Raw genomic sequence first — 57,671 nt, forward strand, 5'->3', positions numbered from 1 at the left:
TTTTCTGAACTTTTTTTTCAAAAATATTTTTTTGAACTTTTTGCTTTATTACTAATCACTAATCCCTATTAACTAATGACTCTCTCAAAGCGGGTGCAAAAGTAGTACTTTTTATGATATATCCAAAATATTTAACCATTTTTTTAAAATATTTTTTATCAAACAAAATAAAATACTGAAAAACAATAGTTTATAGTGAAAAAATAATTTAAGTATATTATTCAAAAAACAATTTACGACATTCTACACTCTACTTACTTGAACAAAACCATATAATAATGGTACATTGCTATGGTGTGTCCTAAATTCCTGTATAATTTTCAGGAGCAATTGCTTTTAATTCTTTTTTAATTGTTTCGGAAACTTCCAAGGTTTCAATAAATGAGGCTATAGTCTGTTGGTTAATTTTTTCGTTAGTCCTAGTCAGCCCTTTCAGAGCTTCATACGGATTAGGATAGCCTTCTCTACGAAGAATTGTTTGAATAGCTTCTGCTACTACTGCCCAATTTTGCTCCAAATCCCAACGAATCTTTTCTTCGTTAAGTAACAATTTACCTATTCCTTTCAATGTAGACTTCAATCCTATTAATGTATGACCAAATGGAACCCCTATATTACGTAATACGGTGCTGTCTGTAAGGTCGCGTTGCAGACGAGAAATAGGAAGTTTTGCTGATAAATGTTCAAAAATAGCATTCGCAATTCCTAAATTTCCTTCAGAATTCTCAAAGTCAATCGGGTTTACTTTGTGTGGCATTGCTGACGACCCCACTTCTCCTGCTTTTATCTTCTGTTTAAAATAATCCATTGAAATATATGTCCATATATCACGATTGAAATCTATTAATATGGTGTTGATACGTTTTAAAGAATCAAAAAGAGAAGCCAAATTATCGTAATGTTCAATCTGTGTGGTAGGAAAAGAATGGTGCAATCCTAATGTATTTTCAACAAATTTTGTACCAAAAGTTTTCCAGTTTACAGACGGATATGCCACGTTATGAGCGTTATAGTTTCCTGTTGCCCCTCCAAATTTTGCGGAAAAAGGTATGTTTTTGAGTTGCTTCAATTGTTCTTCTATTCGAACTACAAAAACCTCAATTTCCTTGCCTAAACGAGTTGGTGAAGCTGGTTGCCCGTGTGTACGTGCCAACAAAGGAATATCTTTCCATTGAGATGAAAGAGACTTTAAGTTATCAATAATATTTTGTAAATCAACATAATAAACTCTATCCATAGCTTCTTTGATAGAAAGCGGAATTGCTGTATTATTAATATCTTGTGATGTAAGCCCAAAATGTATAAACTCCTTATATTCAGATATATTTAATTTATCAAAAGCATTTTTTATGAAATATTCGACCGCTTTTACGTCGTGATTCGTCGTCTTTTCAATTTCTTTAACCTTGGCAGCTGAAGTAGAATCAAAATTCTGATACAATTCACGAAGTTTTGGAAAAATATTTTTTGGAAAATTTTTCAATTGAGGCAATGGCAATTCACAAAGAGCAATAAAGTACTCCACCTCTACTAGAATTCGGTATTTAATCAATGCTTCTTCCGAGAAAAATGGTATTAATTCTTTTGTTTTATCGGCATAACGTCCATCAATGGGAGAAATTGCTTGTAATGACATCTTTATTTATAGTTTTCGGTAAGGGACAAAGATAGGAATTTTTATGAATTACGAATTATGATTTATGATTTATTTCGCTACCTTTGTGAAAGTAAAACAGAATACTTTCTTTAAAATTCATTTTTTTTTTACATTGAAAAATATCTTTTATCATATTAAACGTTTTATTCTCTGGAAATTTAAAAAAATTAAATCTAATCCTATTAAATATCTGATAATTACAGCCTTATTAATATGGTACTACTATTCACTCCCTAAACACTTATTTTCAAATAATTACGCTACAATTGTGGAAAGTTCTGAAGGAAAACTTTTGGGAGCAAAAATTGCTGAAGATGGGCAATGGCGATTTCCAGAAAATGATAGTATTCCTCATCGTTTTAAAACTTCTCTAATTCATTTTGAAGATGAATATTTTAATTATCATTGGGGAGTAAATCCTATTTCTGTTGGGAAAGCTTTATTTGAAAATCTTAAAAAAGGTGAAATAATTCGTGGAGGAAGTACTATCACTCAGCAAGTTATTCGCCTTTCCAGAGAAAATCAAAAACGCACCTATTTTGAAAAACTTACCGAAATGATTTTGGCAACTCGTTTAGAGTTCAGATATTCGAAAGACAGAATTTTGTCTCTTTATGCCTCTCACGCTCCATTTGGCGGAAATGTTGTTGGGTTAGATATGGCTTCTTGGCGTTATTTTGGAGTTGCTCCTCAACAATTGTCGTGGGGACAAAGTGCTACATTGGCTGTGCTTCCAAATGCTCCAAGTCTAATTTTTCCTGGAAAAAATCAGACAGCTTTGAAGAAAAAACGAGATAATCTTCTTAAAAAAATGTATGACAAAAAAGTTTTTGACAAAGAAACTTATGAACTTGCTTTGTTGGAACCTCTTCCTCAGAAACCACACAAATTGCCTCAAATAGCACCACATTTCTTAGAATTTGTTGCAAAAAAACAACAAGGGCAACGTATTCGCTCAACTATTAAAGTTGTTATTCAGGAAAAAACAAATCAGATTGTAGCAAATTATCACAAACATTATTCACAATCCGAAGTGCATAATATGGCTGCAATTGTGGTTGATGTAAAAACTCGCAACGTACTATCTTACGTAGGAAATACGCCTACCGATGAAAATCATCAGAAAGATGTAGATATTATTCACGCTCCGAGAAGCACAGGAAGTATATTAAAACCAATACTTTATGCTGGAATGCTTGACAAAGGAGAATTACTACCTCAGGAATTAATCCCCGATGTTCCCACTCAAATTTCAGGATATTCTCCCCAGAACTTTAGCAATACTTTTGAAGGAGCCGTCTCGGCTGATATGGCTTTAGCAAAATCATTGAATATTCCATTTGTTTGGCTATTGCAAAAATTTGGAATTTATCGATTTTACGATATTCTTCGGAAATTGAAGCTTTCAGATATAAAAAAACACCCTGACCATTACGGGCTATCAATCATTTTAGGTGGAGCAGAAAGCAATTTATGGGACTTGGCTCGTGCATACACTAACTTAGCATCTGAACTAACTATTTTCAGCCAAAGACAAGCATATAGAACAGATGAGTTTCAAGAATTAAAATACAATTCAACGGAAGATATTTCTACTTTTGGAAGTTTCATTTCTGAACCTACTATTTTTAAAGCGGGTGCTATCTGGAAAATGTTCGAAGCTATGAAAGAAGTAAATCGTCCTACTCAGGACATTGCTTGGAAATACTATGAATCTTCTCGAAAAATTGCTTGGAAAACAGGCACAAGTTTCGGTAATAAAGATGCTTGGACAATTGGTGTCACTCCAGAATTTGTAGTCGCCGTTTGGGTGGGAAATGCTACAGGAGAAGGAAGGCCCACACTCACAGGAGCTTCCTATGCTGCACCTGTAATGTTTGAAATTTTCAATTCATTACCCTCTACTTCTTGGTTTTCAAAACCTTATGATGATTTAGAAGAACTTATAGTATGTGAAACCTCGGGTTTTTTAGCAAAAGAGGAATGCCCCAAAAAGTCTGTTCTCACAACAATTACAACCAATGACCATACTATTTGCCCATATCATAAAATCGTTCATCTTGACAAAAGCGAGAAATTTCAAGTAAATACTTCTTGCGAATCTTCAAACAATATAATTTCAAAGTCGTGGTTTATTCTCCCTCCAGTTATGGAATGGTACTACAAAAATAACCATATTGATTATCGAAATCTTCCTCCTTTTCGAGAAGATTGCTTGGAATTAAGCGGTTCTAAAAGGCTTGACTTTGTCTATCCAAAACACAAAAGTATTATTTACACAACTAAAAATTTTGGCGGAGAATTACAACCTTTCATAGCAAAAGCAGTGTCCTCTGAAAAAGGAAATGTTTTTTGGTATTTGAATGAAACTTATTTAGGAACAACAAATCTTTTTCACGAAATGAACATATATGCTCCTAAAGGAGATAACATTTTACGAATCATTAATACCAAAGGAGAAGAAAAAGTAATACAAATTATCATTCAGTAATATTCGTTCGAAAATAAACAAAAACAGGAGCAGATTAATCTACTCCTGTTTCTTTATTGTACTTACAAATATTATAATTTCTTTTTAACCGCCACCTCTTGGAAAGCTTCAACTACATCACCTTCTTTAATATCGTTGTAGTTCTTAATTTGCAATCCACAATCATAGCCTTTTGAAACTTCTTTAACATCATCTTTAAATCGTTTTAATGATGCTAACTCTCCAGTATAGATTACAACACCATCTCGGATAATTCGTATTTTTGAATTTCGGAATATTTTTCCGTCAGTAACCATACATCCTGCAATAGTCCCTACTTTTGAAATTTTGAACAACTCACGAATTTCGACAGTTCCTGTAACTTCTTCTTTAAACACAGGAGAAAGCATTCCTTCCATAGCGTCTTTCAAATCATTAATAGCATCGTAAATGATTGAATACGTACGGATATCTATTTCCTCTTTATCTGCTAAGGTTCGTGCATTTGCCATCGGACGAACATTAAATCCAATAATAATCGCGTCCGAGGCTGACGCTAACAACACATCTGATTCTGTAATTGCTCCGACTCCTTTATGAATTATAGAAACCTGAATTTCTTCTGTTGATAATTTTTGGAAAGAATCCGTCAAAGCTTCTACTGAACCATCTACGTCTCCTTTTAAAATGATATTTAATTGTTTGAAATCTCCTAAAGCGATACGTCTTCCGATTTCATCAAGAGTGATATGACGTTGTGTACGTACAGATTGTTCACGTTGCAACTGAGCCCTTTTGGCAACAATTTGTTTTGCTTCACGCTCATCTTCAAATACATAGAATTTATCTCCTGCCTGAGGAGCTCCGTCCAATCCTAAAATAGAAATCGGAGTTGAAGGTCCAGCACTTTTAACTTTTTTGCCTCGCTCATCGTGCATTGCACGGATTTTTCCGGAGTTTGTCCCAGCTAACACATAATCACCTATGTTCAACGTTCCTGATTCAACCAATACTGTTGAAACATATCCTCGCCCTCTATCAAGCGATGCTTCAACAACAGTCCCCACAGCACGTTTGTTCGGGTTGGCTTTCAGCTCCAACAATTCAGCCTCCAGAAGTACTTTTTCTAAAAGCTCCTGAACACCAATCCCTTGCTTTGCTGAAATATCTTGTGATTGGATTTTTCCTCCCCAATCTTCCACCAATAGGTTCATTCCTGCCAAACGCTCTTTAATTTTTTCTGGATTTGCAGTAGGCTTATCTATCTTATTAATTGCAAATATAATAGGAACGCCTGCTGCCTGTGCGTGGCTAATTGCCTCTTTTGTTTGTGGCATCACATCATCGTCGGCTGCTACAACAATAATGGCAATATCTGTAACTTTTGTACCACGTGCACGCATTGCGGTAAAAGCCTCGTGTCCAGGCGTATCCAAGAAAGTTATTCTTTCGCCACTTTCTAATTTAACTCTGTAAGCTCCAATATGTTGCGTGATACCTCCACTTTCTCCTGCTATTACATTTTCTTTACGAATATAATCTAGCAATGAAGTTTTTCCGTGGTCAACGTGTCCCATAACGGTAACTATAGGAGCTCTTGGCACCAAGTCCTCTTCTTTATCTTCTTCAATATGAATTGATTCTTCTATATCAGCGGTCGCAAACTCAACTTCAAAACCAAATTCATCTGCTACGATTGTTAGAGTTTCTGCGTCCAATCGTTGATTCATTGTAACCATAATACCCAATGACATACACGCTCCAATTACTCTATTAATTGGCACATCCATCATTGTAGCTAACTCATTTACAGTAACAAATTCCGTTACTTTGAGTATTTTTTCTTCTTGTTCTAATTGTGCTAACTCGGTTTCTGTTTTCTGACGATGTAAATCACGCTTTTCCTTACGATATTTAGCTCCTTTTGATTTAGCAGCTTTTCCTTGCAGTTTTTCCAGAGTTTCACGGACTTGCTTTTGAACTTCCTCTTCAGTAGGTTCTACCTTTGTGAAAGTTTTTGCTTTTTTATTTTTTCCGTCCTTTTTGTTATTGTTAGCTGATGAAACGCTTGGCTCATCTTTTCGAATGCGTTTGCGTTTGCGTTTCTCAGCATTATCATCTTGTTTTGGAGTTTCTGTATTAGGTTTAGTATTTTCCTTTTCCTTCCCTCCTTTTTTCTTTTTCTTCTTCTTTTTCTCGAACTGGCTTAAGTCAATTTTTTCTCCGACCAATTTTGGACCAGTAAGTTTCTGATATTGAGTTTCAAGAACTTCAGGTTCCTCTGGTTCTTTTTCTTCAACCTTTTGTTTGGGGACTTCTTTTACTTTCTTGTAAATATCTTGCTGATTCTGAGGTTTGTCTTTTTGAGGTTTGTCTTTCGAGGGAAATTCTATTTTTTTCTTTTGTTGTTCTTTAACTTTTTCTACGATAGGTTCTACCTTTGCTACTGGAGCTTTTTCTTCAACAGATTCAGGTTTTGATTCCTTAATTTGTTGAGAAGTCTCAGGTTGAGCTAAGGTTTCGACATCTTTTTTCTCTACTTGTTGAGTAGGTTCTTCTTTTTCAGTCGGAATTTCAACTGGCTTTTCTTCCTTTTTAGGCTCAAGGTCAATTTTGCCAACAGTTTTTATTCCTGCAACAGTTCCTTTAGCTCTAATAACTTCTTGTTCTTGTTGCTTACGTTTTTTCTCATTTTCTTTTTCTTGTTCAATACGGATAGCTTCACGCTCTTTACGCTGATCTTCAACAATTTCTTTTGAAGCTTCACGTTTATTTTTATCCGCATTAAACTTATCAGAAAGAAGTTTCACAACTTCTCCCGAAATCTTTACATTGGGATTGGATTCAATTTCAACCCCCTTTTCTTTCTTAAGATAATCAACAGCCGTATCCAAAGAAATGTTAAACTCCTTTAAAACCTTACTTAATCTTGTAGTTCCCTCACTCATATATTTTTTATTTCGCCACAAGCAAATAGCTTATAGCCTTGTAAACCTCAATTTTTTTGTTCTCACAAACGTTCAAAACCCTACCGAAAGCGAAAATTTCGGCAAAGATAATCATTAATCTTCAAATTCCTCTTCTAAAACCTTAATAACCTCACGAATTGTTTCTTCCTCAAGGTCTGTTCGTTTCATCAAATCAGAAACTTCTAATTCCAAAATACTTTTTGCTGTATCTAGCCCTGCTTTTTGGAACTCTTCAATAATCCAACCTTCAATTTCGTCATCAAACTCGCTAAGCTCAATATCTTCATCGTTAATTCCTTCTCGATACACATCTATCTCATAACCAGTCAATTGACTTGCTAAACGAATATTGTATCCAGATTTTCCAATTGCTTTTGAAACTTCTTCTGTTTGAAGGAAAACTTCTGCTCGTTTTTCTTCTTCATTAATTGTGACTGAACTTACCTTAGCAGGAGCCAATGCACGAGCAATCAATAATGAAGCATTTGAAGTATAGTTAATTACATCAATATTTTCGTTTCCTAACTCACGTACAATTCCGTGAATACGCGACCCACGCACACCTACGCAAGCTCCCACAGCATCTATGCGATCATCAAAAGAATCTACCGCAACTTTTGCTTTATCTCCTGGTATACGAACAACTTTACTAATCGTAATTAACCCGTCCATAACTTCGGGAATTTCCTGTTCAAACAAACGTTCCAAAAACACTGGCGACGTTCTTGACATTATGATAGAAGGCTTATTCCCTTTAAGTTCCACAGACTCAATAATACCGCGAACGTGTTCACCCTTTTTGAAAAAATCAGAAGGAATTTGCTTTTCTTTTGGTAAAACAATTTCATTTCCTTCATCATCTAATAATATTATCGCACGATGCCTAATATGATGAACCTCAGCTGTATATATTTGTCCTATTAAATCTTTGAATCTGCGATAGATGGTTGTACTATCGTATTCGTGTATTTTGGATATCAAGTTCTGACGTAACGCCAAAATTGCTCTACGTCCTAAACTTGCAATTTTTATTTCCTCAGAAACATCTTCTCCTACCTCAAAATCAGGCTCAATTTTTCGTGCTTCTGTTAATTCTATTTCCTGATTTTCATTCACAACAGCCCCATCTTCAACAACCACTCGGTTTCTGAATATCTGTAAATCTCCTTTATCAGGATTAATAATTATGTCAAAATTATCATCTGAACCATATTTCTTTTTCAAAGTATTACGAAATACTTCTTCCAAAATCGCCATTAAAGTCTCACGGTTAATTAATTTGTCATCTTTAAACTCTGAAAAAGACTCTATTAATTCAAGATTATCCATAATAATTTTAATTAAAATTTAATGATTACTTTTGTTTCTTTTATATCATTTAAAGCAAATAAATGCTCTCTTTTAACGGTTATTTTACCTTTCCCTACAGGTTTGGGTTCACGCGTTTCCGTTTCAAGAGTTATATTACCTCCTTCTACATTCTTAAGTAGTCCTTCGTGCTTTTTCCCATCAGTGGTTTTAACTTCTACATTTCTGCCTATATTTTTGCGATATTGCCGCTCCAACTGAAAAGGCTCAGTAGCTCCGAAAGAAGTTACCTCAATAGAAAAATCAACTTCTTCCCTATCTAAATTATGTTCAACCGCACGACTAATTGCTATACAATCATCAATTCCCACACCTTGATCACCGTCGATGACAATACGTACTGCATTGTCATTTGAAATTGATAAATCAATCAAAAATAGTGTCGGATTTTCAGACAAAACACTGTCTATAAGTTCTTTAACTTTATCTTTAAAATTCATTTTTCTATAAAAAGAGGGGACTTTATGTCCCCTCAATGCTCCATTCCACGAGGCAAAGATACAATTTTTTCAATAAATCAAGAAAAAAAACAAATTTATTTTGTCATATGGTTTTTATTCCATACCTTTACGGAAAGTTAATTGGCATTGAATTTATCAACTATAAAAATTCAAAACAAAAATTAATGGTATTCAAATTATTCCACTCATAACACTCATAAACAATGGAATAAGGAATGTCAAAATAGTATAAAATTAATTATTTAACTCTAAAAGTAATAATCATGAAAAAGATTCTCGTTACCACCGATTTTTCAGAAAAATCAATTGCTTCTTTGAAAGTTGCGATTGAATTGGCAAAACGCCAAAAAGCTGAAGTATTCTTGTTACACGCTCTTGAACTGCCTTTCCGATTAGCAACACAAGAGCATTCCTCCATACCTGAAGCGATGTATTTTTTAAATTTATCAAAACAACGTTTTGACAGCATCAAAAAAGAATTAGGAGGAGAAATTGAAATTAAAGACCTTATTGAAACAGCACCTTTGGCTGACGCAGTTGAGGATGTTGTTAAAAAGTATGGAATTGACCTAGTTTTTATGGGTTCAAATGGAGCATCAGGTACTAAGGAACTTTTTATTGGGTCGAATGCAGAGAAAGTTATTCGAACAGCAAGTGTTCCTGTACTTGTAATCAAAAATCCTGAAGAAAAGCTTAACATCAAGCATATTATGTTTGCGTGTGACTTCACGAAAAGATTTTTGAAACCATTTGAAAAAGCTGTAAAATTTGCAGAACTTTTCAATGCAAAAATTGATTTGGTTTTTGTCAATACACCTTACCAATTCCTAACAACTTCAGAAATCAGAGAGCGTATGAATGAATTCTTAGAAAGTCAAAATTCAAATATTGAGGAATTTGAAACACACGTTTACAATGATATTCGCATTGAAACTGGAATTCTGAATTATGTAGCAGAAAACGATATTGATTTGATTTGTATGTTCCCAAGCGGAAGAAAAGGAATTGCTCATTTCTTTAACGGAAGTATCAGTAGTGATTTAGTGAACCACGCAACAAAGCCTGTACTTACAATAAAAATGTAATCTTTTCAAAAGATTTAGTGATTTTCAAACTTTGCCAAAGAAAAATATAAAAAAAATTGACTTTGGCAAAGTTTTTTTATACCCTTAAAATTTATCTTTTATTTCCTCAAGTACTTCTAAAATTTGTTGCAACTCATCTAAAGTAACTAACTTCTGCCGATATTCTTTGAAATTGGGAATTCCTCGAAAATAATTCGCATAATGGCGACGCATTTCCAACACACCTTGACGTTCTCCTTTCCACTCTGCTGACCAAGTTAAGTGATTTTTAACAGCTTCCACCCTATCCGAAATGGTTGGAGATGGTAATTTTTCTCCTGTTTTAAAATAATGTTTTATTTCATTGAAAATCCAAGGGTAGCCAATTGCTGCCCTACCTATCATTATACCATCAACGCCATATGTATTCCTATATTCCAATGCTTTTTCAGGAGAATCAATATCTCCGTTGCCAAAAATAGGAATTTTAATGCGTGGATTTTCCTTAATTCGTGCAATATGAGACCAATCCGAATGTCCTTTGTAAAGCTGAGAACGTGTACGAGCGTGAATAGACAACGCCTGAATGCCAACATCTTGCAATCTTTCGGCTACTTCGTCAATATTTATTGAATTTTCGTCCCAGCCCAAGCGTGTTTTAACAGTAACAGGTAATTTTGTGCTATTAACCACCGCTTTAGTAAGCCTTACCATCAGGTCGATATCTTTTAAAACTCCTGCACCTGCTCCTTTTGAAACCACTTTCTTTACAGGACAACCAAAGTTAATATCCAATAAATCAGGATTTACAGTCTCAACGATTCTAGCAGAAAGAGCCATTGCTTCTTCATCACCTCCAAAGATTTGAATTCCAACGGGACGTTCATAATCAAATATATCCAGCTTTTGTTTACTCTTTATAGCATCTCGGATTAATCCTTCTGAAGAAATAAATTCACTAAAAAGCATATCTGCTCCGTGAATTTTGCATAATCTGCGAAAAGGAGGGTCACTCACATCTTCCATCGGAGCAAGTAACAACGGAAATTCTCCTAAATCTATGTTTCCTATTTTAACCATTTACAATTTAAAATATCTATGCCTTAAAAAAGACTGCAAAACTATTGCATTTAAGTGAAAATCCAAAATGTTATTAAACCCCTACCCTAAAAAATCGATTTGTTTGTTCGCTAAAATCAATTAATGTGCTTCAAGCCAGTTTGTTCCAACGCCCAAATCCACAACTAAAGGTACAATAAGCTTGAAAGCGTTTTCCATTTCGTATTTAATAGCATTTTTTACTTCTTCCAATTCTATTTTTGGCACATCGAATACTAATTCATCGTGTACTTGTAGTAACATTTTGCTTTTAAAGCCTTCTTTTTCCAATCGGTTTTGAACACGAATCATTGCTATTTTTATAATATCGGCTGCACTTCCCTGAATAGGAGCATTGATAGCATTTCGTTCAGCTGCACCTTTAACTACTTGATTTCGAGAATTAATATCTGGCAGATAACGTCTTCTTCCTAAGATAGTTTCTACATATCCATTTTGTTGAGCAAAAAATATTTGCTTATTGATATAATTACGTAAGTTAGGATATGTAGCATAATAAGTTTCTATGAGTTCTTTACTTTCTGTACGTGAAAGGTCGGTTTGGTTACTAAGCCCAAAAGCTGATACACCATAAATAATTCCGAAATTTATTGTTTTGGCGTGGCTTCGTTGTTCGCGTGTAACTTCTTCAATAGGAACATTAAAGACTTTAGCAGCTGTTGAGCGATGAATATCCTCATTATTCAAAAAGGCTTGAATCATATTTTGTTCTTCACTTAATGAGGCAATGATTCTGAGTTCAATTTGTGAGTAATCTGCTGCTAATAAAATGTGATTTTCATCTTTAGGAATGAACGCCTTACGTATTTGTTGCCCTCTTTCTGTACGAATTGGAATATTTTGCAAATTTGGGTTGTTACTGCTCAAACGCCCAGTGGCTGCAACCGTTTGCATATAGGTTGTGTGTACTCTTCCTGTTTTAGGATTTACTTCATTGGGGAGTGCATCAATGTAAGTTGATTTTAATTTTTGAAGTTGCCTCCATTCCAAAATATCGGCTACGATTTTGTGTTTATCGGCAAAGTATGAGAGAACTTCTTCCGATGTTGCATATTGCCCTGTTTTGGTTTTTTTAGGTTTTTTATCAATTTTAAGTTTTTCGAATAAGATTTCGCCCAATTGCTTAGGAGAAGCCAAGTTAAAATCTTCTCCTGCAGCTGTTAAGATTTCTTTTTCGTAAGCGATAATATCTTCATCTAATTTTTCCGAAAGCCCTTTTAAGAAAGAAGTATCCAGATTAATTCCTTCCAACTCCATTTTTGCAAGTACTTGTACCAAAGGAGCTTCTAACTCACGATAAATTTTATCTGCATTTACCTTTTTGAGTTCTTCTGTAAAGATTTCTTTCAATTGCCAAGTAACATCGGCATCTTCAACGGCGTATTCTTTCTGGTCTTCAAGAGATACGGAACGCATCGAAAGCTGATTCTTGCCTTTTTTTCCTATTAATTTTTCAATAGGAATGGGAGTATAATCTAAATATGTTTCAGAAAGTACGTCCATATTGTGACGCATATCAGGATTAATGAGATAGTGAGCTACCATCGTGTCGAACAATTCGCCTTTTACCTCTATTCCATAATTGTACAATACTTTTATATCGTATTTTAGATTTTGCCCTACCTTTGTAATTTGCTCCTTTTCAAAAAAAGGACGAAATTCTTGCAATAATTCAGAAGCTTCTGACCTATTTTCAGGAAACGGAACGTAATATCCTTTACCTTTATGCCACGAAAAAGCAATTCCAACCAATTCAGCATTCAAACTTTCAAGATTAGTTGTTTCTGTATCAAAACAAACTGCTTCTTGTTGCAATAAATTTTGAAGTAAAAGCCTACGAGCCATTGCTGTATCCGCCAATTGATAATGATGAGGCGTATCTTCAATAGTTTTTTTACCAGAAGATAGATTTTCTGCAAATAAATTACCTTGTACTGCAAATAAATCTGTTTGACCTTCCACTGATTTTGATTTTTGAACCACTATTTCAGGAGGTTGGTACGTACGCATAAAATTCTGAAGCAATTGCCTGAATTCCAATTCTTCAAAAAGTTTTGCGACAGACTCAAAGTCAGGTTTTGAAAGTTCAAAATCAACCTCATCAAACTCAACAGGAACATCTAACATAATAGTTGCCAATTTTTTGGACAAAATTCCTTTTTCAGCATTATTTTCGATGTTTTCTTTCATCTTTCCTTTGAGCTTATCTGTATTTGCTAACAGATTTTCCATACTTCCGAACTCTGCCAGAAGTTTTTTAGCTGTCTTCTCACCCACTCCAGGAAGTCCAGGAATATTATCAACAGCATCGCCCATCATTCCAAGAAAATCAATTACTTGCTCGGGTGATTGTACTTCAAACTTTTCTTTGACCTGCTCCACTCCCCAAATCTCAACATCATTTCCATTACGAGGAGGACGATAAACAAAAATATTTTCAGAAACTAATTGTGCATAATCTTTATCTGGAGTAACCATATACACCAAATAATTCTGCTTTTCAGCCTTTTTGGCAAGTGTACCAATAATATCATCAGCTTCATAACCTTCCTTTTCAATGATAGGAATGTGCAAAGCCTTTAGTATTTCGTGAATGTAAGGCACTGCAATACGAATAGCTTCGGGAGTTTCCTCTCGATTAGCTTTGTAATCCGTGAACATTTCCGTACGAGCCACACTTCCACCTTTGTCAAAGGCAACAGCCAGATGGTCAGGTCTTTCTTTTTTTATCACATCAAAAAGTGAATTCATAAAACCCATTATCGCCGAAGTATTCAATCCTTTTGAATTAATTCTCGGATTTTTAATAAAAGCGTAATATCCTCTGAATATCAAAGCATACGCATCTAAAAGGAAAAGTTTCTTTTTCAAAATAATCAAAGTTTTTTAATGCAAAATGAAAAGCAAAACATCACTTTTTATTCCCTTCATTTTGGGCAAATATAATCAAAATAATCAGAATTGGAGATTTCAAACTTCAAAAAATTAGCAAATAACAGATTGATTATTAATACAAATCCGTAATTTTTAGATTTTTTTTACTTCAGGAAGCTAAATTATTGTTTTAAGAAACTAAAATATTGCCTCAAGAAGCTAAATTATTGTTTCAGAAAACTAAAATATTGCCTCAAGAAGCTAAATTATTGTCTCAGAAAACTAAAATATTGTTTCAAGAAACTAAAATATTGCTTCAGGAAACTAAAATATTGATTCAAGAAACTAAATTATTGTATTTAAAATAAATAGTTTTTCTTCACAAACAAAAAAATAGCACACACAAGAATTAAAAAAACTTCAAGAAGAGTACAATTCCTTGAAGTTTTTCATTTTTAAGAGTTTTCTTTATTCAGCAGGAGGCTGTGTTTTTATTTTTTTCTTTTCATATCGCTTTGCCATTTCATCTACTAAATTTTTAACTGAAGCATCTTTTTTGGCAGCCGTTTTCAGATAGGTATATACCTCATTACCTGTATGCATTACATCGGTAGAAGCTGCGTGTATGGTATCATCAATGTTTTCGAGGAGTGATGCTACCAAAATGCGAATATCCCAAAGCTGGTCGATAAGTTTTACATCATTGGCAAATTCCTCCTTATCAAATGATTGTAGCAAATACTGCGGAAAATTAGTTGCTCCACGCAAAGCGAGATTTACAAATTCCACACTTTTTTGCCCCATCGAAGCTCCTCCTCTTTTCTGATTGGCTGGAAGAGCAATCAAAAAAGGTAATAATTGCTGAATTTCTTGCAATTTTGCTTTTACTTGTTCTTTATCGGAATCCGATAGCTTTGCACTTACTTGGTTACTCATAATTCTTTTATTTTTAAATATTTCTGTCCGAAAGATACTAATTTTTTTGATACAAAATTCTTTTTTAGCAAATGTTTAACTTTTAGGGGATTATCTCGTTAAAAGTAAAAATGATTCCGAAAGCAAAAATATTGCTTTCGGAATCAAAATAAATACTTTTAGAATATTCTAATTTTTAAAACTAATCTTTTACAAACTTGATTGTTCCAAGTTAATAAAAAGAATTCTATTTTTCCAATGCTTTGAGTAATTCATTTTTTATTGTGTTTAAATTTGGAAAGCCTACACTTTGAAAGAAATGATTGCCCTCTTTATCAAAAATCACATAAGAAGGTAAACTTTTGATATTAAGTGTTTTTCCTAAGTACTCCCATTGATTTTTATTAATGCGATAATGTTGCCCTTTGATGTCTGAAATCATATTTTTCCAAGTTTGTTCCGGTGAGTTTTCTCCTGCTAAATACAAGAATATCACATCTTTATCGGCAAACTCTGCTTTAAGTGGCTCCATTTGTTTGTTGGCAGCCAAGCAAGGTCTACACCAAGTAGCCCACATATCTATCAAAATTACTTTGCCTTTAAAAGGCTTTAACATTTCTACCAAAAGTTGCTCATCACTGGTTTGAGGAACATTAAGCACAGTAAAACCTGTTTTCTTTTTATTTTCTTCAATTTGAGCCAAAAGTTCATCATTTCCATCTATTAAAATTTGCTGAATTTCAATAGGGAATGATTTTATTTCTTCTTTATTTTCTTCGGTAAGAGGCTTGTAATCTGAAAACTGATTAGCAATATTTCGAGCTTTGATAAGGTCTAATAAAAGAGTCTTATCTGTACCCCAGATTTCTGCAAGAGCTGTTGTTCCCTGATTTTTTTTATTATATTCTTCAAGTAAATCTTTATTTTTTAGAAATACTTGTTGCAACTCTTTCGCCTTTTTAAATTCTTCTACATTTTGTTTCGATTCAACAAATTCTTTAAGTATAATTTTATCATCTTCAGTGGTTTTTGGGTGTTTTAAAACAAAATCAATAAATGTATAAATATCTCCTGAAACCTTACGAAATAATGATAAATTATGAATCAAATTACTCACAACAGGTGATAGTAAAATATCATAATCGTTATATGGAATTTCTTTATAAATATTATAAAATTCATCTTTTCTAGGTTTGATAGAAATTTGTTTAACAGCTTCTTCGAATGAAATATTATGTTTTTTGACATATGCTTTTATCACATAATCATAGGACATATTAATATCATACACTAAATGGTGAATAGGTTGTAGATTCAAAATCTTTTTTGATAGAGCGTTTATTTTTAAACTATTATTTTTAAGAATAGCTTTTTTATATTCGTTTATTAAGTATTTTTCAAGTGTTTCTACTCCAAAATTGGCAACAGAATCAATCTTTTTTTCATCGTAACTACTTTTGTGTGAAAATTTATATACTTCATTGTTTATATCTGCCATAAAACCAGAGAAATAAATTTCTTCTACTTTTGAAACTATATTTTTTTGTAAACGACTTTGTTTACGTTGTATTTCAGGCAAATTAATAAGTACCTTTAATTCTTTATCAGGAGCAACCACTAACGGAATATTAAATGAATCAGAACGTAATATAAGTGAGGTAGGACTATAAATGGTAGTGTTAATTTTGAACGTGCCATCTTCCGAAATGGTTACGAGATTTTTATCTCGATTACCAGTAATAGGATTTGGGTAAATGAATACAACGTCCCCTAAATCGGGTTTATATCCTATGATTTTACCACTAATTAAACCTTTCCCTTTTTGCCATTTTACCGAAAAGTTCTTCGTAACTTGATGTTTTTGCTGAAATTCTTTGGGAATATTGATTTTATGTGATTGTTTTTTGCTCAAATCAATATCATAGATTTTAAAGCAATCTTTACAATCACCCTCTATAAAGTCAAATTTTTCAGTTTTTAAGGGTAAAGGTTCGAAAACAAGTTTGAAAGAAGCTTCTCCTGACTTTGGCATCCAAAAAAGAGAATCCAATACGATACCTTCACCTTTTCGGATTTTGTATTTTTTGTCTCCTGCTTTTAAATATGTATCTGATGCAATTCTAATCCAATAACCTGGAGTAAAAAATGCATCAACTTCAAGTAAAGTTTCTTTTTCGGAAAGACTCACTTTACGGATTTCTAACGTTTTAGTATTGGCAAACCCAAAAGGAGGTACATCTACAGTTTTGTTTTGAGCTTGTGTGTTTGCAATGTTAAAAGCAAACAAAATGATAAAAATTGATGATAGTAATTTCATAAAATTAATGGTTTAGTTGATAGTCTATTGAACAATAATTACTTTTCGTTTTTATAAAATTTTGATACAAAGCTCAAAGGTAGTTATTTTTTTATTAATCAGATAGATATAGAAGTCTAAATTTTAGCTTTAAAATTCAAAGTTTGATGTTTTTGGTTTATTATTGATTTTCACAAAGGCAAAAAAAGAAAAGCGATACACTATTTTTGTGCATCGCTTTTCAGTAGTTATGGAAAAAACAACATTATTTCAATTCCTGAAAATTGCGTTTGATAAAATCGGTAAGTTCTTTTCCTTTCAAAAGTCCTTGCGAAAGTCGTGCTAAATCAAAAGCTTGTTTGATGAGGCTTTGTTTTTCGTTTTCGTCCGCTGTATTTAGTATCGAGGTTGCCAAAGGCGAATTGGTATTAACCACCAAATGATACATTTCAGGGAAATTCCCCATTCCGAACATTCCGCCACCGCCCGTAGCACTCATTTCTTTCATACGACGCATAAATTCAGGCTGATTGATACTAAAAGGTGTGCTATCGCTGTCCAAATCTTCCAATTGCACCACAAAACCTTCACTCGAAATGCTTTTTTCGATGCTTTCTTTAAGCGATGTTTTTTCTTCTTCCGAAAATTTAGAAATTGTAGTGTCCTCTTTTTGAATCAGTTTGGAAATTGGAGCCGAATCCACTCGAGCAAAAGTCAAGTTTTCGTTATCGTATTCCAACTTCTGAATTAAATGCGACACAATAGGCGAATCCAAAAGCAACACTTGGTATCCTTTTTCTTTCGCCTGTTCAATAGCAGCGTGTTGTACCTCTTTATTTTGAGCGTAAAGCACCACTAATTTACCATCTTTATCGGTTTGTTGGTCTTTTAAGGCTTCTTTAAGCTCCGAAAGCGTATAATACTGGTCATCTACCGTTGGATAAAGCACAAAATCCCCTGCTTTTTCGTAGAATTTCGGCTCGGAAAGCATTCCATACTCCAAAACAATCTTAATATCGTTCCATTTTGATTGAAAATCCTCACGATTTGTATTGAAAAGCGATTTTAATTTGTCGGAAACCTTTCTGGTAATATAATTTGCGATTTTTTTAACATTGCCATCGGCTTGTAAGTACGAACGCGACACGTTGAGCGGAATATCTGGCGAATCAATAACTCCTTTAAGCATTGTTAAAAATTCTGGAACAATTCCCTCCACATTATCTGTTACAAAAACCTGATTTTGATACAACTGAATGCGGTCTTTTTGGATTTGCATATCCATTGATAGTTTTGGGAAATACAAAATTCCCGTTAAATTGAACGGATAATCCACATTTAGGTGAATGTGAAACAAGGGGTCGTCAAACTGCATCGGATAAAGTTCACGATAGAAGTTTTTATAGTCCTCGTCTTGCAAATCGGCAGGTTGTTTTGTCCACGCCGGATTTGGGTTATTTACAATATTGTCAACGGTTTGATATTCGGTTTTGTAATTTTCGTCGGCATTTTCAGGACGAGGAAGTGGCTCTTGTTTGGTTCCAAATTTAATCGGAATTGGCATAAATTTGTTGTACTTACGTAGCAATTCCTCAATGCGATGTTCTTCCAAAAATTCGGTAGAATCTTCGGCTATGTGTAAGATGATTTCCGTACCTCTTTCTGACTTTTCGGCAGGTTCAAGAGTATATTCAGGAGAGCCATCACACGTCCATTTTACGGCAGGAGCATCAGTGTACGATTTGGTGATGATTTCCACTTGGTTTGCCACCATAAAAGCAGAGTAAAACCCAAGCCCGAAATGCCCAATTACACCTGCATCTTTGGCAGTATCTTTGTATTTTTCTAAAAATTCTTCTGCTCCTGAAAAAGCAATCTGATTGATATACTTTTCCACCTCTTCACCCGACATCCCAATACCTTGGTCGATGATATGTAAGGTTTTATTTTCCTTATCAATCTTCACTTCGATGATAGGATTTCCGTACTCTACTTTTGCTTCGCCAATTTGGGTTAAGTGCTTTAATTTCAGCGTAGCATCGGTAGCGTTAGAGATGAGTTCCCGAAGGAAAATTTCGTGGTCGCTGTATAAAAATTTCTTGATAAGTGGAAAAATATTTTCCACCGAAACATTAATATTTCCTTTCATTTCTTATGAGATAATTTAATGATTAAAAGATTAAAAAAGCTCAAAAAATCAAACGATTTTTGACTTACGAAAATTGCTTTGGCAAAAAAAATACCAATGTTTTAAAAATGTCAATTTGTCAGTAATCATCAATATAAGTTTCTTTCAAAAAAGCAGAAAGAAGGTTGTTTTGTTTTCATATTTACTTCACTTATTTTTTTAGATTGTGCGTATTTTTTTGCATATTTAAAAATCTTTTTTACATTTGCCCCGATGAAATTATTTAGCAATACATATTGGTGGTGGCTTTCAAAATCTTGTTCAAGGTCTTGAAAGGTTACTTATTGTTTTAAATTCCATAAGAAAATTAAACTTTTAATAATATAGGCTTTGACATTAATTTGTTGAAGCCATTTTTTTTATACAAAAATTATGTTTGAAAGAAAAATACACTTAAAAACCATTGTGAAATCCGCGTTGGGAGATTTATTTACTCCTGTGGGAATTTATCTTAGGCTTCGTGACCAATTTCGAGATACAATTCTTTTAGAAAGTGCAGGAAAACAAGGAGAGGATAACAATTTTTCCTTCATTGCTATCAACGCTATTGCTGGAATTGAAATACGCAACTATAATGAAGCAGAAATAAAATTTTCAAATGAGAATGCTGAAAAAATAAGCCTTAAAGGCGAAAAACTAACCGATATATTACAAGGTTTTTCGAGTAGTTTTATATGTGAAAAACCCAATCACGACATCGGAAAAACAGCACAGGGACTTTTCGGTTACACATCATACGATGCTATTCCTTTCTTTGAAGGAATAAAGTTTAAGGAACAATCACAGGAAAATAAAATCCCGTTGCTTCGTTATCGTCTTTATCAATACGTTATTGCAATTAATCATCATAACGATGAACTTTTTATAATAGAAAATATCATAAAAGGTTTAAATTCAGAAGTTTCAATTATTGAAAACATTATTCATCAAAAGAATGCTCCTGTCTTTCCTTTTGAAAAAGTAGGTGAAGAAAAATCCAATTTAAGCGATACTGACTTTTTGGAAATGGTGGAAAAAGCACAAATGCATTGTAAAAGAGGTGATGTTTTTCAGTTGGTTTTGAGCAGAAGATTTCATCAGAAATTCCGTGGAGATGAATTCAATGTGTATCGAGCCTTACGTAACATCAATCCTTCTCCTTATTTATTTTTCTTTGATTATGGAGACTACAAACTCATTGGATCAAGCCCTGAAAGTCAGATTATTATAAAAGATAAAAAAGCTATAATTCACCCAATTGCAGGTACTTTTAAACGAACTCACAGCATCGAAAACGACTTAAAAGCAGCTGAAAGGTTAAAACAAGATCCTAAAGAGAATGCCGAGCATATTATGTTGGTCGATTTGGCAAGAAATGACCTTAGCATCTACGGAAAAAACGTAAGAGTTTCAAAACTCAAAGAAATTCACTTTTTCTCACACGTAATCCATATGGTAAGTGAAGTTGTCGCTGATGTTTCATCGGAGCAGAATCCTTACGAAATGATTTCCAGCACTTTCCCTCAAGGAACCCTCAGCGGAGCTCCCAAATTTCGGGCAATGGAACTCATCAATCAATATGAGAAAACATCTCGTTCTTACTACTCTGGGTGTATCGGTTTTGTAGGTTTCGATGGTAGTTGCAATCAGGCAATTATGATCCGTACTTTTTTGAGTAAAGAAAATACTCTTTTTTATCAGGCAGGAGCAGGAATTGTTTCAAAATCAGTACCTCATAATGAACTTCAGGAAGTAAATAACAAACTTGAAGCCTTAAAGAAAGCCATTGAATTAGCACAGAAAATATATTAATTTTTTCAAAATAGAAAAACGTATGAAAATCCTTGTTTTTGATAATTACGATAGTTTTACATATAATTTAGTTCAAATATTGGAACAAATTACTGATGGAGAAATAGATGTGGTTAGAAATGACCAAATTTCATTGGAAGAAATAGCAAAATACGACAAAATTATTCTCTCTCCAGGACCAGGCATTCCACAGGAAGCAGGTATTCTGTTGGATTTAATAAAAACTTACGCACCTACCAAACCCATCTTTGGCGTTTGCTTAGGGCAACAAGCAATTGCCGAAGCCTTTGGCGGAAGCCTCATAAATCTTTCAGAAACTTATCACGGGGTTGCAACAGAATCACATCAAATTAAAGAACACAACATTTTTAAAAATCTACCCAAAACTCTTGAAGTGGGCAGATATCACTCTTGGGCTGTAAATCCCGAGGATTTCCCCGATGAATTGGAAATCACCTCCATAGATGACAAAGGAATGATAATGAGCTTAAAACATAAAATCTATAACCTACACGCCGTTCAGTATCACCCAGAGAGCATACTTACCCCTGAAGGTAAAGAAATCTTAAAAAATTTTATGGAAATTTGATAATATGGTAATTTTATGAAACAAATTTTAGGATATTTATTTAATCACCAAACACTTACTCGAGCCGAAGCAAAGTCGATAATGCTTGAAATTTCTGAAAACAAATTCAATGAAAGTGAAGTTATGGCTTTCATTACCGTTTTTTTGATGCGAAACATCACAATTGATGAAATGGAAGGATTTCGTGAAGCTCTTTTAGAACTGGCTCTTCCTGTAGATTTACAAACTACTGATTTGATTGATATTGTAGGAACAGGAGGTGACGGAAAAGATACATTTAATATTTCAACGTTAGCGAGTTTTGTAGTGGCTGGAGCTGGGCAAAAGGTTGCTAAACAAGGAAATTACGGAGCCTCATCTGTTAGTGGTTCTTCTAACGTATTGGAAAAAATTGGCTATCGCTTTAAGAACAACTCATCAGAATTACAAGAAGATTTAGAGAAAGCTAACATTTGTTTTCTACACGCTCCACTTTTTCACCCAGCTCTAAAAAGCGTTTCCGCACTTCGTAAAAACTTAGGAATAAAGACTTTTTTCAACTTCTTAGGACCTTTGGTGAACCCTGCCAACGTTAATTTTTCCCTCATAGGTGTTGCGAATCTCGAAATAGCAAGGCTTTATCAGTATATCCTGCAAAGACAAAATATTTTTTTCACCATTGTAAATAGCCTTGACGGATATGATGAAATTTCATTAACGAATGAAACAAAAATTATTAATAAAAATGGTGAGAAGATTTTTTCAGCCTCAGAACTTGGATTTGAAAACATATCACAAGAAAGCTTGTATTCAGGCGGAAGTCAAGAAGAATCCGCCAAAATTTTTATGAATATTTTGAACGGAAAAGGAACGAAAGAACAAAATTCTGTAGTGATAGCAAATGCAGCAATGGCTCTTTTTTCAACCGAAAAGTTCGGTTCGTATTCAAATTGTATTGAAATGGCGAAAGAGAGTTTGGAAAGTAAAAAAGCTTTGAATGTTTTGAATGCTCTAATAAATTAAAATCAACTAAAATGAATATTTTAGACAAAATAATTCAGTACAAAAAAGAGGAAGTTTCTATTTCGAAAAAGCGTATATCAATTCAGGAACTAAAAAATTCGGAATTTTATGAAAGAGAGAGTTTCTCATTAAAACAAAGCATACAACAACGGACAGGAATTATAGCCGAATTTAAGCGAAAATCGCCCAGTAAAGGCATCATAAATAACGTTTCCAGTGTGCAAAATGTGTGTTTGGCATACGAAAAATTTGGAGCCAGTGGTGTTTCAATTCTTACTGATAAAAACTTTTTTGGTGGTAATTCGGAAGATATTTTACAGGTCAGAAAAAGCATTAAACTGCCCATTCTTCGCAAAGATTTTATGATAGATGAATATCAATTTTATGAAGCTAAAGCAATGGGAGCTGATGTGGTTTTATTAATAGCTTCTTGTTTGTCAACTTCTCAAACACAGGAGTTTACACACATAGCCAAGGAATTAAATCTTGAAGTTTTACTTGAAATACACAACGAATATGAATTGAAACATATAAATCAAAATATTGACATTGTCGGTATTAACAACAGAAATTTAAAAGATTTTAAGGTAGATTTGCAACATTCAGTCATTTTAAAAAATAGTTTACCAAAGGATAAACTTTCAGTTGCTGAGAGTGGCATCTATTCTGAAGAAGACTTTAAATTCCTCAGAAACAAAAGCTTCGATGCTTTTTTGATGGGAGAATATTTTATGAGAAATCAAAGTCCTGAAAAGGCATTCGAAAACTTTGTAAAGAACACAAAATGAGCTTAAAACTAAAGGTTTGCGGACTTACTCTCGAAAATCAAATCGAAGATTTGATAGCCTTAAACATCAATTTTTTAGGATTTATTTTCTATGAAAAGTCTCCCAGATTTGCACTTAAAAAACTATCTTTAAACAAATTAAGAAATTTTGAGCATACAGGAAAAGTCGGAGTTTTTGTTAATGAGAGTTTAGAAAAAGTTTTAGAAATTTCGGAAAAATCATCGCTTAACTTTGTACAGCTCCACGGCGATGAAACTCCAAATTTCGTAGAAAATTTACGCAAGAAATTAAATCCTGAAATAAAAATCATAAAGGTTGTACGAGTTAATAGTGCAGGAATAAAAATTCCTGAAAATATTGATGAAATCAATTTTTTACTTTTTGACACGGATAGCAAGAGTTACGGCGGAACAGGAAAAACTTTTCCTTGGCAATGGCTTGGCAACATTGAAATTCCTTTACCTTTTTTCTTAAGCGGAGGAATTTCTTTAGGAAACATTAAAAATATAGAAAAAATAACTACAAAACCTTTTTCATTGGATATAAACTCTAAATTTGAAAGTGAAGCAGGAATAAAAGATTTAACAAAGATAAAGCAAATAAAACATTACATAGACAACTTCAACAAGCTAAAATAAATTGAACTTATGGACTTTAAAAACCCCGATAAATACGGCTATTACGGAGATTTTGGAGGAGCTTTTATCCCCGAAATGCTCCATCCGAATGTGGAAGAATTAGAAAATAAATATTTGGAAATTATTGAAAGTAAAGAATTTAATAAAGAGTTCAACCAACTTTTAAAGGATTATGTTGGTCGCGAAACACCACTGTATTTTGCTGAAAATCTCAGTAAAAAGTATCAAACTCAAATTTATCTTAAAAGAGAAGACCTCAACCATACAGGAGCTCATAAAATCAACAACGCTTTAGGACAAGCTCTTTTAGCAAAAAAACTGGGAAAAAATCGTATCATTGCCGAAACAGGGGCTGGGCAGCACGGAGTAGCAACAGCCACAGTTACAGCTCTTTTAGGATTAGAATGCATCGTTTATATGGGAGAAACAGACATAAAACGACAAGCATTAAATGTAGCACGAATGAAAATGCTTGGTGCAGAAGTTCGCTCCGTAACATCAGGTTCAAAAACACTAAAAGACGCTGTTAATGAAGCCCTTAGAGATTGGATAAATAACCCAACACCAACACATTACATTATTGGAAGTGCCGTAGGTCCTCATCCTTTTCCAGATATGGTTGCTCGGTTTCAATCCGTTATTTCACAAGAAATAAAACTTCAGTTGAAAGCCAAAATTGGTAGAGAAAATCCCGATTATATAATTGCCTGTGTAGGAGGTGGAAGCAATGCTGCTGGGTCGTTCTATCATTTTGTAAATGAGCCAAATGTAAAAATTATTGCTACTGAGGCCGCTGGGTTAGGATTGGAGTCTGGCAAATCAGCTGCTACAACTCAGCTTGGTTCGTTAGGAATTTTACACGGAAGTCAAAGCCTTGTAATGCAAGATAATGATGGGCAAGTAATTGAACCTCACTCAATTTCCGCTGGACTAGACTACCCAGGTATAGGACCTTTTCACGCCAATCTCTTCAAACAAAAAAGAGCCGAATTTTTGAGTATTACCGATGAAGAAGCCTTAAAATCAGCATTCGAAATTACCCAAATGGAAGGAATCATTCCTGCTTTGGAAAGTTCACACGCACTTGCTGTTTTATCAAAAAAGAAATTCAAAAAAGACGATGTTGTGGTTATAACGCTTAGCGGAAGAGGCGATAAGGACATCGAAATTTATTCTAAAAACGTAGATTTTTAAATATTTAAAAATGAAAAAGTTAAATATATATTTCACAGCAGGAATTCCGAAGTTGGAAGACACAGCTAAAGTAGCAAAATTGATACAAGAAGCGGGAGCAGATATGATGGAAATTGGAATACCTTATTCCGACCCAGTTGCCGATGGAAATGTAATCCAAAATGCACACGCACTCGCTCTGCAAAACGGAATGAATATCAACACATTATTTAAAGTCTTGGAAGATATAAAGGAGTCAGTAAAAATTCCTAAAATATTAATGGGATATTTGAATTCTGTAATTCAATATGGTTTTGAAGATTTCTGCATAAAATGCAAAGAAGTAGGCGTTTACGGGCTCATCTTACCAGATTTACCTCCAATCGAATTTGAAAGAAAGTACAAAAAAATTGTAGAAAAATACGGACTGAATTTCACATTTTTAGTAACTCCTGAAACATCAATTGAAAGAATAAAATATCTGGACTCAATTTCTTCAGGATTTTTGTATGCCGTTAGTAGTTCTTCAACAACAGGTAAAGTAGATAATAATTTAGAAAATAGTCCGTATTTGAAAAAGTTAGCTGAGTTGAAACTTAAAAATCCTATTTTTGTAGGATTTGGCATTAAAAACAAAGTTGATTTCTCAAATGCTACTAAACATACACAAGGAGCAATAATTGGCACTTCTTTTGTGAAAATTCTATTGGAAAATCCAACAAATTGGGAAGAAAAAGCCGAAAGTTTTATAAAATCAATAAGAGAATAATTTTAGAAAAATATAGTTACTAAAGATTTTATCATCTTTTAAAGAATTTAATAAATTATCAACTAAAAAATTAATCGTGAGTTACTTAATAAAACCTAACAATTACAAACCTCTTTTGGACTTGCAACAAACTGAATTAGGTATTCAGAAAATTAAAGACTTTTTCCAAGTAAATTTATCATCTGAGCTTCGTTTACGACGAGTAACAGCTCCGCTATTTGTTCTGCAAGGTACAGGATTAAACGACGATTTAAGCGGAACCGAACGTGCCGTCAATTTTCCTATCAAAGATATGAACGAACAACGTGCTGAAGTGGTACATTCACTCGCCAAATGGAAACGCGTAATGCTTGCTGACTATGGAATTGAAAAAGGTTATGGAATTTATACCGATATGAATGCCATTCGCGCTGATGAAGAACTCGGAAATTTACACTCTCTTTATGTTGACCAGTGGGATTGGGAAATGGTAATTTCAGAACAGCAACGTAATGTTACATTTCTCAAGAATATTGTTCAACGTATTTACGCCACACTATTGCGGACAGAATATTTGGTTTGTGAGAGTTTTTCCAAAATTAAACCCATATTACCTCCAGAAATTCATTTTATCCATTCGGAAGAACTATTACAACGTTACCCACAACTAACACCTAAAGAACGAGAAGCAGCTATTGCTAAGGAATTTGGAGCTGTTTTCATTATAGGGATTGGAGGAAAACTTTCCAATGGAGAAAAACACGACGGACGTGCACCCGACTATGACGATTGGACTACATCAACAGGAAATTATGCGGGTTTAAATGGCGATATTATACTTTGGAATCCTATACTGGAACTTCCTTTTGAAATTTCCTCAATGGGAATACGTGTAGACAAAGAAACTCTATTACGACAATTGCAATTAGAAGGTAAAGAAGACCGACTGAATTTATATTTTCACAAGAGATTAATAAACAATACCTTACCTCTTTCCATTGGTGGAGGCATCGGGCAATCCAGATTGTGTATGTTTTTGCTACATAAAGCTCATATTGGTGAAATTCAAGCAAGTATATGGCCAGATGATATGCGTAAAGAATGTAACAAACACAATATCCCGCTGATATAAGTAAGTTTTTCAATCTCAAGTTCGATGGTTCTGTTTTTTAATTCATAATAAATTTGTATCTTTGCCTCAAGTTCATACAAAGAACCTGAATGGGGTCGATCGGTTTTGACAGTAAGTCGAATTGAAATGTAAGCATACCGAGCTATGAAATTAATGCTCGTTAATCTCTATTTCAAACTTTTTAAATGGCGAGAATAACTACGCTCTTGCTGCCTAATCTGAAGTTTAGTAAGATTTCTGGCTAAGTCTCTACAAGGTAGGGAAGCGAGATGTCTCTGAAAAGCCCTTGTTGACGGCGATTCGTACAGAGGCACCATAAAAGTCAACATTGAATCGGATGATGGTTTCCGCTGAAGATTTGGATTTTAGGGAACTAAGCGTGTTGTGGGCGGTTTTTGGTCAGCAACCCGACGAAAATCAAACAAAAACTAAGTATGTAGAAAGCCTTTGAATTGCTTATTTGGACGAGAGTTCGATTCTCTCCGACTCCACATTACAAACTGTGTATAAAACTATTAAAAAATGAAACAGGAACTACTATTAGTTCCTGTTTTTCTTTTATTATGTACAAATTTATCTTCAATTGCTTAAAAACAAAGAAAATTTACTTAATCAATAAGTATTCTCCTTAACTTTCACAGCTTTAAAACTTGTTATTTTGTTACTTTTCTGCTATTTTTGCCAGGAAACCAACATTTTTCTTGTTATGAAGCATTCTATAATTATCGCTTTTTGTCTATTTTTTGGCATCAGCACGGCACAAAACACCAAACCTTTTGTAATTCCTGAACTTAGCCAGTGGCAACAGGGTAAGGGGAGCTTCACAATTTCCGAAAAAACATCTATTTCAGCAGATATGAAATCGGCAGAGGTGGCACAAGCCTTTACTGATGATTTCAAAACGATGTTTGGAAAAAATCTGAAAATAAACAACTCAAAATCAGACATTCATTTTGAAATACATTCAGATATTTTGAAGGATAAAGGGGAAGAAGCCTACCAAATTGAAATTGGGAAACAGGTAAAAGTTAGTGCAAATTCCACCAAAGGGCTGTATTGGGCCACACGTACTTTGTTGCAACTTTCCGAACAATCTTTTGACTTGCCCTGCGGAACCATCATAGACTATCCGCAATATCCCCTTCGTGGTTTTATGCTCGATGTTGGCAGAAAGTTCTTTACCATTGATTACCTCAAATCGGTAGTGAAATTGATGGCTTACTACAAGATGAATACCTTTCAAATTCACTTGAATGACAATGGGTTCAAGAAATTTTTCAATGAGGATTGGGACAAAACCTATTCCGCGTTTCGGTTGGAAAGCACCTCTTTCCCTGGTCTTGCTGCAAAAGATGGGCATTACACCAAAGATGAATTCCGTGAACTTCAAATAGATGCTCTAAAACAGGGAGTTACCATCATTCCAGAAATTGATGCTCCTGCACACACATTGGCTTTTGCTCATTATCTGCCCGAAATCGGAAGTGATAAATACGGTAAAGACCACGTCGACTTATTCAATCCGAAAACTTATGAATTTCTTAATCAGTTATTTAAAGAATATCTGGAAGGCGAAAATCCCGTTTTTGTAAATCCGCTAGTACATATCGGCACAGACGAATACAACAATGAAGACCCCGAAGTGGTAGAGAAATTTCGCTATTTTACAGACTATTACATCAAATATATCGAAAGTTTCGGAAAAAAAGCAGCACTTTGGGGAGCTTTGACTCACGCCAAGGGCAAAACTCCTGTAAAAGTGGAAGATGTACTGATGTTTTGCTGGTACAACGGATATGCCGAACCTCGCGATATGATTGCTTTGGGATATGATGTGGTTAGCATTCCTGATGGATTGGTGTACATTGTCCCACAAGCAGGATATTATTACGATTACTTGAATATTAAAAAGTTATATGAAAGTTGGACGCCAGCTACCATCGGAAAAGAAGTTTTTGAAGAAAATCATCCTCAAATTAAAGGTGGAATGTTTGCCGTTTGGAACGACCATTGCGGAAACGGAATCAGTCAGCAAGATGTTTATCATCGAGTATTTCCAGCAATACAAACGCTTTCTGTAAAGATGTGGAACGGAAAAAACACAACGCTCCCTTTTGCTGACTTCAACAAGAAACGCCTCTTGCTTAGTGAAGCTCCTTCGGTAAACGTATTAGGACGTCCTGAAAAAAACGAAAAAGGTGTGGTTTTTGAAATCAAAAATCCTGAAAAAGGTAAAGAATTGGGGCAAAAACTGACCGATATCGGCTATGATTACCGAGTAACTTTCTACATCAATGCCAAGAGTAATCCAAAAGGAACTGCTTTATTTACTTCTGATTACGCAACTTTCTATTTATCAGATCCTAAAAGTGGAAAAGTAGGTTTTAGCCGTGATGGATACGACTATCAATTCAATTATTTTCTGCCGACAAACAAAAAGCTGAAAATCATTGTTAAGGGAACTAATAAATCGACTTCATTGTACGTAAACGATGAACTTATCGAAACCTTAGAAATTGTTCCGCATAAAGATGATGCTCATTTGGACAAACCCAGAAAATGGGTACAAACCTTAGTTTTCCCACTCAAAAAATTAGAACACTTCAACGGAAAAATCACCGATTTAAAAGTAGAATATTTGAAAGATTGATAAGAAAGCATATGGTATCAAGTATTTTGTCAGACTGAGCGAAGTCACAGCCTGACAATGAAAATTGAAAAACAAAGGGAATGTAGTTAATCACATTCCCTTTGTTTTTTAAAGTTCTTCTTTATATTCCAAAATATCAGCAGGTTGGCAGTCAAGTGCTTTACAAATAGCTTCGAGGGTGCTAAATCGGATGGCTTTGGCTTTTCCTGTTTTCAAAATGGAAAGGTTGGAAAGCGTTAAACCCACTTTTTCCGAAAGCTCATTTAACGATATTTTTCGCTTTGCCATCATTACATCTAAATTTACAATAATTGGCATAATATCAAATAGTTAAATCGTTTTCTTCTTGTAAATCTGTTCCTTTTTTAAAAATGTAAGCAAGTACATACATCGTTGACCCTAAAAGAAGTATTATTCCCATATCCGATGCCATTCTACGGTTAAATTCTTGGTATGACGAGGTGTTAATAAAAATAAAATCACTTATGGCTTGAAAAATAAATATGAAGCAACTCAAAGAAATAGCTATTTTGCTGATTTTTAAAAAATTGTCAGCCAATTTCTCTTTAAAAAACGAGTTGTTCACATTTAATTTTGAGACAGATTTAGCCGCTATCAAACTCATATAAATTTTTGATAAGGCAATAATTAACTCAAAAAAAACAATAATTCCGTAATAAATTGGGTGATTTTGGAAGAACATCAATTTTCTACCCCAGCTTGATGTGCTGTTCTCTCTCGAAAAAATGAAAGGAGATATGAATTCGAACAACATTCGTATTGCATCAAAAGAAAATATCACTAATATCAACCAAACAGTTAATTTAATGAGTTGAAAATCGGAAGATGTAATCTTTTTCATTGTATCTGATTTTAAAATTATGATGCAAATATAATAAATATTTATTGAAAAACAATAAATAGTTTTTATTTTTCATTGAATATGTGATTTTCAAATTTTTCTTTGAAAGGAAATATTTATCTTTGCCTAATCTTGAAATAGCTGCAGTTCAGTGCGGTGTAGATTTGATTAACAACATATTTTATCAGGAATAAATGAGAATAGGGATTTTCAGAGCCTACGATGCTCATTACCAATTGTAGTTTTGAGTATATGAAGATTTTTATTGAAAAAGCTGGTTTTGAATCTTTTGTAAGACTATGTCAATATCAAGTTCCGCTAACAGAAAATGTTCTGGAACGTTACCAAAAATTCACTCAACGTGTAGAAGCCCAACAAAATATCACCGTTCACGAATTTACCCGGACCAGACAGGTACGTCCCTTTATCGCAGGAGTTTTTGAATTGATAAACAATTCGTATAAAGATATTTACGGATTTTCACCTGTAACAAAAAAAGAAACCGAGGAGTTTGCCAATCGCTTCTTACCACTGCTTAATCCCAAACTTATAAAAATTATTTGTGACCTTAGCGGAAAAGTCATCGCCTTTGTAATTGCAATGCCCGATTTGAGCGAAGGTATCCGTAAAGCTAAAGGACGTTTACTTCCATTAGGTTGGTCTCATATATTACAAGCTTCCCGAAAATCAAAAAAATTGATGTTGCTTCTGGGTGCTATCGCCCCCGAAATGCAAAACAAAGGCTTAGATGCCGTATTAGCGACCAAATTGTTTACCTCTGCCCTGACACTTGGTTTTCAAGAAATAGACAGCCACCTGATTATGGAGAAAAACCTAAAAATGCGTAGTGAAACAGAACGTCTGTCCAATCATAAATTATATAAAGAATATACGATTTATAAAAAATCCATTGAATTTATAAAAAAGAAAGTCTTGAAAATTCAAGACTTCTTTTAAGTATTTATTTATAATAACATCAATTTATTCACTTATGACTTCTTTCTTTTATTTAGAAAACGACCTATTTCACCTAACCAAAGTACAAAGCTCGTTCCTCCTATAATTATAAGCCAATCAACTGTTTTCAAAGGTGTTACGCTAAACATTTCTCCTCCAAAAGTAGTGATAAAAATCTGCCCCAAAATAATTATAAAAGCAATTAACATAAATCCTTGACTTTTTCCCATTTGGTTCAAGGTGCTTTTTCCTGTTCGGTAGGCCTTAGCGTTGAACATATTCCAAAATTGAAGCATTACAAAAATGGAGAAAAACAATGATAATTCATAAGCAGTAAGACCATTAGGTACTTTTGAAAAATCAAGGAAATATCGGAAATAATCCGAAATAGAAAATTGTGTAAGCGATTGGATATCCGTATGTTTAAAATATTGCACAAATCCAAAAAGCAATACTACAAAAAATCCTCCCACTCCAAAAATAATTCGGGACATTACTGGAGTTACAATGTTTGTATTTCTCTTTCTTGGGAGGTCATTCATCACTTCTTTACTTGGTGGCAGTGATGCCAATGCCAACGCTGCAAAAGTATCCATAATCAAGTTTACCCAGAGCATTTGTGTAACCGTAAGTGGCGATTCTGTTCCCAAAAAAGCTCCAAGAAGCACTATAATACAAGCTACAACATTGATTGTCAATTGAAATAAAATAAATCGTTGGATATTCAAATACAGAGAACGCCCCCACATAACTGCTTTTCCGATACTTGTAAATGAATTATCCAAAATGGTAATATCACTGGCTTCCTTAGCCACTGAAGTTCCATCACCCATTGAAAGCCCTACCTGTGCTGCTTTGAGAGCAGGAGCGTCATTGGTTCCATCACCTGTTACAGCTACTACCTCATTTTTCTGTTGTAGTAAATTAACTAAACGAGCTTTATCCAGCGGACGAGCCCTTGAAAGTACTCGTAAATCACCTAATCTCTTTATTAATTCCTCATCATTCATCTCAGCAAACTCTGCCCCTGTTAGCATATTTTTATCGGAACAAGTTTCGTCCCAAAGCCCTATTTGTCGAGCAATTTCTTTAGCCGTTCCTGAGGTATCACCCGTTACTATTTTCACCTGAATTCCAGCATTTAAGCACTCTTCTATTGCTTGTGGCACATCATCTCTTACAGGGTCACTTATAGCACAAATACCGATGAATTGCAAATCGTTCACAGCTAATTTTCCGTTTTCAAAAACAGTTGTTTTTTCATCAAAAACTTTGTAAGCAAAACCGATGGTTCGCATTGCTTGTGACTGATACTGCAACAATCGCTCTTCAAAATCCTTTTGTGAAACGGAAGAATTTAATCCACTGGCTGAATGACAGAAGTTCATCACAATTTCAGGAGCTCCTTTTACGTACAATATTCCTTTTCCAGCCTCGGGTGACTTCACAAAAGTTGCCATATACTTACGTTCCGTAGAAAAGGTTAACTGATTGATAATCTCTGCTTCTTCTCGAATAGGAAGATAATTTTTTCCTTGTTTATTTAACCAAAGTAGTAATGCTCCTTCGGTAGGATTTCCCAAAACTTGTGGTTTTTCTTTCTCTGAAAAATCAATATAAGCAGTAGAATTTATCGCCATTGACTCGGCTATAAGTTGAGAAAGCTTATCGTCTCCCATTTCTTTGAAATTGGGAAAGAAAACTTCATAGATTTTCATTTGATTTTGAGTAAGCGTTCCCGTTTTATCAGTACAAATAACGGTAGTAGCTCCCATAGTTTCGCAAGCATGCATTTTACGAACTAAATTATTGGTAGCCATCATACTACGCATACTATATGCCAAACTTAAAGTAACACTCATAGGCAACCCTTCTGGTACAGCTACCACAATGATAGTAATAGCAATCATCACAGTATTAAGGAAATATCCTCCAAAACTAATCCAATCAATTGGCAAGTTTGATGAGTTTGAGAAATAAACCAATAATCGACCAACGATTACCATAAGTGCTATACCATAACTCAACTTGGTAATGATACCTGCAAGTCTGTCAAGTTGTTCATTCAAAGGCGTTTTTATTGAATTATCTATTTGAACTCCCTCAAAAACTTTTCCGTACTCTGTATTATCTCCTACTTGTTTTACCTCAAAAATGCAATGTCCATCTACAACCGAAGTGCCTCTACAAACATAATTGGAAGGATACGTAGCCTCCGATTCAAATTCCTCAGGATTTGTCGTTTTATGTACAACGGGTTCTCCTGTGAGAGTTGATTCATTGATTTGCAGAGAAATAGCTTCCAGAAGTTCACCATCAGCGGGGACTTCTTCACCTGTTTCTAAAACAACAACATCTCCTACAACAATATCATTCTTAAGAACTTGCGTAATATTATCATTACGAATAACTTTGTATAAAATATCGTCATTCACTTTATTGAGAATTTCAAATTGCTTATTGGCTTTTAGTTCAAAATAAAAAGCCACACCCGTTGCTAAAAAAATAGCAAACAGAATTCCTATAGGCTCTAAAAATACGTGAAAACCTTCACCCCCCGCAAAAAATTCATAACACGAAACTCCAAAAGAAGCAACTAAAGCTACAAGCAAAATAATTATGATTGGGTCGGAAAGTTTTTCTAAAAATTGCTTCCAAAGAGGCTCTCCTTGCACTGAAGTAAGCGAGTTACTACCAAATTTTTGACGACTTTCAAGCACTTGTGCATCTGAAAGACCTTTGTAATGTTTTTTTTCTGTCATTGTTAATTTAATTTTCGCAAATAGTTTTTGAAAGATAGAGAACTAAAAAACTCTATAAATTATTTAATAAAGAAATTTGTCATTTTTTGAACAATAGAAGTCTGTTTATCAACACTTATCTTGTGACTTTCTATGGTAAAGCATTTATTTTTAGCTTCAATCCAATATTTTGTTTTTTTGGTTGGATTTATCACTATTTCCTTCACAGTAGACACATTTTGGTCTAGTTCTTTATCCGATTTTAAAATAACTTCAGAAGCATTCATCACATTCCAACGAAGCTTCATTCGTGTTTCTCCTTTTGATACATCACCATAAATCAATTCAAAATCAATTATTTGAACTTTATGATGTACCGCTATTTCAATTTCTTTTTCAAGTTTTGTTTCATTATCAAAAGCGATGGCTTCAAGTTTATATTTGGTATTTCTTGCCAAATTAATTTTGATTTCATCTCTGTTTTTGACAGTATTGCACACACCTCCAGACCATATGTACACTTTCATAGCGTTTTTAATATCCCAAGCCAAATCAACTGTTTCTCCGTATGTTATATCAAATTTATTTGGCTCAAAATCAATTATTTCAGGTCGTGGATATACATCTACTTCAATAGCCTTATGGGAATTTTCTTTCTGACCCTCAAAATATTGAATTGGAATACAATAGAGAGAGAACAAAGTGGTTTTACTCATTTTTTTGCGAACGCCTCCACGCGAAGGAACTATTTTTTCCGAAATTGATTCTAAATCATTATTTTTAAATGCATTAATCTCTTGTTCATTTTCTAAAAGATATACTTTTGAAGCATTTTTTACTTTCCAATTTAGCTCAATTTCATCTCCCTCAAGCACAACAATTTTGGAAGTTAGAAACTGAATCATCACTGGTCGAGGAGTATTCAACTCGAATGACAAAATCTCATTTTTAACTTTCTGATTTAGCTCTAAGAAAGAATATTCGTCAATGGGGCGAATTGTTAAATAGTTCGTATTTCTGACATAAACATCAAGAACGAACAATAAATCCTTAATCATTGGCGATAAATTCTGTAAATCTTTGTAAATCTCAGAAGATTTCAGATTTAAGAAATCATTTTCTGAAAAAAGCAAATATTCACTTTCTTCCAATCGGTATTTTTCCCACAAATCAGGATTTTCGATAATTGCTAAAACTGACAGATATATAATTAGTTCGGAAAAATAATCAGTTACCAAAGACGATTTTTTACTCTCAAAACGTGATGGGTGTTGGTATCCTTTAAGCCCTGAAACAACCTCTTCTTGCCCTTCCATCTCTGGCACACAAACAGAGTCATAATCAATCAAACTAATATTATTATTGCTATCAATCAGTATGTTACCGTGCTGCAAATCGCCGTGAGAAATTTTATTTCTGTGAAGCGTTTTCACCATTTGCAGAAATTTTTCAGCAAAATCAAGTAATTTCTCTTTATCATAAAGATTTTCTTTAATATAATCTTTAAGAAGCTGACCATCAACCCATTCCATCCGAATTGTATCGTGTAAAACACCATTTACCAGCAATCCTTTGGGGTCATAGAAAAACTCTCCAAAATAAGGTAATTTTTTACTATTCAGATAATTAGAAATTGCCTGAAAACGCTCTTTTTCTCCGTAAGGAGTATGCCACACCCGAAAAGCCCATTTTCTACCTTGATGTTCCAATTTAAAAACCATATTAAAGCCTCCCGTATAGCAGAAAGGTTGCCCGTTTGCTTTTTTAATAGCAACAGCCCCCTGCAATTCAGGAACTTTAAGAAATTTCTCCAGATTTTTAACTGAAGTGATTATATTTTGCATATTGAAAGCCATCGCCTAAAACTTATCAAATACACTTAATTCTTGATTTTCTTTTTGCTTATTCGGAATCTGCTCATCAATTTTTTGTTCTTTGAAATCTCTGTTTTTCAGATTGGTAAAATGAGCTACAGAATAGCTAAACTCCTCCTGCTCATCGTTTGTAACTTCAATGATTAAAACAGTAGAGTCATCATTTTTTAGGAAATTTTCATCTCTTTGTTCTTGAATAATTTTCAAGAAATCTTCCTGATTTTCAATATTTACTAATAAATCTACAGCACTTTTGATATCTTTTTTCATTTCTGAGATGAACCATTCCGAAAGAGCATCTGTCATAAGAAAGAAAGTTCCTTCCTTGATTTTTTCTTCAACTGAAGTATATAATTCTCCTCGCTGATTGTTTTCGGTACTTGCCAAATAATCGGGGTAGTTATCAAAAACGAAATCTCTTTTGCTGGGATATTTTAATACGTATTGAAAATCAGAACAATTCTTCGGAACAAAGAATAAAAAACTATCACCTATGAATTGTGCAATCCACTTCTTTTCGTCTTGTAAAAACTCCAAACCAATAAAGGTTGCTGCTGCGAAATCTTTTTTACTATACTTCGTCTTTACAAACCATTTCACATTTGGCAAGTGAACAATTTCTTCAATTTTTTCTTGCCATTCTTTCTGGCATTCACTTATAAATTCCGAATTTACTTCACAACTATCTTTCACATAGTTATCAACCAAAATTTGCGACCATATTTCGGAAAAAAAAGAAATTGATACCCCATCAGAAATTGCAAAACGATGCTTTTTCGTATCAAAAGCATAACTATCTGCACAATCTGAATAAAGCTCTGATTGCTTATTAGTTACAAATCCTTTTATGGTAAATTTCATTATGAAATGTATGAATTATTTGGAGCTTGAACCGAAGCTAATAAATTTGATAAAACTATCAGCACTTGCATTGGAAATAAAACCTCGAGAATTAGGACGTATGTCGAAATCATATCTTCTTCCTACTTCTTTATAAGCTCTTGGTACTTTACTTGAAATACTGAACAGAAATTTTGCATTTTCATCAGGTAATTCCAATGAACTTTCCTCAAATCGACATTCTTTTCCTATTCCTAAATGAATATTGAAAACCAAAGGATTACCATCTTCCATATGCATACTCATTATCTCGTAAGCCTTGTTGGTTGTATTGCGAATATCCTCATCATCATCGTCTTTACCGGTAAAAGGAAAACCATCTGAAATATTGATAATTACAGGAGCAGGATTTTTTGGTTTCTTTTCTATCCAAGCAGTAACAAGTTGTTTTGCAAATTCAAATGCCTCTGCCATAGGAGTAAGCCCATTTTCAGGACAAGTAGGTTCGATAAAAATTGGAACCTCTTCCTCTATCTCTATAAAGCCACCATCACCATCAGGAATATTCTTTTTAACAGCCTCAAAACGCAAAGGACTTTCAGCGAAAGAGCCTATGTAACCAGAACGAATATCATCTACTGAAGTTCCTCCCTTGCCTCCGTAGCCTATCAAAGAAACAAACAAACGATCCTTTACCATATTACCACTGCTACATTGCAAAATCAAATCATTAATTGTTTCATTGATTACAGAAGCCGTAAATTCAGCTTTGTTTTTATCTGCGGTAAACTCCTCTTGCATTGAGGCAGATTGGTCTATCAAAAAAATAATGAAACCTGGTGTGGCTGAACTCCACATTGTAGTATAATTATTCATAATCTTCTTTTAAAATACCACAAAGGTAGAAATATTTTTTGAAATATCATCTTATTTTATTTTTTAATTCACTTTCAAGTATATATCTTTGTCAAAAATGTTAAACGATAAAGAAAAAGATTTTTGTAAAAAATAATAAAATCACAGGATTTGGCATAGATTTAGATACTTCTTAAATAAACCAAAAAGAACATTTTTATGCAAAAATTAAGTTTACTTCTATTATTGTTGTTTACCACTATTTTCGGGAATGCTCAGGAAATAGGTAGTGCAGGACGTTGGTTGAAAAATGAAAACCGAAGAGATGTAGCCATCGAACACGAACTAAATAAAAATCACGCCTATCGGTGGGAAATGAATTATGATGCTGGTTACGCCGAAGTTTTCATTCGCATACCTGAGATGGGACGTTTTACCATCAGTTTGGGAGAACAAGAGATTTCCAGCAGTACAGGAATGTTTCGTTTTTTTGATGTGTATGCCAAAAATCAGGAACTTAACATTTGGTACGGACGTAGGCTAATATATCGTGTTACAATAACTCCACGTAATAACACGCGTTTGGTATTGGACTTTTTCTCTCAAAGAGGATTGTTCCTTCTGGAGGAAATAGACCTTACTAATGTACAAGAAGTATATTATGGCAGAAGATGGAATGATGTCTGGAATAATGCTTACGGAATGAGAAATATGATGAGTAACAATAATTTCCATTCTTTCTTAAAAATGTTTGAAGACCAATCATTTGATGATGATAAGCTAAAATTCTTCAGAATGCAGAAAAATACTACGTCTTTTACTTCAAAACAAATTGCTGATATGATGGAATGTTTAAGTTTTGATAGCAATAAACTGACTTTAGCTAAAGAAGCATTTCACAATGTGGTTGACCCTGAAAATTACTACAAATTACACGAAAACTTTTCTTTCAGAAGTACAGCTAACGAATTTACTGATTTTTTGACACAACAAAATAACAACCAAAGATAGAACAAAAAATAAGCTTCCTAACCTTATTACTGATAAGCAAAAAACGATAAGGTTAGGTTTTTATTTTTTGAATTTCACGTTTTTTGTTAATTTTTTGCGTACTTAAAAAATTTTATTACATTTGCCCACAAATTTTTAATATGTCAATTCAACAAATTCAGAATGAAATTGTAGAAGAATTTTCCTTCTTTGATGATTGGATGCAACGATATGAGTATCTGATTGAACTTGGAAAATCCTTACCTTTGATTGATGATACTTATAAAACCGATGATTACACAATCAAAGGTTGCCAAAGCAAAGTTTGGTTATTTGCTAACTTGCAGGACGGAAAAGTAGTGTACACAGCTGATAGTGATGCTATTATCACAAAAGGAATTATAGCGTTGCTTATCCGTGTTTTTTCAAACCAAAAACCAGAAGACATTGTAAAGGCAAACACTGCTTTTATTGACCAAATAGGATTAAAAGAGCATCTTTCGCCCACACGTGCCAATGGTTTGGTAAGTATGATTGAGCAAATGAAGCAATATGCTCTTGTTTATCAACTAAAAGAATCTTAAAAAAATATGTCAAATACCATTGATACAGAAGCCTTAGGAGAAAAAATTGTTGAAACATTGAAAACAATTTATGACCCAGAAATTCCTGTTGACATCTATGAATTAGGACTTATTTATGACGTGTTCGTAAATGAAAATTTTGATGTAAAAATCTTGATGACGCTTACTACACCTAACTGCCCTGTAGCAGAAATCTTACCAGTGGAAGTTCAGGAAAAAGTCAAAAGCATTGACCAAATCAATGATGTGGAAGTAGAAATCACATTCGATCCACCTTGGCATCAGGATATGATGAGTGAAGTGGCTAAGTTAGAGTTAGGATTTTTATAAATATTATTTTCTTTGACTGACGAGATTATAAATAGAGTTTCCAAAAGTCCGTTGGAAGTTTTTGATTTGGAAGACTTTTATCCAACAGAAAAACGTGTGTTATTCGACTTGAAAGATTTTCTTTTTGAAGGACTTATCCTGAGAGAAAAAGACTTCAGAGAGCAGTTAGAAAATCACCCTTGGACTGATTATGACAATTGTTTTGTAGCAATTGACAACTCTGCCGACGCGATTATTCCTGCGTGGGCTTTCATACTCGTAACTTCAAAATTGCAGCCTTACGCCAAAAAAATAGTACAAGGAAGCCTGAAAGATTTAGAAAATTCTATTTTTCAAGAAATTGTTTCTCAGATAGATTTTTCGATTTTCGAAGGAAAACCTGTAATAATCAAAGGATGTTCAAAAAAATCAATTCCTGAAAGTGCTTATGTTGCAGCTTTGCAAAAAATTCAACCTGTTGCAAAAAGTATAATGTATGGAGAGGCTTGTTCAACAGTGCCTATTTTCAAAAAAAGTAAATAAACTAAATTAATTTAAATATTTTAACAGATGAAAAAAATTTTATTATCAGTTTTATTTTTATCTTCATTGAGCGGCTTTGCTCAAGAAATGACAGAACCCACATCAAATTGGACACGTGGTGGGAATGTATCGTTAATGTTCAGCCAAGCTGCTTTCAACAATGAGTGGCAAGGCGGAGGAACTAATAACGTTGCAGCAAACTTAGCCGTTAGTTATGCTTTCAATTACAAAAAAGATAGCTGGACTTGGGACAACAACCTTTTCGTTGATTACGGAATTACAAAATTAAAAGGTGATGAGTACACTAGAAAAACTACAGACCGTTTGGAATTCAATTCAGTTTTAGGAAAACAAGCTTCTGAAACTTGGTTTTATTCACTTTTATTCAATTTCAAAACACAATTTGATAAAGGATACAACTACGGAAAAACAGACAGAAAGCTTATTAGCAAGTTCTTCTCTCCTGCTTTCATTCAAGTAGGTCCAGGTATGTTATGGAAAAAAAGCGATAACTTGAAAGTAAATATCGCTCCACTTACATCAAAATTTGTTTTTGTTAACAAAGATTTCACGACTCCAGGAAATGCAATCTATAAAAAAGATTACTACGGAGTGAAAGACAACAAAACTTTCCGTTATGAAATGGGTCTTTCATTGGCTGGTTATGCAAAATTCAATTTGATGGAAAATGTTTCAATGGAGAATATTTTGACATTGTATAGCAACTATTTAGAAAAACCACAAAATGTTGATATTGATTACACAGCAAATGTGGCTATGGCAATCAACAAATATTTATCAGCAAACTTCACGTTCCAAGCTATCTATGATGATAATGCTGCTAAAGGATTCCAAATCCGTGAAGTATTAGGTTTAGGATTAACTTATAAACTATAATACGAATTCATCACTCGTAAAAAAGCTCAAAACTTTATAAAGTTTTGAGCTTTTTTATTACATCCATTTAGTGAGTTTTTCAAAAAAACTTTGATTAGTCTGATTTTTATTTTACCTTTGGGAAATTATTTTCATCTCAAATTTTATGGATTCAGTAAAAAATTATATCGAAGAAAACAAAGAAAGGTTCATTTCAGAACTTATCGACTTGCTAAAACTTCCATCAATAAGTGCCGATTCAGCTTATTCACAAGATGTTATAAATACAGCTGAAGCAGTAAAGAAAGCATTATCTGAAGCGGGTTGTGACGTAACTGAAATCTGTGAAACTCCTGGATATCCAATTGTTTACGGAGAAAAAATCATCGACCCAAAATTGCCTACTGTACTAGTATATGGGCATTATGACGTGCAACCTGCCGACCCACTTGATTTGTGGCATTCCGACCCATTCGAACCCGTTATAAAAACCACAGAGAAACACCCACAAGGAGCTATCTTCGCACGAGGAGCTTGTGATGATAAGGGACAAATGTATATGCACGTAAAAGCTCTGGAGTATATGGTAAAAACCAATAATCTACCTTGTAATGTGAAGTTTATGATTGAAGGCGAAGAGGAAGTTGGTTCAGAAAGCTTAGGTTGGTTTGTGAAAAGAAATCACGAAAAGCTTAAAAATGATATCATTTTAATTTCAGACACAGGAATGATTGCTAACGACACGCCCTCCATAACTACGGGACTTCGTGGAATTAGCTACGTTGAAGTAGAAGTTACAGGTCCTAATCGTGATTTACATTCAGGACTTTACGGAGGAGCAGTAGCAAATCCCATCAATATTTTAACTAAAATGATAGCTTCTCTGCACGATAAAAACAACAAAGTTACAGTTCCTGGTTTTTATGACAAAGTAGAAGAACTTACTCAAGAAGAACGCAACGAAATGGCAAAAGCTCCATTTTCACTAGAAAATTACAAAAAAGCCTTGGATATCGCAGATGTTTACGGAGAAGCAGGGTACTCAACCAATGAACGTAACTCAATTCGCCCAACCTTAGATGTTAATGGAATTTGGGGTGGCTACACAGGAGAAGGTGCAAAAACTGTAATTCCGAGCAAAGCTTTTGCAAAAATATCAATGCGTTTAGTCCCCAATCAAGACTGGGAAGAAATTACGGAACTTTTTAAAAAACATTTTGAAAGTATCGCTCCAACAGGAGTAAAAGTAACTGTTAAACCTCATCACGGAGGACAAGGTTATGTAACCCCTACAAATTCTGCAGGATATAAGGCTGCAGCAAGAGCTTATAAACAGAGTTTCGGGAAAGCCCCAATTCCTGTGCGTTCGGGAGGAAGTATCCCAATTGTAGCTCTTTTTGAAAAAGAATTAGGAAGCAAGTCAATCCTAATGGGATTTGGTTTGGATAGCGATGCTATTCACTCACCTAATGAACATTTCGGAGTTTTCAATTTCTTGAAAGGAATCGAAACTATTCCGTGGTTTTATCATTATTTTGCTAATAAATAGTTTTATAACAAGTCAAGACATTTTTTGGATTAATATTATTTCGGACATCTTTTCTTTTTGGGAGAAGATGTCTGATTTATTAATTTTACAGCTAACACGTTTTACCATAAAGATGAAAGAAGAGGAACTTCTGTACCTAATAGCTTTGAAAAAAACACCTCTGATAGGTGACATCACTGCCAAAAAACTCATTACTCACTTCAAAAGTGCGAAAAATATTTTTTCTCAAAAGAAAAGTACATTCGAAAACATTGATGGTATTGGAGAAAAAATTTCCCGAAACTTATTAAAATCAGAATACTTACACGAAGCAGAAACTGAACTAAATCTCGCTCAGAAAAATAATATCAAAATTTGTTGCTTCACAGACGACGACTATCCTGATTTGTTAAAACAGTGTGTCGATGGTCCTATTTTTTTCTACCAACGTGGTAATATTGATTTGAAAAACAAACGAATTTTAAGCATCGTTGGAACCCGAAATATAACTCCTTATGGAAAAGCCTTTTGCGAAAAACTAATAGAAGATTTGGCTCCCTTAGATGTTGTGATTGTCAGTGGTTTTGCCTATGGCGTTGATATTACCGCTCACAAAGCTGCTATCGACCAAAACCTACAAACTATTGCTTGTTTGGCTCACGGGTTAAATATGGTCTATCCACAAGTACATAGTAAATATTGTGAGGCAATAGAAGAATATGGCGGATTCATTACAGATTTCGGATTTCAATGTAAATTTGATAGGAAAAATTTTCTCAGTCGCAACCGAATTATTGCAGGATTATCAGAAGCAACCATTGTTATTGAATCAGGTGCCAAAGGAGGAAGTCTGGTAACTGCAGATATTGCTTTCTCCTACAATCGTGAAGTTTTTGCTGTACCTGGAAGAGCAACAGACACTTATAGCGTGGGGTGTAATGATTTAATCCGCGTGGAAAAGGCTCGAATTTTAACATCCGCCAAAGATTTGTTATATCATCTGAATTGGGATAAACCTACATCAAAACCTATACAACAACAACTTTTTATAGAACTTTCTTTTGAAGAAGAAAAAATCCATAATTACCTAAAAAACAACGGAAAACAGCAACTTGATATAATTGCTTTTGAATGTCAAATTCCTGTTTATCAAACTTCTAATTTACTATTTCAACTTGAAATGAAGAATGTAATTCGCCCATTACCCGGTAAAATGTTTGAAGTTATATAATTAAAAAAAAGAGTCAAAGACGAACGATTTTCTTTGGCTCTTGTTTTTACTAAAATCTCGCTATCTGCAACATAATCATCTTCATCATACAACACTACAAAAATTATCAATTTCAATAATTTTATCTGATAATTATATAGTTTTCAATTGATTAAGATTATTATTTACCTCTAACTTTCTTTTCCCATTTCCAAGCTGAAGCCATCGCTTCGTCCAATGTAGATTTTGATTTCCAGCCGAGTACGTTATTAGCTTTATCCGTATTTGCGTAAGCAGCGGTAATATCACCCGCACGTCTACCCACGATTTGATAATTCAGTTTCTCGCCTGAAACTCGCTCAAAACTATTGATTACTTCCAAAACGCTACTTCCTGTTCCTGTTCCAACGTTGAAAACTTCGTAATTTTCAGTGTTTTTGCCTTCCAACAAGCGTTGTAGAGCCACCACGTGAGCTTTTGCCAAATCCACCACGTGAATATAATCACGAATACAAGTTCCGTCAGGTGTTGGATAGTCATCACCAAAAACAGACAATTTTTCACGTAAACCGATACCTGTTTGGGTAATGAAAGGCACTAAATTTTGTGGAACTCCTATGGGCAATTCGCCAATTTCGGCAGAAGGATGTGCTCCAATCGGATTAAAATATCGTAAAGAAATTGCCTGTAAATGAGGGGTTACCTTACAAGTATCAGCAATGATTTCTTCCCCGATTTGTTTGGTATTTCCGTAAGGAGATTCCGCTTTTTTCACAGGTGCATTTTCTGTAATCGGAAGTTCATCAGCCTGACCGTAAACCGTACAAGATGAACTAAATATAAAATGTGCTTTTTCTTTTTTGCTTAATTCTTGCAGAAGATAAACCAAAGTCGTTAAGTTATTTTCATAATACAACAAAGGTTTTTCCACACTTTCTCCAACTGCTTTCGATGCTGCAAAGTGAATCATTCCAGCAATATCGTGATGTCTTTGGAAAAAATCAATAACTGCCTGTTTATCACGCAAATCGAACTTTTCAAAAATTGGCTTTTTCCCCGTGATGTTTACAATACGTGGAAGTACATCTTCCGATGAATTTGATAAATTATCAATAATAACTACTTCAAAACCTGAGTTTTGCAATTCTACTACTGTATGCGAACCGATAAATCCCAATCCGCCAGTTACAACTATTTTTTTCATATCTGTCAAAAATATATTTTATTTCCGTTTTTTTTTAAGATTTGCTGGTATCGCTCACAATATTGAGAACCCTTTGTGGGAAAGGAATTTCGATACCTTCAGCATCAAATCGTGTCTTAACTGATTCAATAGCATTGAAATAGCAATCCCAATAGTCATCATTATTACACCAAAAACGTACCGAAATGTTTACCGAACTATCTGCCAATTCTTCAACAAAAACAGACGGAGCAGGTTCCTCAAAAGCACGTTTATCACTTTTGGCGATATCCAACAAAATTTCCTTAGCTTTCTGAAGGTCAGAATTATATCCAATGCCGACTAATACCTTAACCCTTCTTTTGTCTTCACGGGTATAGTTGATGATACTATCTCCAAAAAGAGGACCATTAGGGATGATAACTTCTTCATTATTAAATTTATTTAATGTGGTAGAAACCAACCCAATACGCTTTACAGTACCTCTTTCGCCTTTGGCTTCAATGTTATCTCCTACCTTAAAAGGTTTAAAAATCAATATCATAATCCCTCCTGCAAAATTTGATAAGGAACCTTGTAAAGCCAAACCAATAGCAACACCCGCACTGGCTAAAATGGCAAAAAATTGTGTTGCAGGAACCCCAATAATCTGAATAATTATTAAAAACAATGCTATATGAAGAGTCCATTTAATTAATTGTAAAAGAAAGGTTTGTAAAGTAACATCAACCTCTCTTCTTATCATTAACTTTTTAGTGAGATTTAACAAAAAACGAATTATATATCTACCCGCAATAAAAGCGACGATTGCTCCAACTAATGCTGGAACAAAATTAATGAGTTCAGTAATCCACCCCTTCAATAATTTTTCAAAATCTTCTGCTGTAAAATGATTCATTGTTTTTATTCTTATTCTATAATTAATTGTTATTATTCAAATGTAACTCTATTTCTTCAAAAAAATTAGAAAAAACGGAATGATAAACATTAGTACCAAACCCCAGCGAACTTGCTTTCGGTAATCTTTAAAATGAGCATAAAATACTGATATAAAGACCAAAATTCCAAATAGTGAAAGTATAATATCGTAGTGAGGCAAATTAAAAAAACTGAAAAAAGTGAAACATAAAACCAAAAGGTAAAAAATATTCAATACTCTTTCCATAGCTATTTTAATTGGAGCAAACAAAAGTAATTAATTAATATTTATTTCACAAACCTATCAAAAAAATAATTCAGCAAGAAAGATAATTCTCTCTTGCTGAATTACTTGTTATTAAATTTGAGTATTATGAGTTCTTATCCTTATTTTTCATTTTTTCTGCAATCTGATTTGATGCAGTAAATGAAGTAATCATATTATTAAGCATATCACTTCCTGCTTGTGGAGAATTTGGCAACAGAATTAAATTGCTGTTAGTTTCTTGACCTACAGCCTGTAATGTATCATAATGTTGCGTAACCACAATCAATGCTGATGCTTCTTGTGAACTGATACCCACTTTGTTAAGTACATCAACACTTTCCACTAAACCACGAGCAATCTCTCGGCGCTGGTCGGCGATACCTTGCCCTTGTAAACGCTTACTTTCGGCTTCGGCTTTTGCCTTTTCTACAATCAAAATACGTTGTGCATCTCCTTCATACTGAGCAGCAACTTTCTCACGTTCAGCAGCATTAATCCTATTCATCGCGGCTTTTACCTGTGCATCGGGGTCAATATCTGTTACCAAAGTTTTTATGATATCATACCCGTATGTTTCCATAGCTTCTTGAACCTCACGCTTTACAGCAATGGCGATATCATCTTTCTTAACAAAAACATCATCTAAACGCATTTTTGGAACTTCGGCACGTACCACATCGAACACGTAACTAGTTATCTGATCGTGAGGATATTCCAACCTGTAAATAGCATCATAAACTTTATCTTTAATTACCACATACTGTACCGAAACTTTTATTTTCACGAAAACATCATCAAGTGTTTTTGTTTCCACAATAACATCTAACTGCTGAATTTTCAAACTGATACGTGCAGCTACTTTATCAATTATTGGAATTTTTATCTGCAACCCCGAATGACGAATACTTTGAAATTTACCAAAACGCTCAACTGAAACGGCGGTTTGTTGCTTCACCGTAAAAAATGCTCCTAAAACAATGATTAGGATAATAGCAAAAGGAATAAATGTTGTTAACTCTCCCATAGATTCTTGATTTTAAAAATTTCACTTGGCTAATGTACAAAATTCTTAAAAACTTGCAAATATTCCTAATGAAATTTAACTTTTTAATTTCTAAATATTTTCCTCTTTCTTCAAAAAATGATATAATAATCGAATGCCCACACCAGTTGCACCTGCTTTAAAATAACGATAAGGAGCTGTAAGAAAGGCTGTTCCTGCAATATCTATATGCAACCAAGGATAGTTAGTGAAGTGTTCCAAGAATTTTCCGGCGGAAGAAGCTCCACCTTCAGGTTTACCCAAATTTTTAATGTCGGCAATAGGCGACTCTAAATCTTCTGCAAATTCATCCCAGAAAGGAAGTTCTGTCAATCTTTCAAATACCATTTCCCCAGATTGTTGCAAACTTTGCTTAATTTCTGTGGAAGCATTCCCCATAAAAGCACTTCCGTAATGACCTGTAACCCGAGCAGCTGCACCAGTCAGTGTTGCCAAATCAATCACTATTTTAGGATTCAAGTTCTGAGCGTACACCAAAGCATCTGCCAAAATAAGACGACCTTCCGCATCTGTATTTTTCACCTCTACGGTAGTGCCGTTCATCATTGTGAGCACATCATCAGATACAAAAGCGTTACTATTAATTCGGTTATCTGTTGCAGGAATTAATCCTATAACGTGAATAGGTAATTTATTTTGAGCCACAGCACAAAGTAATCCAACCACAGCAGCAGCTCCTGCCATATCCGATTTCATCGTATCCATATAGCTACCAGGCTTCACGTTATATCCTCCTGTATCATAAACGACTCCTTTTCCTACAAAAATATAAGGCTGTTGATTTTTAGCGTTTTGCGGTCTCCACGTCAGAATATTAAATGTTGGTGGCACATCACTTCCAGCATTAACACCAAGTAATCCTCCCATTCTGAGTTTCTTAATTTGTGATTTACTTAGCACATTAACGTCAAATCCGTAGTGATTTCCTAAAGCCTGAATTTCTTCTGAAAAACGTGTTGTTGTTAAAACAGAAGGCGGCTCATTTACCAAATCACGAGCAATAGAAACCGTTTCCAACAAGCCAACAAGTTCATCTATCTTAGTTTCGTCAATTTCTGCGTAAATCTGAATATCTTTTTCCTTTTTATCTTCTTCTTTGGTTTTGTACTTCGTAAAATGATAATCTCCTAAAAGCATTCCTTCCAGAGTCGTCAAAGTAATCTGCTCTCCCACTGTTGAAACAAGACTTACTGTAGAATAATCTTCTTTTTTTAACAAAGTAAGAATCTCATTTCCAAGAATTCTCACTTTTTCATTGGTAACACTCTGTTTTTCTGAATTCTCCAAGAACAAAGCAATTATCAAAGGTTGTTCCAATGTTGGAATTGAAATAACAACATTTTTCTTCTTCTCAAAATACTTTTCAAGATACGGATAAAGTGTAGCTGGTAGACTGTTCAAACTTTCTGTAAGATATACCGTTACATCTACAGGTTGTTCTTCGTTGATGTTTTTAAACGATTGAATTTTCATACTTTTTCTTTTTCAAAATTACAAAAAAAGACGATGCATTACATCGTCTTATAATAAATTATTCTTTAACAACTTCTTCTTTTTCAGAAACATTCTCTTCTTCTGAAGTTTCTTCCAGATACCCTTTTTCAAGAAGTAAGTTGTACCATTGTATTACTTTTTTGATATCGCTTACATACACACGATTTTCATCATAATTAGGCAAAACATTGAAGAAATATTCTTCCAATGCAGTATCATCAGATTTATGAGAAATACTTGTTTTTCCGTTATTTTCTTTCTCCTTAATATTTTTAAATACCTCTCTTAGAGGAACTTCTGTTTCCAATGTATAGATAGCAATTTCCGAGAGCAAACTCACATTACTTCGTATTCCTACTGAAATACGTTTTCCGTCCAGCAACGATGTAGCTAAAAATCCTGTACGTGTTTGCGATTCCAAATGATATAATCCTGGTTTGCCCGAAATGGCTAAAATTTTGTTTAAATTCATTTTCTTGTACTATAAAAATTAACTTCTTATTTCTTGTATATCAAACTTTTATGTTTATAATTCCTTTCTTATCTCTTTTTCGCATCAGGGAAACGCATTCTGTAATCCACATTTACTTTCCCTTTGCTAATATCTGTAAGCTTTCCTTTCAACAATCGTTTTTTAAAAGCCGAAAGCTTGTCTGTGAATAAAATTCCCTCAATATGGTCGTATTCGTGTTGAATAATTCGTGCGGCAAGTCCATCAACCGTTAGCTCTTGAGGAACAAAATTTTCATCTAAATAACTAATTGTAAGTTGCTTATGTCTCAATATATCTTCCCTCACTCCAGGAATACTCAAACAACCTTCATTGAAGCTCCACTTATCCCCTGTTTCTTCAATAATTTTAGCATTTATGAATGTTTTTCTAAAACTTTTTAGAAATTCCTGTTCTTCTGCACTTAAATCCTCATCCTCTCCAAATGGTGATGCATCAATAACAAACAAACGAATTGGTAAACCAATTTGAGGAGCAGCCAACCCAACTCCGTGACTTGCTTCCATCGTCTCGAACATATTGGTTATCAATTCCTTCAAATTTGGATAATCTGCTGTAATATCTGTACCTACTTTTCTAAGTACAGCATCTCCATAAGCTACAATAGGTAGAACCATAGTTTTTCAGTATTAAAGACTGCAAAAGTAATAAATAAAGTTGATATTTGTAATATTACATACTCAAGTTTCTAATTAATCTGAGAGCTTATCAGTTTCATCTTCCTTATTCTTAGCCTTTTTGATTACTCTATCTCCTTTTTTCAACGTTTTACCTACCAAGCTATAAGGTCCTACTATTATTTGCTCTCCTTTTTCAATTCCTGATAAAACTTCAATATTTGTATTATCCTGAATCCCAGTAGAAACGGCTTTTAGTTCTGCTTTTCCATCTTTTAAGACAAAAACCGCTTCTTGCCGTTTTTCGGCTTCCTCTTTTGGCGATTCAGGATTAATCTCTGACATTTTTTTAACAACTATGGCACTTATCGGCACCGCAAGTACATCTTTCTTAGTTTCGGTAAGGATATCCACTGTGGCTGTCATTCCTGGTCGGAAAGGCGAATAACCAGCTTTTTTATCCTTTAACAAATCCTGATAGGAACTTTCTTCAATACGAATTTTTACTTTAAAATTAGTAACTTGGTCAACACTCGTTGTTGCATTGGCTGTGTTTGCAATGTTAGTTACAGTTCCTTTGAAAACTTTCTTCAAATATGCATCAACCTCAACATTAACACTATCTCCTACACTCACTTTAACTATATCGTTCTCATTTACATCAACTTCCACTTCCATACGGCTCAAGTCAGCAACACGCATAATTTCCGTTCCAGTCATTTGCACTGTACCAACCACACGTTCTCCCAACTCCACGCCAAGCTTAGAAATGGTTCCATCAGTTGGTGAAAAAATAGTTGTTTTTCTCAAATTATCCCTTGACTCTGTTACACTTGCCATTGCACTTTGAACATTGAAACGAGCTGATTCTCTGTTCGCTTTTGCAATATCATAGGCAGATGTAGCTTTTTCCCAATCTGATTTTGAAATCACACCTTTTTCATATAAAACTTTGCTACGCTTGTAGCTTTCCTCGCTTTCTTTTAAACTTGCTTCAGCTTGTTGTAATGAGGCTTTCACGGTCTCAAGCCCTGCAATACTTCTGCTCACAACAGATTCATACACATTGGGATTGACACGCACCAAAAGGTCCCCTTTTTTTACCATTTGTCCCTCAACTACAGGAAGCTCAATAATCTCACCTGAAACTTCGGAAGATAATTTGATTTCCAATTCAGGCTGAATTTTACCCGTTGCCGAAACCTTTTGCGTTAGCGTTTTCAATAAAACCTCCTGAGTTTCCACTTCTTTGCCTTCTGGCTCACCTCCAAACCATCCAGCTTTTTTGCCAACAATTAGCAATATTAAGCCCAAAACAATAGCTATTATTATGAATAAAGTCTTTCTTTTCATAGTTTTATCAACTTAAGGACAATTTTTATTAATATGAAAATCTCAAAATAATTATTCTCTATCTATTGATATTCAATCCATTAAAATAATATTGCAAAACTTTTATTTTAAATATATATTGATATTTCGCTCTAATACTTTCATTTTCAGCATTCTCATACTGATATTTTGCTTGATTAAAATCAAAAGTATTCATCAAGCCTACTGCGTGACGTTCGTTAGCATAAACGTACGATTGTTTCTTAGCCTGTAAGGTTTTCTCTGTAGCTTCAAATAATTTTTTAGCATTTGATGCATCTGTATAAGCCTGATATACATTCTTTTCTATAGTGAGTTCTGCCTGTTGCTTATTCCATTGACTTCTGAGTAAATTGATTTCCTGACGTTTGATGTTTCCTACTGTTGAAAAGCCGTTGAATACTGGAATTGTGAGAGATAGCCCCGCGTACATTCCTTTATTTTGGTCTATCTGTCTCCAAAAATTTTCAGGATAATTTTTCGACCAACGTGAGTTATATCCCCATTGTGCAGAAAGTCTTGGAGAGTATGCAGAACGAGCCAACTTCAAATTACTTTCTGCTAAATCCACATTTGCTTGAGCAATTTTCACATCTTGAGTGACTTCTTTCGCTCTTTCAAGAATTTCAGTTGGAGTTTTTGAAAGAATATCTGTTATAGGAATTTCGAGAGATGTATCTGCGATTTGAAAATCCTGATAATTTTTCAGCAATAGCAACTGAGCCAATCCCATTTTTGAAATAAAAAGAGCATTTTCGGTAGCAATAATTTGTTGTTCCTGCGAAAAAAACTGCGATTCAGCCTCATATAAATCCCCTTTAGGCAAAGAACCCGCTTCGATTAAGTCCTGAGTTTTTTTCAAATTTTCTTTAGAAACTTCAAGCTGAATATTTAATTTTTTAATTTGTTCTTTGTTGGATAAAATTTCAAGATATGCATTGATTATCATCAAAATAATATCATCTTTCATTTTATCAAGTTTATACTGAGATGCTATCTTATTAAGCTCTGCAAGTTTTAATCTACGCCAATTCTGCAAACCAGCAAAAACCGTTACATCGATATTTACCCCTCCAGAAGCTGATTGAAAAAAAGCATTTTCATACTGGTTGGTAACAGGATTAATGTTCTTTCCCTCATTAAGATTGTAAGTGACATTCCCATTGAATGAAGGAAAAAAAGCACCTCTTGCCTGTAATTTATCAATATCAGTCGTTTTTAAATCAATTTCTGATTGTTTGATAGATATGTTATTTTGCAGGGCATATTCAATACAGTCTTCCAAAGTCCAAAGTTTTTGCGAATGTATTGAAAAAGATGATATTAGTAAAAATATAAACAATAAATTCTTCATTTTCAATAATAAAAAAGTAAGAAATGATGATAAATAATTAAGATTTTTACCTCCCAAATCAAAATCTGTCTGCCAAGATATTAATTTTTTTCAGTATTGATTATATTTTTTGAAATTATTTTTAGGATTTTTTTGTAATAGACTATAAATCAAATAAAAAAAGAAGCCACCCTCACGGATAGCTTCTTCGAGTTTAATTTTAAAAATGTTTATTATGAAATCAAAATCTTTATTCGCTTTTTTCAGTGTTATCCACCAACACTTGACCACGATAGTACAATTTTCCTTCGTGCCAGTGAGCTCTGTGATATAAGTGATTTTCACCCGTTGTTGGGTCTTTTGCAATTTGAGGAACTACTGCTTTATCGTGTGTTCTTCTCTTATCTCTTCTTGTTCTTGACTGTCTTCTCTTAGGATGTGCCATTTCTTATTTTTCTTTATCAGTTATTATTATTTTTTTCAAACTTTCCCATCTCGGGTCTATATATTCACTTTCTTCAAGTTCTTCTTTAGGGGTTAACTCCTCTAATTTATCTAAAATATCGGAGTGTAATGTTCCTTTTTCAACCTCAGGATGAACACGCTTTACTGGTATTGAAAGCACAATAAGTTCATAAATGTATTGGGCTACATTAAGCAAATGTTCTCCGTGTGGCAAAATGAGTAGCTCATCATCTTCATCATTGTACTCCTCCCCAAATTTTACCACCAAAAAAAGTTCTCCCTCAACTTTCATATCAAAAGGCTCATTGGATAAATCACAATTAACATTCACAACTCCCTCATTTCTAAAATGCAACTCAAGTAAAGTACTTTTTTTATCCAACTCAACAGTTACAATTTGATGAAGATTGTTCACATCATCATACCCAAATGAATCCAAGAACTTTTTATCAACCTCATAAACGAATTGATGTTTTCCTTGTTTCAATCCCGCAAAAGAGATATCATATTCCTTTAACTTCCTCATTTCCTACAAGTTTACAAAACCAAATCGTTTTTTAGCGAGTGCAAATATACAACTTTATTCTGAATATCAAATATTTTTGAAAGAAAATTACTATTTTTTGGATTTGACTTATTTGATAATTATTTCTCAATCCACTTGATGAGTTCTTGAACTAATACTTCTTGTTGGATAGGCATTGGGGGCTTTGTTGAAACAATATTTCCCTGTTTATCAATTATCATATACGTGGGAAAACTCTTAACTCCTAAACGACGTTCTAACATACTTTGTTGCTCATCAGGAAGATTGTAATGCACTACACTTTCGCCCGTCAGATTATATTGTTTTATAATATTTTTCCAAGAATCTTCTGGGGAACGATTGGCAAAATACATAAATACTACATCTTTTCCTTTTAATTCTTCTTTTACTTTACCAATATACTTCATTTGTTCACGACAAGGTGCACACCAAGTGCCCCAAAAATCAATGTAAATCACTTTTCCCAGATAAGGTTCTGTTAGTTTTTTGAAAAGCTCATCGGCATTTTTAGCATCTTTTAAATGTTCAGTGCGTTTTAATGATTCTGAATATTTAACATCTTGACCTTGAATAGTATTGTATTTACTTTGTTCATCCTCTAAAATACTCAATATTTCACTACTTTTTATATTCGAAGCGAAAAAATCCCACTCTTTTTGCGTCAAAGAGCGACTTTCTCCTTCGTAAATGTTATACGCTCTTCCTGCATACATTATTTCCTTAACTTCTGGCGAGACTTTCAATGAATCCAAAGTTGAAAGCTCTCTTTTTAGCATTGGGATATACACAACTTCATCTTTTATTTTAGGAAATTGCTCAGCAAACAGCTTTTCATATGGTTTTGTAAAAGCAAAAGCATTAAAATCATCAATATAAGGTTTAAATAAGGCAAAATGATTCGCAAGTGTTGTTGAATCCGCTTTTTGCTGACGTAACTCAAATGTTTTCTGAGCCATTTCTTCTAATTTATGTATTGCTATATGTTCTTTTTCAGACAAAGTAACCATTTTATGCTTATCGAAATACTTCATTACCTCCAAATTACCTATAAAATCTGGTTTTAGGAATACTTTTTCATTATAATAAGCTGTATAATCATTCAAAAAGGTATTTGATCGCATTAATGTTAATGGTTTCGGCATATTTTGAAATACAGAATCAGCAAGTGCCATATAATCAGCACTAAAATTACCCTCTTTACTTCTTTCTAAGTCAAATTTTCGTTGCATCATATCTCTTGCCATCACCGTAAGCTTAAACTTCTCAATAAAATACAAAGTTCTTTTAGAAATTTTATTCAACTCTGAAAACTGTTTTACCACCTTTAATTCATTTCTTAATGCCTCTCTACTTTTGCTTAGAAATACATCTGAAGGAAGATTTTTGTCAATATGAGGGAAAAAGTCTGATTTCGCAAAAGAAAAATAGCTTGTGAGTTCCCTATGAAGGCGTGCATTTTTACCCATTTGCCAAACAATAGCCTCTTTATTACCTCTAAAATCTTTATTTTTATAATCAATATATAAAAAATATTCTTCTCCAGGTTCAACTACATCAGGCAAATAAGTTCTCCCCCAATCCATCAAAATAAATGAAGTGTTCAATACTTCAAAAGTGATTGAAAAACAACCATTTTTATCAATATCAGCAAAAAATTCATCCTCTTCATCTGTAATTAAATTCGGAATAGTTATTTTAAAAGGCTTTTTATGAGGCATATTCTGTAAAAACCCTCTAATCGTTACTTTTTCTTTTTTGTAATTGTTATTCAAAAACGATCGATTATCCTCTGTTAAATACGGTTGAGGACGATTTTCGTATTTTAAATCTATTTTTTGATTCCCATCAAGAAGCGTAAGTTCATTTTTGTCTTTTCCTATAAAAGAACACGTTATCGTTTGCTTTTTATCTTCTTGTGATAAAGTAATTTGATATGTATTTTCGTCTTTCTTACTATACTGATATGTCCAAGCTTCATTTTTATACACAACTATCTTATCAAAGAAACCAATGACCCATTCATTGGTCGTAGGGTTGCACCACGTTCCGTAAAGATAGTTCGACTGAATTTTTTCCCCTATTTTATATATTTCATCATTGTTTTCAGTTCTGAATTTTATGTTATTATCAGAATGTGTAATATACACCATCTTGAAAGAATTATTATATTCAATCAAAGCACGATATTCCTTATCCAAGTATTTTCCTAACCAATGTATTTTCCAATCAGCATTATTCCAATGAAGTTTATTTTTTGTAATAGAAAGCTGTTTTCGAGGATTGTTTTCCCCTGTCCAGATTCCTTTAATTACTTTTTTATAATTTGAAGGTTTTAATAAAACAATATCAGGGTCAGCATTGTATTTTGTACACTCAAATTCTTTGTTGCCAAAAACGAACTTTGCCTTATCTTGTTCTATTAAAGTTATACTTGCATCTAAAAATCTCCCATAAGCATTTAAAACTAATTCATACCTATTATCTTTTTGCTTTATACTTTCTATTAGAACAAGATTATAAAGCACTTCCACATAATTTTTACCTATGTGAATTCCATTCCAATCACCTTTCTTTTCCACTTGAAATTTCCAAAATCCGTGAAGATTTTCAGGAATTTCATTCAGAGATTGTGCTTTTATATTACATTGAAAAATGAAACATAAAAGCATTGTTTTAATTAAAAATAAGTGTTTCATAATTTAATTTTTTATTTTATTGATTAATTTAATCCTTAAATTCAGAAAAATTATTTTATTTCATTCGTAGTATATTTAAAGAAAACATCTTTTTAATCGTGAAATAAAATTAATAACTTTTGACATTGTTCTATCTTAATTTATACTAAATAAGAATATCTTATTTGTTATTTTGAAATAAATCAGATGATTTTTGTATAAGTAGCTTATTTTTATTTATAATTAAGAAAGAGTTATTCAAATTTTATATTATCTTTTTTACTATTATAGTAATCTATTTTGGTTTCTTTGCTTATATTTCCTAAAATATCCTTATAAATAGCTTTTGAAGAGAATATCGAGTTTCCTTTAATATCGACTTTAATCGTGTCGCTTGTTATTTCATTTAATATAAATTCGCTATCTATCCCATTTAGGATTATTTTTTGATAAGACATTTCATTTTTAACATTATGATATTTATAATCTTCTCCACTAAAGTCATATACATCAAAATAAATTCTACTTTTATTTAAATTAAATGTTGTAGTTGTTTTATTTCTGTATTTTGAAAGTGTATTAACTCTAAGCCATACATTATCAAGGGATACTGATTCTAAAACAGGAGAATGAATACCAATAAAATGTAAATTTTTCCAATTACCTCCTATATTTTTATCAATTTTAAGTGTTAATGTATCGTTATTTGAAGTAAATGATATGCTTTCTTTATTCAAACTATTATCAATAAATGCATACGAAGTATCTTTATATACAAATAAAATTTCACCAATGCTATCTAACATTCCTCCTTCTCCTGTTATTTTTAAATGTTTAAAGTCAGGAAGTTTTTTTATCTCTAACGAATCTTTCACATAGCTCCATCTATACTTCACAGAAGGTTTTTTTACTTCTTTCATTGATTTTATAATGAAAAATTCTACTATTGGAAATATAATAATTATTGAGAAAGCCAATAATAATAATTTATTACTTGTTTTCATTCTGTTTTTGATTTAAATTGTTTTTAAAATTTTCGTAATGTTGTTGTAATTCATCAAGTTCAATACCTAATACATAAAGCGTATTGAATAAAACAGGAAGTTCGTTTTGTAAAAATTCTTGTTGGCGGTATTTTCGTGCTTGTTCTATTCCATTTTTTTCC

The 57,671-nt window shown here is 33.6% G+C and carries 47 protein-coding genes and 1 other RNA gene (1 of these 48 running past the window's edge); 20 read left to right on the forward strand and 28 right to left on the reverse strand.

Annotated features, from left to right (window positions below):
* Window positions 1–301 precede the first annotated feature (301 nt).
* Entirely contained in the window at window positions 302–1,636 is a 1,335-nt protein-coding gene (gene purB, locus YW9_RS0111100) for an adenylosuccinate lyase (RefSeq protein WP_018280244.1), read from the reverse strand.
* Between the two features lie 64 nt (window positions 1,637–1,700).
* Here purB and pbpC point away from each other — a divergent pair, with 64 nt between their 5' ends.
* Window positions 1,701–4,148, forward strand: a complete 2,448-nt coding sequence (gene pbpC / locus YW9_RS0111105; RefSeq protein ID WP_018280245.1) for a penicillin-binding protein 1C — start codon at window positions 1,701–1,703, stop codon at window positions 4,146–4,148.
* A 71-nt stretch (window positions 4,149–4,219) separates the two neighbouring features.
* Here the strand turns inward: pbpC and infB are convergent, their stop codons facing one another.
* From infB to rimP, 3 genes are all read right to left on the reverse strand, one after another.
* Entirely contained in the window at window positions 4,220–7,075 is a 2,856-nt protein-coding gene (gene infB, locus YW9_RS0111110; protein ID WP_018280246.1) for a translation initiation factor IF-2, read from the reverse strand.
* 114 nt (window positions 7,076–7,189) lie between these two features.
* Window positions 7,190–8,425: a transcription termination factor NusA gene (gene nusA / locus YW9_RS0111120; RefSeq protein WP_018280248.1), complete on the reverse strand. Its 1,236-nt coding sequence runs from the start codon at window positions 8,423–8,425 to the stop codon at window positions 7,190–7,192.
* 11 nt (window positions 8,426–8,436) lie between these two features.
* The gene (gene rimP / locus YW9_RS0111125) at window positions 8,437–8,904 is read right to left on the reverse strand and encodes a ribosome assembly cofactor RimP (RefSeq protein ID WP_018280249.1); all 468 of its coding nucleotides are present in this window, start codon (window positions 8,902–8,904) and stop codon (window positions 8,437–8,439) included.
* Between the two features lie 284 nt (window positions 8,905–9,188).
* Between rimP and YW9_RS0111130 the strand changes: the two genes are divergently transcribed.
* A complete protein-coding gene (locus tag YW9_RS0111130) occupies window positions 9,189–10,010 on the forward strand; it encodes a universal stress protein (protein WP_018280250.1) in 822 nt (273 codons plus the stop codon).
* 84 nt (window positions 10,011–10,094) lie between these two features.
* Here YW9_RS0111130 and dusB read toward each other — a convergent pair whose 3' ends face one another.
* From dusB to htpG, 5 genes are all read right to left on the reverse strand, one after another.
* Entirely contained in the window at window positions 10,095–11,069 is a 975-nt protein-coding gene (gene dusB / locus YW9_RS0111135; RefSeq protein ID WP_018280251.1) for a tRNA dihydrouridine synthase DusB, read from the reverse strand.
* 120 nt (window positions 11,070–11,189) lie between these two features.
* Window positions 11,190–13,979 carry a DNA polymerase I gene (gene polA / locus YW9_RS12870; protein ID WP_040354200.1) on the reverse strand — a complete coding sequence of 930 codons (2,790 nt, stop codon included), beginning with the start codon at window positions 13,977–13,979 and terminating at the stop codon, window positions 11,190–11,192.
* Between the two features lie 471 nt (window positions 13,980–14,450).
* Window positions 14,451–14,918: a hypothetical protein gene (locus YW9_RS0111160; protein ID WP_018280255.1), complete on the reverse strand. Its 468-nt coding sequence runs from the start codon at window positions 14,916–14,918 to the stop codon at window positions 14,451–14,453.
* Between the two features lie 226 nt (window positions 14,919–15,144).
* Window positions 15,145–17,214, reverse strand: coding sequence for a TlpA family protein disulfide reductase (locus YW9_RS13185; protein ID WP_018280256.1), 2,070 nt, complete (start codon window positions 17,212–17,214; stop codon window positions 15,145–15,147).
* Between the two features lie 244 nt (window positions 17,215–17,458).
* A complete protein-coding gene (gene htpG, locus YW9_RS0111170) occupies window positions 17,459–19,342 on the reverse strand; it encodes a molecular chaperone HtpG (RefSeq protein ID WP_018280257.1) in 1,884 nt (627 codons plus the stop codon).
* A 411-nt stretch (window positions 19,343–19,753) separates the two neighbouring features.
* Here htpG and YW9_RS0111180 point away from each other — a divergent pair, with 411 nt between their 5' ends.
* The 10 genes from YW9_RS0111180 to YW9_RS0111225 all read left to right on the forward strand — a co-directional run bounded on the left by YW9_RS0111180 (window position 19,754) and on the right by YW9_RS0111225 (window position 29,892).
* Window positions 19,754–21,172 (forward strand): anthranilate synthase component I family protein, encoded by a 1,419-nt coding sequence (locus YW9_RS0111180; RefSeq protein WP_018280259.1) that lies wholly within the window; start codon window positions 19,754–19,756, stop codon window positions 21,170–21,172.
* Window positions 21,173–21,194: 22 nt separating this feature from the next.
* The gene (locus tag YW9_RS0111185; RefSeq protein WP_018280260.1) at window positions 21,195–21,761 is read left to right on the forward strand and encodes an anthranilate synthase component II; all 567 of its coding nucleotides are present in this window, start codon (window positions 21,195–21,197) and stop codon (window positions 21,759–21,761) included.
* 15 nt (window positions 21,762–21,776) lie between these two features.
* Window positions 21,777–22,763, forward strand: a complete 987-nt coding sequence (gene trpD, locus YW9_RS0111190; protein ID WP_018280261.1) for an anthranilate phosphoribosyltransferase — start codon at window positions 21,777–21,779, stop codon at window positions 22,761–22,763.
* A gap of 11 nt (window positions 22,764–22,774) precedes the next feature.
* On the forward strand, window positions 22,775–23,551 hold the full coding sequence (gene trpC, locus YW9_RS0111195; protein WP_018280262.1) for an indole-3-glycerol phosphate synthase TrpC: 777 nt from the start codon (window positions 22,775–22,777) through the stop codon (window positions 23,549–23,551).
* A complete protein-coding gene (locus tag YW9_RS0111200; RefSeq protein WP_018280263.1) occupies window positions 23,548–24,189 on the forward strand; it encodes a phosphoribosylanthranilate isomerase in 642 nt (213 codons plus the stop codon). Before trpC ends, YW9_RS0111200 begins: the two co-directional genes overlap by 4 nt.
* A 9-nt stretch (window positions 24,190–24,198) precedes the next feature.
* Entirely contained in the window at window positions 24,199–25,383 is a 1,185-nt protein-coding gene (gene trpB / locus YW9_RS0111205) for a tryptophan synthase subunit beta (RefSeq protein ID WP_018280264.1), read from the forward strand.
* A 10-nt stretch (window positions 25,384–25,393) separates the two neighbouring features.
* A complete protein-coding gene (trpA, locus tag YW9_RS0111210; protein WP_018280265.1) occupies window positions 25,394–26,131 on the forward strand; it encodes a tryptophan synthase subunit alpha in 738 nt (245 codons plus the stop codon).
* A gap of 76 nt (window positions 26,132–26,207) precedes the next feature.
* Window positions 26,208–27,242, forward strand: coding sequence for an aspartate--ammonia ligase (gene asnA / locus YW9_RS0111215; protein WP_018280266.1), 1,035 nt, complete (start codon window positions 26,208–26,210; stop codon window positions 27,240–27,242).
* A gap of 91 nt (window positions 27,243–27,333) precedes the next feature.
* Window positions 27,334–27,736: a transfer-messenger RNA gene (gene ssrA, locus YW9_RS13375) on the forward strand.
* A gap of 212 nt (window positions 27,737–27,948) precedes the next feature.
* Complete coding sequence (locus YW9_RS0111225) at window positions 27,949–29,892, forward strand: family 20 glycosylhydrolase (protein ID WP_018280268.1); 1,944 nt, start codon at window positions 27,949–27,951, stop codon at window positions 29,890–29,892.
* A gap of 108 nt (window positions 29,893–30,000) precedes the next feature.
* Here the strand turns inward: YW9_RS0111225 and YW9_RS0111230 are convergent, their stop codons facing one another.
* Together YW9_RS0111230 and YW9_RS0111235 are read right to left on the reverse strand one after the other, a co-directional pair.
* Complete coding sequence (locus tag YW9_RS0111230) at window positions 30,001–30,210, reverse strand: helix-turn-helix domain-containing protein (protein WP_018280269.1); 210 nt, start codon at window positions 30,208–30,210, stop codon at window positions 30,001–30,003.
* A gap of 4 nt (window positions 30,211–30,214) precedes the next feature.
* On the reverse strand, window positions 30,215–30,754 hold the full coding sequence (locus YW9_RS0111235; protein WP_018280270.1) for a DUF2975 domain-containing protein: 540 nt from the start codon (window positions 30,752–30,754) through the stop codon (window positions 30,215–30,217).
* A 252-nt stretch (window positions 30,755–31,006) separates the two neighbouring features.
* Here YW9_RS0111235 and YW9_RS12880 point away from each other — a divergent pair, with 252 nt between their 5' ends.
* Window positions 31,007–31,711, forward strand: coding sequence for a hypothetical protein (locus YW9_RS12880; RefSeq protein ID WP_018280271.1), 705 nt, complete (start codon window positions 31,007–31,009; stop codon window positions 31,709–31,711).
* Between the two features lie 32 nt (window positions 31,712–31,743).
* Here the strand turns inward: YW9_RS12880 and YW9_RS0111245 are convergent, their stop codons facing one another.
* The 4 genes from YW9_RS0111245 to YW9_RS0111260 are packed head-to-tail and all read right to left on the reverse strand — an operon-like array spanning window position 31,744 to window position 38,042.
* Entirely contained in the window at window positions 31,744–34,473 is a 2,730-nt protein-coding gene (locus YW9_RS0111245; protein WP_018280272.1) for a calcium-translocating P-type ATPase, PMCA-type, read from the reverse strand.
* A 59-nt stretch (window positions 34,474–34,532) separates the two neighbouring features.
* Window positions 34,533–36,296: a protein kinase domain-containing protein gene (locus YW9_RS13190; RefSeq protein WP_167933638.1), complete on the reverse strand. Its 1,764-nt coding sequence runs from the start codon at window positions 36,294–36,296 to the stop codon at window positions 34,533–34,535.
* A gap of 15 nt (window positions 36,297–36,311) precedes the next feature.
* Window positions 36,312–37,187 (reverse strand): PP2C family serine/threonine-protein phosphatase, encoded by an 876-nt coding sequence (locus YW9_RS0111255; RefSeq protein ID WP_018280274.1) that lies wholly within the window; start codon window positions 37,185–37,187, stop codon window positions 36,312–36,314.
* 15 nt (window positions 37,188–37,202) lie between these two features.
* Window positions 37,203–38,042, reverse strand: a complete 840-nt coding sequence (locus YW9_RS0111260) for a hypothetical protein (protein ID WP_018280275.1) — start codon at window positions 38,040–38,042, stop codon at window positions 37,203–37,205.
* Between the two features lie 198 nt (window positions 38,043–38,240).
* Between YW9_RS0111260 and YW9_RS0111265 the strand changes: the two genes are divergently transcribed.
* The 7 genes from YW9_RS0111265 (at window position 38,241) to dprA (ending at window position 44,082) form a co-directional block, all read left to right on the forward strand.
* A complete protein-coding gene (locus YW9_RS0111265; RefSeq protein WP_026194003.1) occupies window positions 38,241–39,032 on the forward strand; it encodes a DUF4476 domain-containing protein in 792 nt (263 codons plus the stop codon).
* 140 nt (window positions 39,033–39,172) lie between these two features.
* Complete coding sequence (locus tag YW9_RS0111270; RefSeq protein WP_018280277.1) at window positions 39,173–39,595, forward strand: SufE family protein; 423 nt, start codon at window positions 39,173–39,175, stop codon at window positions 39,593–39,595.
* A 6-nt stretch (window positions 39,596–39,601) separates the two neighbouring features.
* Window positions 39,602–39,925, forward strand: coding sequence for a DUF59 domain-containing protein (locus YW9_RS0111275; RefSeq protein ID WP_018280278.1), 324 nt, complete (start codon window positions 39,602–39,604; stop codon window positions 39,923–39,925).
* A gap of 12 nt (window positions 39,926–39,937) precedes the next feature.
* Window positions 39,938–40,447 (forward strand): DUF2480 family protein, encoded by a 510-nt coding sequence (locus YW9_RS0111280; protein WP_018280279.1) that lies wholly within the window; start codon window positions 39,938–39,940, stop codon window positions 40,445–40,447.
* Between the two features lie 27 nt (window positions 40,448–40,474).
* The gene (locus tag YW9_RS0111285) at window positions 40,475–41,344 is read left to right on the forward strand and encodes a DUF3078 domain-containing protein (protein ID WP_018280280.1); all 870 of its coding nucleotides are present in this window, start codon (window positions 40,475–40,477) and stop codon (window positions 41,342–41,344) included.
* A 145-nt stretch (window positions 41,345–41,489) separates the two neighbouring features.
* Window positions 41,490–42,872 carry a dipeptidase gene (locus YW9_RS0111290; protein ID WP_018280281.1) on the forward strand — a complete coding sequence of 461 codons (1,383 nt, stop codon included), beginning with the start codon at window positions 41,490–41,492 and terminating at the stop codon, window positions 42,870–42,872.
* Window positions 42,873–42,939: 67 nt separating this feature from the next.
* A complete protein-coding gene (gene dprA / locus YW9_RS0111295; RefSeq protein ID WP_018280282.1) occupies window positions 42,940–44,082 on the forward strand; it encodes a DNA-processing protein DprA in 1,143 nt (380 codons plus the stop codon).
* 160 nt (window positions 44,083–44,242) lie between these two features.
* Here dprA and galE read toward each other — a convergent pair whose 3' ends face one another.
* The 13 genes from galE to YW9_RS0111365 form a co-directional block, all read right to left on the reverse strand.
* Window positions 44,243–45,265: a UDP-glucose 4-epimerase GalE gene (gene galE, locus YW9_RS0111300; protein WP_018280283.1), complete on the reverse strand. Its 1,023-nt coding sequence runs from the start codon at window positions 45,263–45,265 to the stop codon at window positions 44,243–44,245.
* A 34-nt stretch (window positions 45,266–45,299) separates the two neighbouring features.
* Entirely contained in the window at window positions 45,300–46,142 is an 843-nt protein-coding gene (locus tag YW9_RS0111305) for a mechanosensitive ion channel family protein (protein ID WP_018280284.1), read from the reverse strand.
* Window positions 46,143–46,533: 391 nt separating this feature from the next.
* Window positions 46,534–47,454 carry an SPFH domain-containing protein gene (locus YW9_RS0111315; protein ID WP_018280286.1) on the reverse strand — a complete coding sequence of 307 codons (921 nt, stop codon included), beginning with the start codon at window positions 47,452–47,454 and terminating at the stop codon, window positions 46,534–46,536.
* Window positions 47,455–47,544: 90 nt separating this feature from the next.
* Window positions 47,545–48,966 carry a leucyl aminopeptidase family protein gene (locus YW9_RS0111320; RefSeq protein WP_018280287.1) on the reverse strand — a complete coding sequence of 474 codons (1,422 nt, stop codon included), beginning with the start codon at window positions 48,964–48,966 and terminating at the stop codon, window positions 47,545–47,547.
* A gap of 58 nt (window positions 48,967–49,024) precedes the next feature.
* Window positions 49,025–49,459 carry a DUF5606 family protein gene (locus tag YW9_RS0111325; RefSeq protein WP_018280288.1) on the reverse strand — a complete coding sequence of 145 codons (435 nt, stop codon included), beginning with the start codon at window positions 49,457–49,459 and terminating at the stop codon, window positions 49,025–49,027.
* A 68-nt stretch (window positions 49,460–49,527) separates the two neighbouring features.
* The gene (def, locus tag YW9_RS0111330; protein WP_018280289.1) at window positions 49,528–50,115 is read right to left on the reverse strand and encodes a peptide deformylase; all 588 of its coding nucleotides are present in this window, start codon (window positions 50,113–50,115) and stop codon (window positions 49,528–49,530) included.
* A 75-nt stretch (window positions 50,116–50,190) separates the two neighbouring features.
* Window positions 50,191–51,468 carry an efflux RND transporter periplasmic adaptor subunit gene (locus YW9_RS0111335; protein WP_018280290.1) on the reverse strand — a complete coding sequence of 426 codons (1,278 nt, stop codon included), beginning with the start codon at window positions 51,466–51,468 and terminating at the stop codon, window positions 50,191–50,193.
* A gap of 58 nt (window positions 51,469–51,526) precedes the next feature.
* Window positions 51,527–52,840, reverse strand: coding sequence for a TolC family protein (locus YW9_RS0111340; RefSeq protein ID WP_026194005.1), 1,314 nt, complete (start codon window positions 52,838–52,840; stop codon window positions 51,527–51,529).
* Between the two features lie 229 nt (window positions 52,841–53,069).
* The gene (gene rpmF, locus YW9_RS0111345) at window positions 53,070–53,264 is read right to left on the reverse strand and encodes a 50S ribosomal protein L32 (RefSeq protein WP_018280292.1); all 195 of its coding nucleotides are present in this window, start codon (window positions 53,262–53,264) and stop codon (window positions 53,070–53,072) included.
* A 3-nt stretch (window positions 53,265–53,267) separates the two neighbouring features.
* Window positions 53,268–53,810, reverse strand: coding sequence for a YceD family protein (locus tag YW9_RS0111350; RefSeq protein WP_018280293.1), 543 nt, complete (start codon window positions 53,808–53,810; stop codon window positions 53,268–53,270).
* A 119-nt stretch (window positions 53,811–53,929) separates the two neighbouring features.
* Entirely contained in the window at window positions 53,930–56,527 is a 2,598-nt protein-coding gene (locus YW9_RS0111355) for a TlpA family protein disulfide reductase (RefSeq protein WP_081615909.1), read from the reverse strand.
* Window positions 56,528–56,760: 233 nt separating this feature from the next.
* Window positions 56,761–57,510 (reverse strand): hypothetical protein, encoded by a 750-nt coding sequence (locus YW9_RS0111360; RefSeq protein WP_018280295.1) that lies wholly within the window; start codon window positions 57,508–57,510, stop codon window positions 56,761–56,763.
* A protein-coding gene (locus YW9_RS0111365; protein WP_040354210.1) for a GntR family transcriptional regulator crosses the window boundary here: on the reverse strand, window positions 57,497–57,671 show its end. 218 nt of this gene lie beyond the right edge of the window; the window shows 175 of its 393 coding nt (coding positions 219–393); its start codon lies beyond the right edge, outside the window; it ends in the stop codon at window positions 57,497–57,499. The genes YW9_RS0111360 and YW9_RS0111365 overlap by 14 nt, the downstream gene beginning before the upstream one ends.

The organism is Capnocytophaga cynodegmi DSM 19736, from assembly GCF_000379185.1.
In the GTDB taxonomy this organism is placed as follows: domain Bacteria; phylum Bacteroidota; class Bacteroidia; order Flavobacteriales; family Flavobacteriaceae; genus Capnocytophaga; species Capnocytophaga cynodegmi.

Coding starts and splice junctions, on each gene's coding strand:
- infB (WP_018280246.1), bottom strand. CDS start 7,075: ATGAGTGAGGGAACTACAAGATTAAGTAAGGTTTTAAAGGAGTTTAAC.
- YW9_RS0111230 (WP_018280269.1), bottom strand. CDS start 30,210: ATGCCAATTATTGTAAATTTAGATGTAATGATGGCAAAGCGAAAAATA.
- YW9_RS0111160 (WP_018280255.1), bottom strand. CDS start 14,918: ATGAGTAACCAAGTAAGTGCAAAGCTATCGGATTCCGATAAAGAACAA.
- YW9_RS0111360 (WP_018280295.1), bottom strand. CDS start 57,510: ATGAAAACAAGTAATAAATTATTATTATTGGCTTTCTCAATAATTATT.
- dprA (WP_018280282.1), top strand. CDS start 42,940: ATGTCTGATTTATTAATTTTACAGCTAACACGTTTTACCATAAAGATG.
- YW9_RS0111355 (WP_081615909.1), bottom strand. CDS start 56,527: ATGAAACACTTATTTTTAATTAAAACAATGCTTTTATGTTTCATTTTT.
- YW9_RS13185 (WP_018280256.1), bottom strand. CDS start 17,214: ATGAAATTACTATCATCAATTTTTATCATTTTGTTTGCTTTTAACATT.
- trpC (WP_018280262.1), top strand. CDS start 22,775: ATGAATATTTTAGACAAAATAATTCAGTACAAAAAAGAGGAAGTTTCT.
- YW9_RS0111130 (WP_018280250.1), top strand. CDS start 9,189: ATGAAAAAGATTCTCGTTACCACCGATTTTTCAGAAAAATCAATTGCT.
- YW9_RS0111180 (WP_018280259.1), top strand. CDS start 19,754: ATGTTTGAAAGAAAAATACACTTAAAAACCATTGTGAAATCCGCGTTG.
- YW9_RS0111290 (WP_018280281.1), top strand. CDS start 41,490: ATGGATTCAGTAAAAAATTATATCGAAGAAAACAAAGAAAGGTTCATT.
- purB (WP_018280244.1), bottom strand. CDS start 1,636: ATGTCATTACAAGCAATTTCTCCCATTGATGGACGTTATGCCGATAAA.
- YW9_RS0111260 (WP_018280275.1), bottom strand. CDS start 38,042: ATGAATAATTATACTACAATGTGGAGTTCAGCCACACCAGGTTTCATT.
- galE (WP_018280283.1), bottom strand. CDS start 45,265: ATGAAAAAAATAGTTGTAACTGGCGGATTGGGATTTATCGGTTCGCAT.
- dusB (WP_018280251.1), bottom strand. CDS start 11,069: ATGGTTAAAATAGGAAACATAGATTTAGGAGAATTTCCGTTGTTACTT.
- YW9_RS0111325 (WP_018280288.1), bottom strand. CDS start 49,459: ATGAATTTAAACAAAATTTTAGCCATTTCGGGCAAACCAGGATTATAT.
- YW9_RS0111335 (WP_018280290.1), bottom strand. CDS start 51,468: ATGAAAAGAAAGACTTTATTCATAATAATAGCTATTGTTTTGGGCTTA.
- trpA (WP_018280265.1), top strand. CDS start 25,394: ATGAAAAAGTTAAATATATATTTCACAGCAGGAATTCCGAAGTTGGAA.
- rpmF (WP_018280292.1), bottom strand. CDS start 53,264: ATGGCACATCCTAAGAGAAGACAGTCAAGAACAAGAAGAGATAAGAGA.
- YW9_RS0111275 (WP_018280278.1), top strand. CDS start 39,602: ATGTCAAATACCATTGATACAGAAGCCTTAGGAGAAAAAATTGTTGAA.
- YW9_RS0111340 (WP_026194005.1), bottom strand. CDS start 52,840: ATGAAGAATTTATTGTTTATATTTTTACTAATATCATCTTTTTCAATA.
- YW9_RS0111320 (WP_018280287.1), bottom strand. CDS start 48,966: ATGAAAATTCAATCGTTTAAAAACATCAACGAAGAACAACCTGTAGAT.
- trpB (WP_018280264.1), top strand. CDS start 24,199: ATGGACTTTAAAAACCCCGATAAATACGGCTATTACGGAGATTTTGGA.
- YW9_RS13190 (WP_167933638.1), bottom strand. CDS start 36,296: ATGCAAAATATAATCACTTCAGTTAAAAATCTGGAGAAATTTCTTAAA.
- rimP (WP_018280249.1), bottom strand. CDS start 8,904: ATGAATTTTAAAGATAAAGTTAAAGAACTTATAGACAGTGTTTTGTCT.
- YW9_RS0111305 (WP_018280284.1), bottom strand. CDS start 46,142: ATGAATCATTTTACAGCAGAAGATTTTGAAAAATTATTGAAGGGGTGG.
- YW9_RS0111185 (WP_018280260.1), top strand. CDS start 21,195: ATGAAAATCCTTGTTTTTGATAATTACGATAGTTTTACATATAATTTA.
- htpG (WP_018280257.1), bottom strand. CDS start 19,342: ATGAAAGGAAATATTAATGTTTCGGTGGAAAATATTTTTCCACTTATC.
- pbpC (WP_018280245.1), top strand. CDS start 1,701: ATGATTTATTTCGCTACCTTTGTGAAAGTAAAACAGAATACTTTCTTT.
- YW9_RS0111265 (WP_026194003.1), top strand. CDS start 38,241: ATGCAAAAATTAAGTTTACTTCTATTATTGTTGTTTACCACTATTTTC.
- def (WP_018280289.1), bottom strand. CDS start 50,115: ATGGTTCTACCTATTGTAGCTTATGGAGATGCTGTACTTAGAAAAGTA.
- YW9_RS0111270 (WP_018280277.1), top strand. CDS start 39,173: ATGTCAATTCAACAAATTCAGAATGAAATTGTAGAAGAATTTTCCTTC.
- YW9_RS0111285 (WP_018280280.1), top strand. CDS start 40,475: ATGAAAAAAATTTTATTATCAGTTTTATTTTTATCTTCATTGAGCGGC.
- nusA (WP_018280248.1), bottom strand. CDS start 8,425: ATGGATAATCTTGAATTAATAGAGTCTTTTTCAGAGTTTAAAGATGAC.
- YW9_RS0111315 (WP_018280286.1), bottom strand. CDS start 47,454: ATGGGAGAGTTAACAACATTTATTCCTTTTGCTATTATCCTAATCATT.
- YW9_RS0111225 (WP_018280268.1), top strand. CDS start 27,949: ATGAAGCATTCTATAATTATCGCTTTTTGTCTATTTTTTGGCATCAGC.
- trpD (WP_018280261.1), top strand. CDS start 21,777: ATGAAACAAATTTTAGGATATTTATTTAATCACCAAACACTTACTCGA.
- YW9_RS0111350 (WP_018280293.1), bottom strand. CDS start 53,810: ATGAGGAAGTTAAAGGAATATGATATCTCTTTTGCGGGATTGAAACAA.
- YW9_RS0111255 (WP_018280274.1), bottom strand. CDS start 37,187: ATGAAATTTACCATAAAAGGATTTGTAACTAATAAGCAATCAGAGCTT.
- YW9_RS12880 (WP_018280271.1), top strand. CDS start 31,007: ATGAAGATTTTTATTGAAAAAGCTGGTTTTGAATCTTTTGTAAGACTA.
- YW9_RS0111245 (WP_018280272.1), bottom strand. CDS start 34,473: ATGACAGAAAAAAAACATTACAAAGGTCTTTCAGATGCACAAGTGCTT.
- YW9_RS0111200 (WP_018280263.1), top strand. CDS start 23,548: ATGAGCTTAAAACTAAAGGTTTGCGGACTTACTCTCGAAAATCAAATC.
- YW9_RS0111235 (WP_018280270.1), bottom strand. CDS start 30,754: ATGAAAAAGATTACATCTTCCGATTTTCAACTCATTAAATTAACTGTT.